The sequence below is a fragment of the Streptomyces asoensis genome, assembly GCF_016860545.1.
GTDB classification, from domain to species: domain Bacteria; phylum Actinomycetota; class Actinomycetes; order Streptomycetales; family Streptomycetaceae; genus Streptomyces; species Streptomyces asoensis.
In genome coordinates this window covers 3,108,041-3,150,929 of record NZ_BNEB01000005.1, presented here as the reverse complement: position 1 = coordinate 3,150,929, position 42,889 = coordinate 3,108,041, and the positions used below count along the sequence as shown (strand labels likewise).

38 protein-coding genes and 2 pseudogenes (1 of these 40 only partly in view) are annotated in these 42,889 nt (G+C 72.6%); 14 read left to right on the top strand and 26 right to left on the bottom strand.

Annotated elements, in window-relative coordinates:
* The first annotated feature begins 131 nt into the window (after positions 1–131).
* Positions 132–932, top strand: coding sequence for a group II truncated hemoglobin (locus tag Saso_RS36445; protein WP_189920300.1), 801 nt, complete (start codon positions 132–134; stop codon positions 930–932).
* Between the two features lie 39 nt (positions 933–971).
* On the opposite strand, the gene Saso_RS36440 is transcribed toward Saso_RS36445, so the two are convergent.
* On the bottom strand, positions 972–1,877 hold the full coding sequence (locus tag Saso_RS36440) for a helix-turn-helix domain-containing protein (RefSeq protein WP_189920298.1): 906 nt from the start codon (positions 1,875–1,877) through the stop codon (positions 972–974).
* Positions 1,878–2,050: 173 nt separating this feature from the next.
* Here Saso_RS36440 and Saso_RS36435 point away from each other — a divergent pair, with 173 nt between their 5' ends.
* Positions 2,051–3,091 carry an NAD(P)-dependent alcohol dehydrogenase gene (locus tag Saso_RS36435; RefSeq protein WP_189920296.1) on the top strand — a complete coding sequence of 347 codons (1,041 nt, stop codon included), beginning with the start codon at positions 2,051–2,053 and terminating at the stop codon, positions 3,089–3,091.
* A gap of 149 nt (positions 3,092–3,240) precedes the next feature.
* Here Saso_RS36435 and Saso_RS36430 read toward each other — a convergent pair whose 3' ends face one another.
* The 4 genes from Saso_RS36430 to Saso_RS36415 form a co-directional block, all read right to left on the bottom strand.
* Complete coding sequence (locus Saso_RS36430) at positions 3,241–4,125, bottom strand: type 1 glutamine amidotransferase family protein (RefSeq protein ID WP_229901181.1); 885 nt, start codon at positions 4,123–4,125, stop codon at positions 3,241–3,243.
* On the bottom strand, positions 4,118–5,242 hold the full coding sequence (locus tag Saso_RS36425; RefSeq protein WP_189920294.1) for a serine hydrolase domain-containing protein: 1,125 nt from the start codon (positions 5,240–5,242) through the stop codon (positions 4,118–4,120). Before Saso_RS36425 ends, Saso_RS36430 begins: the two co-directional genes overlap by 8 nt.
* 73 nt (positions 5,243–5,315) lie before the next feature.
* Positions 5,316–6,005, bottom strand: a complete 690-nt coding sequence (locus tag Saso_RS36420; RefSeq protein WP_189920292.1) for a DUF4389 domain-containing protein — start codon at positions 6,003–6,005, stop codon at positions 5,316–5,318.
* Between the two features lie 167 nt (positions 6,006–6,172).
* A complete protein-coding gene (locus Saso_RS36415) occupies positions 6,173–6,331 on the bottom strand; it encodes a hypothetical protein (protein WP_189920290.1) in 159 nt (52 codons plus the stop codon).
* A gap of 484 nt (positions 6,332–6,815) precedes the next feature.
* Between Saso_RS36415 and Saso_RS36410 the strand changes: the two genes are divergently transcribed.
* The 3 genes from Saso_RS36410 to Saso_RS36400 all read left to right on the top strand — a co-directional run bounded on the left by Saso_RS36410 (position 6,816) and on the right by Saso_RS36400 (position 10,311).
* Positions 6,816–8,288, top strand: coding sequence for a gluconokinase, GntK/IdnK-type (locus tag Saso_RS36410; RefSeq protein WP_189920289.1), 1,473 nt, complete (start codon positions 6,816–6,818; stop codon positions 8,286–8,288).
* Positions 8,289–8,449: 161 nt separating this feature from the next.
* On the top strand, positions 8,450–9,694 hold the full coding sequence (manD, locus tag Saso_RS36405) for a D-mannonate dehydratase ManD (protein ID WP_189920288.1): 1,245 nt from the start codon (positions 8,450–8,452) through the stop codon (positions 9,692–9,694).
* 164 nt (positions 9,695–9,858) lie between these two features.
* Entirely contained in the window at positions 9,859–10,311 is a 453-nt protein-coding gene (locus tag Saso_RS36400; RefSeq protein ID WP_189920287.1) for a DUF5707 domain-containing protein, read from the top strand.
* A 67-nt stretch (positions 10,312–10,378) separates the two neighbouring features.
* On the opposite strand, the gene Saso_RS36395 is transcribed toward Saso_RS36400, so the two are convergent.
* On the bottom strand, positions 10,379–11,497 hold the full coding sequence (locus Saso_RS36395; RefSeq protein WP_189920286.1) for a hypothetical protein: 1,119 nt from the start codon (positions 11,495–11,497) through the stop codon (positions 10,379–10,381).
* A 144-nt stretch (positions 11,498–11,641) separates the two neighbouring features.
* Here Saso_RS36395 and Saso_RS36390 point away from each other — a divergent pair, with 144 nt between their 5' ends.
* Positions 11,642–12,796: a cystathionine gamma-synthase gene (locus Saso_RS36390; protein WP_189920285.1), complete on the top strand. Its 1,155-nt coding sequence runs from the start codon at positions 11,642–11,644 to the stop codon at positions 12,794–12,796.
* 25 nt (positions 12,797–12,821) lie between these two features.
* Here the strand turns inward: Saso_RS36390 and Saso_RS36385 are convergent, their stop codons facing one another.
* From Saso_RS36385 to Saso_RS36375, 3 genes are all read right to left on the bottom strand, one after another.
* Positions 12,822–13,070 carry a hypothetical protein gene (locus Saso_RS36385; protein WP_189920284.1) on the bottom strand — a complete coding sequence of 83 codons (249 nt, stop codon included), beginning with the start codon at positions 13,068–13,070 and terminating at the stop codon, positions 12,822–12,824.
* Positions 13,067–13,579 carry a sigma factor-like helix-turn-helix DNA-binding protein gene (locus Saso_RS36380; RefSeq protein WP_189920283.1) on the bottom strand — a complete coding sequence of 171 codons (513 nt, stop codon included), beginning with the start codon at positions 13,577–13,579 and terminating at the stop codon, positions 13,067–13,069. Before Saso_RS36380 ends, Saso_RS36385 begins: the two co-directional genes overlap by 4 nt.
* Positions 13,580–13,709: 130 nt before the next feature.
* Positions 13,710–14,219 carry a MarR family winged helix-turn-helix transcriptional regulator gene (locus Saso_RS36375; protein WP_189920552.1) on the bottom strand — a complete coding sequence of 170 codons (510 nt, stop codon included), beginning with the start codon at positions 14,217–14,219 and terminating at the stop codon, positions 13,710–13,712.
* A 164-nt stretch (positions 14,220–14,383) separates the two neighbouring features.
* Here Saso_RS36375 and ilvA point away from each other — a divergent pair, with 164 nt between their 5' ends.
* From ilvA to Saso_RS36360, 3 genes are all read left to right on the top strand, one after another.
* Positions 14,384–15,613 (top strand): threonine ammonia-lyase, encoded by a 1,230-nt coding sequence (ilvA, locus tag Saso_RS36370; RefSeq protein ID WP_189920282.1) that lies wholly within the window; start codon positions 14,384–14,386, stop codon positions 15,611–15,613.
* A gap of 182 nt (positions 15,614–15,795) precedes the next feature.
* Positions 15,796–16,845, top strand: coding sequence for an ATP-binding cassette domain-containing protein (locus Saso_RS36365; RefSeq protein ID WP_189920281.1), 1,050 nt, complete (start codon positions 15,796–15,798; stop codon positions 16,843–16,845).
* Positions 16,842–17,705, top strand: coding sequence for an ABC transporter permease (locus Saso_RS36360; protein ID WP_189920279.1), 864 nt, complete (start codon positions 16,842–16,844; stop codon positions 17,703–17,705). Before Saso_RS36365 ends, Saso_RS36360 begins: the two co-directional genes overlap by 4 nt.
* A gap of 128 nt (positions 17,706–17,833) precedes the next feature.
* On the opposite strand, the gene greA is transcribed toward Saso_RS36360, so the two are convergent.
* The gene (gene greA / locus Saso_RS36355; protein ID WP_189920277.1) at positions 17,834–18,334 is read right to left on the bottom strand and encodes a transcription elongation factor GreA; all 501 of its coding nucleotides are present in this window, start codon (positions 18,332–18,334) and stop codon (positions 17,834–17,836) included.
* A gap of 210 nt (positions 18,335–18,544) precedes the next feature.
* On the bottom strand, positions 18,545–18,946 hold the full coding sequence (locus Saso_RS36350) for a DUF4307 domain-containing protein (RefSeq protein ID WP_189920276.1): 402 nt from the start codon (positions 18,944–18,946) through the stop codon (positions 18,545–18,547).
* Positions 18,947–19,070: 124 nt separating this feature from the next.
* Between Saso_RS36350 and mca the strand changes: the two genes are divergently transcribed.
* Positions 19,071–19,931, top strand: coding sequence for a mycothiol conjugate amidase Mca (gene mca / locus Saso_RS36345; RefSeq protein ID WP_189920550.1), 861 nt, complete (start codon positions 19,071–19,073; stop codon positions 19,929–19,931).
* A complete protein-coding gene (locus tag Saso_RS36340; protein ID WP_189920274.1) occupies positions 19,924–20,172 on the top strand; it encodes a hypothetical protein in 249 nt (82 codons plus the stop codon). Before mca ends, Saso_RS36340 begins: the two co-directional genes overlap by 8 nt.
* 115 nt (positions 20,173–20,287) lie before the next feature.
* On the opposite strand, the gene Saso_RS36335 is transcribed toward Saso_RS36340, so the two are convergent.
* Positions 20,288–23,488: a tetratricopeptide repeat protein gene (locus tag Saso_RS36335; protein WP_189920547.1), complete on the bottom strand. Its 3,201-nt coding sequence runs from the start codon at positions 23,486–23,488 to the stop codon at positions 20,288–20,290.
* A 242-nt stretch (positions 23,489–23,730) separates the two neighbouring features.
* Between Saso_RS36335 and Saso_RS36330 the strand changes: the two genes are divergently transcribed.
* Positions 23,731–25,779, top strand: a complete 2,049-nt coding sequence (locus tag Saso_RS36330; protein WP_189920272.1) for a thioredoxin domain-containing protein — start codon at positions 23,731–23,733, stop codon at positions 25,777–25,779.
* Here the strand turns inward: Saso_RS36330 and Saso_RS36325 are convergent.
* From Saso_RS36325 to trhA, 4 genes and pseudogenes are all read right to left on the bottom strand, one after another.
* On the bottom strand, positions 25,776–26,513 hold the full coding sequence (locus Saso_RS36325; protein ID WP_189920270.1) for a Mut7-C RNAse domain-containing protein: 738 nt from the start codon (positions 26,511–26,513) through the stop codon (positions 25,776–25,778). The genes Saso_RS36330 and Saso_RS36325 overlap by 4 nt on opposite strands.
* Before the next feature lie 34 nt (positions 26,514–26,547).
* Positions 26,548–27,177 carry a TetR/AcrR family transcriptional regulator gene (locus Saso_RS36320; RefSeq protein ID WP_189920268.1) on the bottom strand — a complete coding sequence of 210 codons (630 nt, stop codon included), beginning with the start codon at positions 27,175–27,177 and terminating at the stop codon, positions 26,548–26,550.
* Between the two features lie 4 nt (positions 27,178–27,181).
* Positions 27,182–28,398 (bottom strand): annotated as a pseudogene (locus tag Saso_RS36315) (MFS transporter).
* A gap of 117 nt (positions 28,399–28,515) precedes the next feature.
* On the bottom strand, positions 28,516–29,229 hold the full coding sequence (gene trhA / locus Saso_RS36310; protein WP_189920266.1) for a PAQR family membrane homeostasis protein TrhA: 714 nt from the start codon (positions 29,227–29,229) through the stop codon (positions 28,516–28,518).
* A gap of 321 nt (positions 29,230–29,550) precedes the next feature.
* Here trhA and Saso_RS36305 point away from each other — a divergent pair, with 321 nt between their 5' ends.
* A complete protein-coding gene (locus Saso_RS36305) occupies positions 29,551–31,374 on the top strand; it encodes a phosphoenolpyruvate carboxykinase (GTP) (RefSeq protein WP_189920264.1) in 1,824 nt (607 codons plus the stop codon).
* Between the two features lie 189 nt (positions 31,375–31,563).
* On the opposite strand, the gene Saso_RS36300 is transcribed toward Saso_RS36305, so the two are convergent.
* The 8 genes and pseudogenes from Saso_RS36300 to Saso_RS38590 form a co-directional block, all read right to left on the bottom strand.
* Complete coding sequence (locus tag Saso_RS36300) at positions 31,564–32,214, bottom strand: hypothetical protein (protein ID WP_189920262.1); 651 nt, start codon at positions 32,212–32,214, stop codon at positions 31,564–31,566.
* Entirely contained in the window at positions 32,201–33,754 is a 1,554-nt protein-coding gene (locus Saso_RS36295; protein WP_189920260.1) for a vWA domain-containing protein, read from the bottom strand. The genes Saso_RS36300 and Saso_RS36295 overlap by 14 nt, the downstream gene beginning before the upstream one ends.
* Positions 33,751–34,968: a toxic anion resistance protein gene (locus Saso_RS36290; RefSeq protein WP_229901180.1), complete on the bottom strand. Its 1,218-nt coding sequence runs from the start codon at positions 34,966–34,968 to the stop codon at positions 33,751–33,753. The genes Saso_RS36295 and Saso_RS36290 overlap by 4 nt, the downstream gene beginning before the upstream one ends.
* Positions 34,969–34,983: 15 nt before the next feature.
* Positions 34,984–36,048, bottom strand: coding sequence for a substrate-binding domain-containing protein (locus Saso_RS36285; RefSeq protein WP_189920258.1), 1,065 nt, complete (start codon positions 36,046–36,048; stop codon positions 34,984–34,986).
* 262 nt (positions 36,049–36,310) lie between these two features.
* Positions 36,311–36,751 carry an SCO4983 family protein gene (locus tag Saso_RS36280; protein WP_189920256.1) on the bottom strand — a complete coding sequence of 147 codons (441 nt, stop codon included), beginning with the start codon at positions 36,749–36,751 and terminating at the stop codon, positions 36,311–36,313.
* Positions 36,752–36,857: 106 nt separating this feature from the next.
* Positions 36,858–38,069 carry a pyridoxal phosphate-dependent aminotransferase gene (locus tag Saso_RS36275; RefSeq protein ID WP_189920254.1) on the bottom strand — a complete coding sequence of 404 codons (1,212 nt, stop codon included), beginning with the start codon at positions 38,067–38,069 and terminating at the stop codon, positions 36,858–36,860.
* Positions 38,070–38,907: 838 nt separating this feature from the next.
* Complete coding sequence (locus Saso_RS38595; protein WP_229901179.1) at positions 38,908–39,219, bottom strand: hypothetical protein; 312 nt, start codon at positions 39,217–39,219, stop codon at positions 38,908–38,910.
* Between the two features lie 61 nt (positions 39,220–39,280).
* Positions 39,281–39,343, bottom strand: a pseudogene (locus Saso_RS38590) (hypothetical protein); the annotation flags it as partial.
* A gap of 340 nt (positions 39,344–39,683) precedes the next feature.
* Between Saso_RS38590 and Saso_RS36265 the strand changes: the two are divergent.
* Complete coding sequence (locus tag Saso_RS36265) at positions 39,684–40,574, top strand: S1 family peptidase (RefSeq protein WP_189920252.1); 891 nt, start codon at positions 39,684–39,686, stop codon at positions 40,572–40,574.
* A gap of 22 nt (positions 40,575–40,596) precedes the next feature.
* Here Saso_RS36265 and Saso_RS36260 read toward each other — a convergent pair whose 3' ends face one another.
* Positions 40,597–42,222, bottom strand: a complete 1,626-nt coding sequence (locus Saso_RS36260) for an N-acyl-D-amino-acid deacylase family protein (protein ID WP_189920250.1) — start codon at positions 42,220–42,222, stop codon at positions 40,597–40,599.
* A gap of 31 nt (positions 42,223–42,253) precedes the next feature.
* Positions 42,254–42,889, bottom strand: the 3' end of a protein-coding gene (locus Saso_RS36255) for an amino acid deaminase (protein ID WP_189920249.1). It continues 639 nt past the right edge of the window; only the last 636 of its 1,275 coding nucleotides appear in the window; the start codon falls outside the window, past its right edge; the stop codon is at positions 42,254–42,256.

Below are 42,889 nucleotides of genomic sequence, written 5' to 3'. Positions count from 1 at the left end.
GTGACCCCGCGCCGTCCCGCCCGGCCCGCCGGCCGGGCGGGACACCGCGGGTGCCCGCGGCGGAGTGTGCGCTGAGCGAACGGACGGCGGAAGACGCGCCTCCGCGGGGCCCGCCGTGTTTGCGTGGTCCCATGACCGCACCCGAGACAGCCACGTCCGCCGCACCCCGCACCACGGTCGAGTACATCCGGTACCGGATCCCGCAGGAGCGCTCCGCGCAGTTCCTGGCCGCGTACACCCGGGCCGCGCGGGAACTCGCGGCCTCCCCGCACTGCGTCGACTACGAACTCGCCCGCTGCGAGGAGGACTTCGGTCACTTCATCCTGCGGATCACCTGGACGTCGACCGAGGACCACCTGGAGGGCTTCCGCACCTCGGACCTGTTCCCCGCCTTCCTCGCCGAGATCCGGCCCTACGTCGGGGACATCGACGAGATGCGGCACTACAAGGCCACCTCGGTACGCGGTCAGGGCTCCGCCGTGCCCACGCTGTACGCGTGGGCGGGCGGGGCCGAGGCCTTCACCAGGCTCACCGAGGTGTTCTACGCCAAGGTGCTCCGGGACGACCTGCTCGCACCGGTCTTCGCGGGCCTCGCCGCCGAGCACGCCGAGCACGTCGCGCTCTGGCTCGCGGAGGTCTTCGGCGGCCCGGCGGCCTACTCGGCGACCCAGGGCGGCCACAGCCACATGGTGGCCAAGCACTTCGGACGGGGCATCACCGAGCCCCAGCGCCGCCGCTGGGTCGAACTGGTGCAGGACGCTGCCGACGAGGCGGGACTGCCGACCGACGCCGAGTTCCGCTCGGCGTTCCTCGCCTACGTGGAATGGGGCACCCGGCTCGCCGTCCACTTCTCCGGACCGGACGCGAAGCCGCCCGCCGAGCAGCCCGTGCCCCGCTGGGGATGGGGCGTCACCCCGCCGTACCGCGGCTGACGTCCGCCGGGCGGGGGAGGGACTCCCGGCAAGGGGCTCTCAGACGGAGGGCGTCTGGGAGCCGGTCCCCGCCCGGGTCGCGTCCGTACCCCAGCTGGCCAGCAGCCGCAGCGCCTCCGCCGAGGCCGACCCGGGCTCCGCGTGATACGTCACCATGGTCTGTTCGCCGTCCCCGGTCAGCCTGAACCCCTCGAAGTTGAGGGACAGTTCGCCGACCAGCGGATGCCTCAGCCGCTTCACGCCGTGGCTCTTCTCCTTGACGTCGTGGGTCGCCCACAGCCGCCGGAAGTCCTCGCTCTTCACCGACAGCTCGCCCACCAGCGCGGACAGCCGCGGATCGTCCGGGTAGCAGCCGGCGTCCATGCGCAGGGCGCAGACGATGTCGATCGCCTTCTGCTCCCAGTCCACGAAGAGCTCCCGGTAGTCGGGGCGCAGGAAGACCAGCCGGGCCCAGTTGCGCTCCGCCACCGGCAGCTCCGCCCAGTCGCCGAACAGCGCCGCCGCCATCCGGTTCCAGCCCAGGATCTCCGTGCGCCGCCCGACCAGGTACGCGGGCACCGAGTCCATGGTGTCCAGCAGCTGCCGCAGCGCGGGGCGCACCTGCTGGGGCGGCCCGCTCTGCTTCTTCTTGTGCTTGGGCTTGGCCAGGTGGGTCAGATGCGCGTGCTCGGCGTCGGACAGCCGCAGCGCCCTGGCGATCGAGTCCAGCACCTCCGCCGACACGTTGCGCCCGTTGCCCTGCTCCAGGCGCGTGTAGTACGCCACGGACACCCCGGCCAGCTGGGCCAGCTCCTCGCGCCGCAGCCCCGGCACCCTGCGGTGCCGCCCGAAGGAGGCCAGCCCCACGTCCTCCGGCTTCAGCCTCGCCCGCCGGGTACGCAGGAACTCGCTGAGCTCGGCACGCCGGTCCAGGGGGGCGCCGGTCGGTTCGGGGCGTTCGTCCATGGCGTCCAGTATTCCCGGTCGTACGCCCACCAGCCTGACCCCGCCAGTGGTAGGCACAGCAGACGTACGCAGAGGCGTGACCTGGGTGAATCCCCGGCGATGGGGCAGGCTGAACGTCGTACCCGGCCGGAAGGCAGGCCGGAACACGAACCCCCCGCTAGGAGATCCCCGGCATGACCACCGTAGCCGCGTACGCAGCACCCGCCGCCAAGGCTCCGCTGGAGCGCACGACGATCGAACGCCGAGAGGTGCGCGAGTTCGACGTCCTGATCGACATCGAGTTCGCCGGAATCTGCCACTCGGACATCCACCAGGCCAGGGAGGGCTGGGGCGAGGCGATATTCCCGATGGTGCCCGGCCACGAGATCGCGGGCGTCGTGTCCGAGGTCGGCCCCGGCGTCACCAAGTTCGCCGTCGGCGACCGCGTGGGCGTCGGCTGCCTCGTCGACTCCTGCCGCGAGTGCGACAACTGCAAGGCCGGCCTCGAGCAGTACTGCACGGGCGGCGGCGTCGGCACGTACAACGCCGTCGGCAAGGACGGCGAGCCCACCTACGGCGGCTACTCGCAGAAGATCGTCGTCGACGAGAACTACGTCGTGCGCATCCCCGAGGGCCTCAAGCTCGACGAGGCCGCGCCCCTGCTCTGCGCCGGCATCACCACGTACTCCCCGCTCAAGCACTGGAACGCCGGCCCCGGCAAGAAGGTCGCGATCCTCGGCATGGGCGGCCTCGGGCACATGGGCGTCAAGATCGCGCACGCCCTCGGCGCCGAGGTGACCGTGCTGTCGCAGTCGCTGCGCAAGAAGGACGACGGCCTGAAGCTGGGCGCCGACCACTACTACGCCACCAGCGACGAGAAGACCTTCGAGGAGCTCAAGGGCACCTTCGACCTCATCCTGTCGACGGTCTCCGCCCCGCTGAACCTGGACGCCTACCTCGCCCTGCTGCGCACGGACGGCGCCTTCGTGAACGTGGGCGCGCCCGAGGAGCCGGTCGCGCTCAACCTGTTCTCGGTGATCGGCGGCCGCAAGACGCTCGCCGGTTCCGGCATCGGCGGCATCCAGGAGACCCAGGAGATGCTGGACTTCTGTGCGGAACACGGCTTCGGCGCCGAGATCGAGCTGATCGGCGCCGACCAGATCAACGAGGCGTACGAGCGGGTGCTCGCCAGCGACGTCCGCTACCGCTTCGTGATCGACACGTCGACGATCTGACGGACCCGCCGACGGCCCCGGCCGTCCGCCGACCGTGAGTGGGGCCCCCGGCACACGCCGCCGGGGGCCCTCGCCGTCCCCGCGGGGCGCCGGTGTCCTCGCGGGAGCGGGTCCGGCGGCCTTCGTCCGGTCGGACGGCCTTCGCCGCGTCAGACGGCCGGGAACACCTCGCCGTCGCCGTAGGACCGTACGAGGACTCCGCCGCCCGGGGCGGGACGTACGCGGTGGGCCCGTCCGAGCCCGGCCACGCGCGCGTGGCCGTCACCCGCCCCGCCACCGACCTCCACCACGGTGTTCTCGTCGACGGCCACCCCGTGCGCGAGCCGCCCGCCCGCGACGGCCGCGGCCAGCCGCCCCAGCGTCCCCCACTGAGCGGCGTGGACGTCCACCCCGAACGGCACGAGCCCGAGCCCCGGGCGCACGTCGACCTCCTCCAGGTCCTCGGCGGTGTCCGGCGGGCACACCGCCGCCCCGTCGACCAGCCAGCCCCCGATCACCGCGTCGCGGGCCGCGATCACCGCCCCCGCGGAGAACCCGGCGTACGGGATGCCCCGCCGGGCGAGTGCCGGGGGCAGGAACGGTGCCGACGAGGGGCCCCCGCCGAACGCCTCGTGGTACGCGGGCGTCAGCCCACCGCAGACGAGGACCCCGTCCACGTCCGTGGGGACCGTACCGGCGTCCAGCCGCTCGCCGATCGGCACCAGCAGCGGCAGGGGAGCGCAGTCCCCCACCGTGCGCAGCGCGGCCTCCCAGCGAGCGAACTGTCCGGCCCCGTCGCCCTCGTCGACGATCACACAGAGGATCCGGGGCGCCGTCCCGGCCCCGGCCGGTGCGCCGGGCGGGCGCGCCGCCGCGGACGCCTCCGCCGCGGCGCGCAGGAACGGTCCGTGGACGATCCCGGCGGCCGCCTCGTCCCACCCGCCCCCGACCAGGAACACCGGGCCGCCGACGGCACCGCCGCCGCGTCCGCCGTCACCGCCGGCGGGCTCCGCCTCGCTGCTCGGCACCGCGCTTCCCCCCGTCGTCTCAGCCATCGGCCCGCAGCCCCCCGAGGCCGTCGTGGGCGGCCATCAGCAGGTCCAGCCCCCGGGTGTCCTGCGCGGGTTCGCGCATCTGGTTGGTCACGTACGCCACCACCACACGGCCCTCGGGTTCGATCATGACCGTCGAGCCGCCCCAGCCGCCCCACCCGTAGGTGCCGCCGAAGCGTCCGTAGCCCAGACCCCAGCTGATCGGCATGCCCAGGACACGGTCCTCTCCGCCGAACTGTTCCTCCCAGGCGCGTTCGCAGCCCGCCCGCGACAGCAGCCGTACGCCGCCCACCGCGCCCCCGCAGGCCATCGCCGACTGGACGAGCGCGACCGAGCGGGCGTTGCCGAAGCCGCTCGCCGCCGGGATCTGCGCCCGCCGCCAGGCCAGGCTGTTGCCGTCGCGGAGCCGGATCGCGGTCGGGGTGCCGGCGGACCCGGCGGCGGTCGAGGCGCCGTTCGCCGCACCCGCGACGTAGTCCTCGTCCCGGGACGGCGGCGGGACCGTCGGGGCGGCCCGGTGGTCGAGCTCGGCCGGCAGCCCCATGTGGAAGTCGGCGCCCAGCGGACCGGCGATCTCCTCGGCGAAGAAGGCGCCCGGCGCGCGTCCGGTGATCCGGCGCACGACCTCGCCCACGAGAAAGCCCTGGGTGAGCGAGTGGTACCCGGCCGCGGTCCCCGGCACCCACCGCGGAGCCTGCCCGGCCAGCCGGGCCGTCGCGGCCGGCCAGTCGAAGAGCTCCGCCACCGGACCGTCCCAGTCGGGCAGCCCCGCCGTGTGCGAGAGGGTGTGCCGCACGAGCAGCGTTTCCTTGCCCGCGGCCGCGAACTCGGGCCAGTACCGGGCGACCGGCGCGTCCAGGTCGAGAGCGCCCCGGTCGGCCAGGACCAGCGCGCACAGCGCCGTCATCGTCTTCGTGACGGACCAGACGTTGACGATCGTGTCCCGCTGCCAGGGGACCTCGCGCGCTGCGTCGGCGAACCCGCCCCAGACGTCCACCACCGGCTCACCGTCCACGAACACGGCCACCGAGCCGCCCACGTCCCCGGCGTCCAGCAGCGCGGACAACGCGGTGGGCACGGCGGTGAACAGATCGTCGTACGAACCCCGGATCTCAGCCATGCCCGCCATTGAGCCCCCGCCGCACCACCCGGGGCAACCGGAATTTCCGCGCGCGGGCACCGGCCCGCCGCCGCTACCGGCCAGGCTCGGCCGTCTCGGTGCCGGTCATCGGGGGTGGGGTGCCCCGGGGGCCCATGTCCAGGCGGAACGGCGGATACACGTCGGTCATGAGCGCCGCGTACACGGCCACCCGCGCCACCCAGCGGGCCAGCCCGAGCAGGAAGTCGAAGAGGTGGACGGGGTAGCGGCCGGTGAAGGCCAGGACGACCACCGCGACCAGCGAGAGGAAGGGGACCAGGCCGCCGCCGTGCCAGTGGTCCGGGTCGCCCCAGCCCCAGTCGCCGACGAACATCCCGACGACGATGTACTGCGGGATCGCGAGCAGCCACCACTTCACCAGGACCAGGCCGCGCGAGAGGCGCTCGGGACGGGCCACGTCGAAGTGCGCCGGGTAGTCGGCCACCTCGGCCAGCGTGAACGGCGGGTAGCGGTCGGTGCCGAGCGCCGTGTGGGCGTAGTAGGCGACCCGCCAGTTCCAGCGCATGACACCGACGTTGAAGTCGAAGAGCGAGGCCGGATACCGGCCGGTGAACAGGATGGCGAAGAACGCCACGACGGTCACGAAGAAGAACGCGATCCACAGGAAGAACAGCACGATGTAGTGCGGAACGGCGAGGAGCCACTTCACCAGCCACAGCCATCTGGACAACCGCGGATCGAGGAACCCCTCGATGCGCACGGGCGAGCCGGGGACCGGATTCATGCGGATCAGCTCCTCTCGGGCGGTTCCGTCCCGGCGGCCACCGACCCCGTCCACACCCCGGCGGGCGGGCGGCCGGACGGTTTCCTGATCATGGATTCAGGCTCGCACAGGTGGTGGCCCGCTGCGACCGGGCCCGGCCGGCCGCCGAGCGCGGCTCCCGCCTTGCCTCAGACCAGCAGCGGAAGACCCATGAGCGTGGCGCCGCTCGCGCCGAACGCGGCCATGAGCGAGCCGGGCCAGTCGCCCGACCGGGCATAGGTCAGCAGCCCCGCGACCAGGCCGGCCACCACCGCGGCCAGCAGGATGAGGGCCCAGCGCAGGGACAACCGTTCGGGCGAGGAGGGTAAGGGGGCGGGCGACGGGGGCGCCTGGGGCGCCTGGGGTGGCGTCGGTGACGGTGACTGCGGTGGCACCGACGAGGGCGTCGGCGGGGGTGTGGGGGCGGGGGTAGGCGTGGGTGAGGTCGGTTCGGACAAGGGGCGCTCCCGCGGCTGCGTCAGGAAGGGACGGGGCAGCCGTTCGGCCGACGGCCGCCGCGCGCCGGGGCCGGCCGGGTGACGTCCGTCGGGACGCACGCCGGCCGGTTCCGGCGCCACCGGAACCTCTCGAATGAGGACCACCGTATGCGTTTGAGCGCTATCAGAGAAGCTGTCTGATGTGTCATCAATCCTCAGGGAGGGGCACGCGGGACGGCTTCGGCCCGCCGCGCGCTCCGTAGTGCGCCCCCTGGGCCGTCCGTGCTTCCTCGCGCGTCGACCGGATCGGTCCGCACCGGTGACCAGACAGGCACTGTGACATACCGTCGACGGCATGACTGGTGCTGAATCAGACGCTCCCGTGGAGTCCGAGGACGCGCTCCGCGGATCCACCGCCGCAGTGGTGCAGCTGCTGGGCTGTCAGATCGTCGAGGGCGGCAAACCACGCGACCGGCACCTCACCGTGGACGCCGTCATGCAGGAGTTCGGCATCACCCGGCCCATGGCGCGCGAGGTCCTCCAGACGCTGCATCAGAAGGGCCTGGTCAACCTCCAGCCGCGGGTCGGCGCCACCGTCCAGGCGCTGCGGCGCTGGGACCTGCTGGACCCGGACGTCATCGCGTGGCGTCTGGAGGTGGCCCCGGACAGCCAGATGCGCTCGCTCACGGAGCTGCGGGAGGTCATCGAGCCGCGGGCGGCCCGGCTGGCGGCGCTCAGCAGGTCCGCCGAGATCTGCCACGACCTGACCGGCCGGGCCCGCACCCTGCTCGCCCTGAGCGAGGAACCGGACTTCGCCGAGCCGCGGGAAGGAGCCGCGATCCGCCAGCGCTTCCGGGACGTCGACGCCGCCTTCCACCGCACCCTGCTGGCCGGCTCGCGCAACGAACTCTTCCTGCGACTCTCCCACCCGGTCGTCATGGCGCTGAACCACCGCATCGACCGCGACTGGGCCGGCGGCCGCCGGGACGCCCGCACGGTCGCGTCCACCCGTGGCCTCGTCGGCGCCGACACCGTGCAGCGCTATCCCCTGCGGCCCGAACCCATCGCCATGTGGCTGCACATGGGTCTCGCGTACGCCGTCGACCAGGGGATCGCGACGGCGTCCGAGGCCTTCGCGGAAGCCATCCTCGCCGAGATCCGGGGCGGCCGGCTCCAGGACCCCGCGGTCCTCGACCGGCTGCGCGCGGGCCTCGACCTGTTCGACGTGGGCGGCCTGCCCGCCGCCCACCGGGACGGCTTCCGGGACACCATGACCGCACTGGTCCGGGCCCGCCGCGCCCCCGTCGTGGTGATGGGGGTGACCGGGTCCGGCAAATCCACCGTGGGCCGTTGCCTGGCGGAGTCGCTCAGGACGCCGTTCGAGGAGGGCGACGACTTCCATCCCGCGCGCAACGTGGAGTCGATGGAGCGCGGGGAGCCGCTCGACGACCGCAGCCGCAGCCCGTGGCTGGCCGCCGTAGCGGGCCGCATGCGGGCCGCGGGTGCGGAGGAGGGGCTGGTCGTCACCTGCTCGGCCCTCAGACGCATCTACCGGGAGATGCTGAGGGTCGCCCGCCCCGACGCGTTCTTCGTGCACCTGGTGCTCGGCCAGGACGAGGCCACGGCCCGGGTCGCCGCCCGGAAGGCGCACTACATGCCCGCCTCCCTGGTCGCCTCGCAGTTCGCGGACCTCGAACCGCTGGAGGAGGACGAGGCAGGCATGGCGATCGACGCGACCCTGCCGGTCGAACGCATCGTCGCGGAGATCCAGACCGGACTGGCCCGCGGCGCACGGCCGCACACACCGCACGCCTCGCCGACCGGCTGAACCCGCCGGGTGGGCGACCGGTCCCGCCGGGTGGGCGACCGGTCCCGCCGGGTGGCTCGTCCGTCCAGACCGATCAGACCGATCAGACCGATCAGACCGCCGATCGGAACGATCAGACCGCCGACCTGACCGTTCGACCCGACCGATGAGAGGGGACCGCCATGCGGATCGCGTCCGCCGAGGTGATCGTCACCAGCCCGGGACGGAACTTCGTCACCCTGCGCATCACCACCGAGGACGGCGTCACCGGCCTCGGCGACGCCACGCTGAACGGCCGTGAACTGGCCGTTCAGGCCTACCTGGACGCCCACGTGATCCCGCTGATCCTCGGCGGCGACGCCTCCCGCATCGAGGACACCTGGCAGTACCTCTACCGGGGCGCCTACTGGCGGCGCGGCCCCGTGACGATGGCGGCCGTCGCGGCCGTGGACACGGCGCTGTGGGACATCAAGGCCAAGTGCGCCGACATGCCCCTGTACCAGCTGCTCGGTGGCGCCTCCCGCCGGGGAGCCCTGGCCTACGGGCACGCCTCGGGCCGTGACATTCCCGAACTCCTCGACTCCGTGCGCGAGCATCTGGAGCTGGGCTACCGCGCGATACGTGTGCAAAGCGGCATCCCCGGCCTGGACTCGGTGTACGGGGTGGCGGACTCGGGCGCGCGGGGCGAGGAACGCTACGACTACGAGCCCGCGCGCCGGGCCGCCGTCGGCGGACGCCCCCTGCCCGCCGTGGAGACCTGGGACACCCGCGCCTACCTGCGGCACATGCCGGCCGTCTTCGAGGCGGTCCGCGCGGAGTTCGGTCCGGAACTGCCGCTGCTGCACGACGGGCACCACCGGATGACGCCGATCCAGGCCGCCCAGCTGGGCAAGGCGCTGGAACCGTACGACCTGTTCTGGCTGGAGGACGCGACACCCGCCGAGGACCAGGCGGCGCTGCGCCTGATCCGGCAGCACACGACGACACCCCTGGCGATCGGGGAGGTCTTCAACTCGGTCCACGACTACACCACGCTGCTGAGCGAGCGGCTGATCGACTACGTGCGGTCCGCCGTCACCCACACCGGTGGCGTCACCGCCATGAAGAAGCTGCTGGACCTCGCGGACGTCTACGGCATCAGGTCCGGGATGCACGGCCCCACCGACATCTCCCCGGTGGGCATGGCGGCGGCGCTCCATCTGGACCTGGCCGTGCACAACTTCGGCATCCAGGAGTACATGCGGCACTCCGAGCGGACGCTGGAGGTCTTCCGCACGTCCTTCCGGTTCGAGGACGGCCTCCTGCACCCGTCCGACACCCCGGGCCTGGGGGTCGAACTCGACACCGAGGCGGCCCGGCGCTTCCCGTACGAACCGGCGTACCTGCCGGTCAACAGGCTGACGGACGGCACCCTGCACGACTGGTGAACCGGGGGGGGGACGGCACCGGCACCCGTACCAAAGCCCGGCTACCCAGACCGAGTTGAGTACCCGTGCTCATGTCCGGCGGACGGCCGCGCGGCGAGGATCCTCCCAGTGGAGCAGCCGGGAAGCGGCGGCCCGAACCAGCTGAGACAGTTGCGGAGAATCCCATGTCCCGACGCGTTGCCCTGTCCGTGACCGCCGGTGTCGTCGTCCTCGGGGGCGCCGGTGCCTTCGCCGTCGCCCACGCCGGGGAACAGCCCCCGGCGCTGGCGCACAGCACCGCCCGCTACACCGCCCCCGGCGCGCAGCGCGACGGCTCGCTGACCTTCGTCACCGAGGTGAAGGCCTCCTCCGGCGTCAAGAACGTCAAGGTCCTCGCGTGGCCGGCGGACTCGGAGTTCGCCGAGAAAGGGCTGACGGAGAAGGACATGGCCGCGGTGGAGTCGGCCGTCTGCAAGCCCGCCGGGAAGGACACCGCGCGCTGCACCTACACCACCACGGTGACCCTGGCCGACGCCCAGTCGTCGCCGCACGGCGTCTGGCACGTCGCGGTCCTGGCCACCGCGCAGGACGGCAGCACGACCCTGGACAGGGAGGCGGCCGACTTCAGGATCGGGTGATCCCGGCGGCCGGTCCCCTCGCCCCGGCCGTCCTCGCCCCGGAGCGGGAGGCGCTCCGCGCGGACGGTCAGTGGGGCAGCGTCGCCGGGCTGCCGCCGTTGGCCTCGTAGCCCGCCACCGCCAGCGCGCGGTAGACCGCGAACTCGCCGGCCGGGTCGGGGGACAGGGTCCACGGGAGGGCGCCCACATGACCGTCCACGTGGACGAGCTGGCTCATCGCCTCCGACCAGCGCTCGGCGCGTACCAGGAAGAAGATCAGCAGGTGCCGGACGTGCGCCAGCATCGGGTCGTCGTGCCGGGCCGCGTGCACCGCGTACAGCGCGCCGTGCATCGCCTTCGTCACGACCTCGCTCTCGTAGAACCCGCGCACCAGGTTCACCTCGGGGAGGTGCTCGAAGACGGCGAACAGGGGCATCGCCGCGAGCAGCGACCCCTTGGGCGCCCTCGCCGCCGCGGCCTCGGCGAACGAGTAGGCCAGCTCGCGCGAGCCGTGCCACTTCTCGCACCAGTAGTGCAGGGCCGCCAGATGCGCCCCCATGTGGGCCGGGGACCGGTCCAGGATCTGGAGCCAGAGCTGCTCGAACTGCGACTGCGAGTACTGAAGACCCCGGGCCACCGACAGCTCGACGACGTACGGGACCGGGTCGTCGGGGGAGAGCAGCGCGGCCTGCCCGCAGGCGTCCTTCGCCTCCTCCATGATGATCCGGAAGTCGTCCGTGCCCCGCGTCGACGTCCGCCACGCCTGCTGCGCCAGGAACTCCGCCTGCACCGCCGCGCCGCCCGGATCCTTCGGCGCCTCCGTGCGCCACACCCGCAGCCACTGCCCGCCCGGCGTCTCCCCGACGCCGCCCGGCCGCTGCTGGAGCTCCAGCGCCGCCGCGCCCGCGAAGGCCTGCACGCGCTGCCAGCGCAGCTCGCCCTCGACGGGCGTGCCGGCCAGCAGCTGCTGCGCGGCCCGGTAGTCCTGGGTGTGCTGCACCACGTCCAGGACGTCCAGCAGGTCCTGGTCGGGGCCCGGCATGCGGATGTCCAGCTCCTCCGTGCGCGCGAAGCCGTAGGCGGCCGGGTCCGCGGCGTCCGGGTGGTCCACCGGGACCTGTTCGATCATGCCGCGCCTGCGCCGCAGGAACGGCAGCAGCACGAAGCCGACCATGAGCACCGCGACCAGCACGAACAGAATCTCCATGGGACAAGCGAACCAGACCGCGCCGACAATTGGCCAACCCGTCCCCGAACCTGTGGAAAACCCGGGCGGCCGAGCCCGCCTCCCCCGCCTGCGCGCCCCCCGCCGTCCCGCACCACGCCCGTGAGCGGACTACGCTCGGTGCCCATGAGCGACAGGCACATCAGTCAGCACTTCGAGACCCTCGCGATCCACGCGGGCAACACCGCCGATCCCCTCACCGGCGCGGTCGTCCCGCCGATCTACCAGGTCTCGACCTACAAGCAGGACGGCGTCGGCGGTCTGCGCGGCGGCTACGAGTACAGCCGCAGCGCCAACCCGACCAGGACCGCCCTCGAGGAGAACCTCGCCGCCCTCGAAGGCGGCCGCCGGGGCCTCGCGTTCGCGTCCGGACTGGCGGCCGAGGACTGCCTGTTGCGTACGCTGCTCAGCCCCGGTGATCACGTGGTGATCCCGAACGACGCCTACGGCGGCACCTTCCGGCTGTTCGCGAAGGTCGTCGCGCGCTGGGGCGTGGAGTGGTCGGTGGCCGACACCAGCGACCCCTCGGCCGTGCGGGCCGCGATCACCCCCAAGACCAAGGCGGTGTGGGTGGAGACCCCCTCCAACCCGCTGCTCGGCATCACCGACATCGCCGCCGTCGCGCAGGTCGCCCGGGAGGCCGGGGCCCGCCTCGTCGTCGACAACACCTTCGCCACGCCGTACCTTCAGCAGCCGCTGTCACTCGGCGCGGACGTCGTGGTGCACTCCCTGACCAAGTACATGGGCGGCCACTCTGACGTCGTCGGCGGCGCGCTGGTCACCGCCGACGCGGAGCTCGGCGAGGAGCTGGCCTACCACCAGAACGCGATGGGCGCAGTCGCCGGGCCCTTCGACTCCTGGCTGGTGCTGCGCGGCACCAAGACGCTGTCGGTGCGCATGGACCGGCACAGCGAGAACGCCACCAAGGTCGCCGAGATGCTGACCCGCCACGCGCGCGTGACGAGCGTGCTCTACCCGGGTCTGCCCGAGCACCCCGGACACGAGGTCGCCGCCAAGCAGATGCGGGCCTTCGGCGGCATGATCTCCTTCCGGGTCACCGGGGGCGAGGAGGCGGCCGTCGAGGTCTGCAACCGCGCCAAGGTCTTCACCCTCGGCGAGTCGCTGGGCGGCGTCGAGTCCCTCATCGAGCACCCCGGGCGCATGACGCACGCGTCCGTGGCCGGCTCGGCGCTCGAGGTGCCCGGCGACCTCGTCCGGCTCTCCGTCGGCATCGAGAACGTCGACGACCTCCTCGAGGACCTCCAGCAGGCCCTGGGCTAGCCGCCCGGTCCCGGCCCCCGGCGGATCACCAGCCGGTGAGCGGTGGAGTCGTCTGCGACGGCGGCTCCACCCAGGGCCGGGCCACCGCCGCCCAGACCACGAACGCCACCGTGGCCGCGCAGAGCAGCAGCCACAGCAGCCGCCGGACGGTCCTGCGGCGGCGCACGATACGGCTGCCCCGGCGTACGACGTCGGTATGAAGGCCGGTCGGCACGTGCGGGGGCGTCCGCTCCATGATGCGGCGTACGGCGGCCTCCCGCTCGGGCCGGTTCACGAGGCCGCCGCCTTCGCCCGGCGCACCGCGGGCGCGGGTCCGCGCGGCGGATGCAGGAGCGTCGCCATGGCCCGGTCGCAGACCGTGCGGACACGTTCCGTGGGCAGCCCGAGCAGGGCCGCCACCTGCTCGTCGGCGACCCCCTCGTAGAGCCGCAGCACCAGCACGAGACGTTCCTGCGCGGTGAGCCGTGCCAGCGGGCCGGCCGCGGGGTGCGCGCGTCCTCGGCCGAGGGGCAGGGCGCCGTACCGGTGCCAGGCGCCGTGCGCGAAGCGGGTGGCCAGGTACTCACGGGCCCGGTTGTACGGGTCCTCGCCGTGCAGCCGGTCCCAGCACGCGTACGTGTGCGCGAGGGCGAGCGTCAGCAGGCGCCGGGCGCGCGGGTTGGCGTCCGCGTCCTCGGCCGTGAGCAGGGTGGCCGCGTGCAGCAGCCGCCCGCCCGCTCCGGCGACGAACGCCTCGAACTCCCGCGTCCGGCGGGTCTCCTGGTCCGCACGCCTGCCTCGCACACCGAGCCTCCCGCCTGACGCCGTCCCCCTGGAGCGCCATGTGCCCCGGTCTCATATGAGGCCAGGGGCACGCTTTCGGTCAAGAGCCGCGTCCCCCTGCCGGAAAGTCACCGCGCGCGCGGGGCGGGCCTCAGGAGGCGGCCGACGACGGCTCCGCGCCCGGCATGCCCTGGGCGGCCATCCGGGAGGACAGCGCGGTGTTGAAGCGGGTGAGGAGCGAACAGAACGCCTCGCGCTCCTCCGGCGCCCAGTCCTCCGTCAGCTCCGCCATCAACTGGCGCCGGGAGGAACGCACTTCCTCCAGCCGGGACTGCCCGCGCGGGGACAGCTGGAGTACCACGGCCCGGCCGTCCTCGGGGTGCGAGGTGCGCTTGACCAGGCCGGTGTCGACGAGCGGGGCCACCTGCCGGGTGACCGTGGAGGAGTCGATGCCCATGCTCGCGGCGAGCGCCTTGACGCCCATCGGACCTTCGTTGTCCAGTCGGTTGAGCAGCAGGTACGCGGCGCGGTCCATGGAGTTGCGCACCTGCCCGACGCCGCCGAGCCGGGTCTGTTCGGCACGCCGGGCGAACACCGCGACCTCGTGCTGAAGCGTGTCGAGAAGACCGCTGTCACCGACGGTCGTCATGTCCATCGACATTTCAGGTGTTGTGGGCATGGCCGGAGGCTCACTTCATGAAGGGGCTGGCTGGAATGGGGGACAGAGTACGCGGCCGGAAGGCGGGTCGTACCGGCGCTGCGCAAACCTGTCCCGGACGTTGGTCACAGCGGTCGTTCCCGCCTGTGAACTGCGATGCTGGTGTCATGAGCTACCGCACGGCTGACTCCTTGCGCCCCGTCACCCTCGACGACGTGCGGGGAGCGCAGAAGATGCTCTCGGGCGTGGCGCGGGCGACCGCCATGGAAGGCAGCAGGCATCTGTCCCAGCTGGTGGGCGCGCCGGTGCACCTCAAGTGCGAGAACCTCCAGCGGACGGGGTCGTTCAAGCTGCGCGGCGCGTACGTGCGCATCGCCGGGCTGCTCCCCGAGGAGCGGGCCGCCGGTGTGGTGGCGGCGAGCGCGGGCAACCACGCGCAGGGGGTGGCGCTGGCCTCGGCGGTGCTCGGGGTGCGTTCCACCGTGTTCATGCCGCAGGGCGCCCCGCTGCCGAAGATCAGCGCCACCCGGGAGTACGGCGCCGAGGTCCGGCTGCACGGGCAGGTCGTCGACGAGACGCTGGCCGCGGCCCAGGAGTACGCGGCCGCCACGGGGGCGGTCTTCATCCACCCCTTCGACCACCCGGACATCATCGCGGGGCAGGGCACGGTCGGTCTGGAGATCCTCGAACAGTGCCCCGAGGTGCGCACCATCGTCGTCGGGATCGGCGGCGGGGGACTGGCGGCGGGAATCGCGGTCGCGGTGAAGGCGCTGCGGCCCGACGTGCGGATCGTCGGGGTGCAGGCGGCGGGGGCCGCGGCGTATCCCCCCTCGCTGGCGGCCGGCCGCCCGGTCTCGCTGCGCAGTCCGGCGACGATGGCGGACGGCATCAAGGTGGGCCGGCCCGGCGACGTGCCGTTCTCCCTCGTCGGCGAGCTGGTGGACGAGGTGCGCACGGTGACGGAGGACGAGCTGGCCGCGGCGCTGCTGCTCTGCCTGGAGCGGGCCAAGCTGGTCGTCGAGCCGGCCGGCGCGAGCCCGGTGGCCGCGCTGCTCAGCGCGCCGGAGGCCTTCGAGGGCCCGGTCGTCGCGGTGCTGTCCGGCGGCAACGTCGATCCGGTGCTGATGGAGCGCGTCCTGCGGCACGGCATGGCGGTGCAGGGCCGCTACCTGGCCGTCCGGGTGCGGCTCACGGACCGTCCCGGCGCCCTCGCCGCGCTTCTGGGGGCGTTGTCAGTGGTGGACGCTAACGTCCTCGACGTGAGCCATCTGCGGACCGACCCCCGGCTCGGACTGACCGAGGCGGAGGTCGAACTGCACCTGGAGACGAAGGGGCCGGCGCACTGCGCCGAGGTCGGCAGGGCCCTGCGCGAGGCCGGTTACACCGTCGTCGGCTGAGGCCGGACAGCGCGCCGGGCGAGGCCGGCGGCCCTGTCGTCACTCGTTCGAGAAACAGCATTGTGAGACGCGATACATCGCGTTATGGTGTGTGTCACGCCGCTCCCCTCACGTCTGACCGGGCGGATCGAAACGCACAAACCTAGGCTTTCCGAAGAATCCTCAACGACGTGGAGACTGATATGCCAGGTGCCATCTACGCCGAAGGCCTGGTGAAGACCTTCGGCGACGTAAAGGCTCTGGACGGCGTGGACCTGGACGTTCCCGAGGGCACCGTACTGGGCCTGCTCGGACCGAACGGCGCGGGCAAGACCACCACGGTGCGCTGCCTCACCACACTCCTGCGCCCCGACAGCGGCCGGGCCGTCGTCGCCGGCCTGGACGTCCTCAAGCACCCCAACGAGGTGCGCCGCTCGATCGGCCTGTCCGGCCAGTTCGCGGCGGTCGACGAATACCTCACCGGCCGCGAGAACCTCCAGATGGTCGGCCGGCTCTACCAGATGAGGTCCGGCGCGGCGAAGGCCCGGGCGGCCGAGCTGCTGGAGCAGTTCGACCTCGCGGACGCCGCCGACCGCACCGCCAAGACCTACTCCGGCGGCATGCGCCGCCGCCTCGACCTGGCCGCGGCCCTGGTCGTCTCCCCGCCGGTCATGTTCATGGACGAGCCGACGACCGGCCTCGACCCCCGCAACCGCCAGATGCTGTGGGAGGTGATCAAGCGCCTCGTCTCCGGCGGCACGACCCTGCTGCTGACCACGCAGTACCTCGAGGAGGCCGACCACCTCGCCCATGACATCGCGGTCGTCGACCACGGCCGGGTCATCGCCCGCGGCACCTCCGACCAGCTCAAGGCCCGCACCGGCGGGGAGCGCGTGGAGGTCGTGGTGCACGACCGCGAACACATCGCCACGACGGCCGGGATCCTGGCCGGTTTCGGCAAGGGCGAGACCACCCTCGAGCAGCACACCCGCAAGCTCACCGTGCCCGTCAGCGGCGGCGCCAAGCTCCTCGCCGAGGTCATCCGGGAACTCGACACCCGCGGTATCGAGATCGACGACATCGGCCTGCGCCGCCCCACCCTCGACGACGTCTTCCTGTCGCTGACCGGCCACGTGGCCGAGCTGAACCCCGACGAGAGCGACGAGAGCACCGAGAACGCCAAGAACAGCAAGAGCACCAAGAGCGAGAAGAACCGACGAGACGGACAGAGCGAGAAGGAGACCGCCAGATGAGTGCCGTCACCGACGCCGCACGCGGCACGGCGCCCAAGCCCGCGAACGCCTTCGGACAGTCCGTCCGTGACTCGCTGGTCGTGGCACAGCGCAACCTGATCCGGATGTCCCGCATCCCGGAAATGGTCATTTTCGGGCTCATCCAGCCGATCATGTTCGTGGTGCTGTTCACCTACGTCTTCGGCGGGTCCATGAAGATCGGCGGCAGCACGAGCGCCACCGCCTACACCAACTTCCTCATGGCGGGGATCTTCGCCCAGACCGTCACCTTCGCCACCGCAGGCGCCGGCGCGGGCATCGCCGACGACATGCACAAGGGCCTCATCGACCGCTTCCGCTCGCTGCCCATGGCGCGCGGCGCGGTGCTCACCGGCCGCACCTTCGCCGACCTCGTGCAGACGGCGCTCACGCTGCTCGTCCTGGCGGTGGTCGCCCTCCTGGTCGGCTGGCGGGTCGGCTCCGACGGGAGCACCAACGCCGCCCGGGTGCTGGCCGCCTTCGGGCTGCTGCTCCTGCTCGGCTACGCGTTCACCTGGATCGGCGCGCTGATCGGCCTGAGCGTGCGCACCCCCGAGGCGGCCACCTCCGGCGGACTGATCTGGCTCTTCCCGGTGACCTTCATCTCCAACGCCTTCGTCGACACCAGCAACATGACGCCGTGGCTGCGCCACATCGCCGAGTGGAACCCGTTCAGCGCCACCGTGCAGGCCTGCCGGGTGCTCTTCGCCAACCCCGGACAGTCGCAGTCCGACGCCTGGCCCATGCAGCACCCCGTCTGGGCCTCGCTGATCTACTCGGTGCTGATCATCGTGATCTTCCGGACGCTGGCGGTCCGCAAGTACCGCTCGGCGACGGCGTGAGCGCGGCCGGACCCGCCGGAGTCCCGGGCCGCCGGGTCCCGGGCGCCTGAGACCGGACAGCGCGAAGCCCCCGGCGCCGCGGGCGCCGGGGGCTTCGTCGGGGCGGAGAGGGGGCGGACCGTCGCCGGTCAGCCGCTGTAGGGCTCGGCCTTGAGGATGCGCACGGAGGCCCTCTTGCCGTTGGGCAGCTCGTACTCCGCGTCCTCGCCGACCTTGTGGCCGATCACGCCGGTGCCCAGCGGGGACTGCGGCGAGTAGGTCTCGATGTCGGAGCTCGCGTACTCGCGCGAGGCGAGCAGGAACGTGGTGGTGTCGTCCTCGTCGCCGTCGAAGGCGATGGTCACCACCATGCCGGGCGCCACGGCGCCGTCGGTGGAGGTCGGAGCCTCGCCCACCTTGGCGTTCTCGAGGAGCTGGGTCAGCTGGCGCACACGGAGCTCCTGCTTGCCCTGCTCCTCCTTGGCGGCGTGGTACCCACCGTTCTCACGCAGGTCCCCCTCCTCGCGCGCGGCCGCGATCTTGGCGGCGATCTCCGTGCGCGCAGGACCAGTAAGGTACTCAAGCTCGACCTTGAGCTTGTTGTACGCCTCCTGGGTCAGCCAGGTGACGGACTCGCTGGTCTGGGTCACAGGTGCTCCTCGTCGGTACTGGGAAATACAAAGCATCGCCCTACCGGAAGCATGTTCCTCAGGTGATGGGCGAAACCACGAGCCTAACAATTTGGTGGCCGAAGGGGGAGGACATAAGGCACCAGAATTCCGTCGCCGCAGGTCAGCGCGTAGGGATTGTGGTGGATGACCTTCGCCGGGCGGCTCTGCCGTCCGCCGGTGCCGACCGGGTCAGTCGGCGTGACAGCCGAGCAGCTCGGCGGTCGTGCCCTTCGTCGTGGTGCGCAGCGTGACCGTCCGGTCGATCCGGGTGTCCGCACCGGAGAAGCGGAAGTCCGCGCGGCCCACCTCGGCGCCGTCGGCGGACTGCGAGCGCACCGTGCAGTAGCCGCTCACACCGGCGTCCTTGCGGACCTCCAGATGGAGCTCCACCGCTTCGGCCGAGGTCGCCTTGAAGGTGATCACCTCGGCACTGATCTTGTTCTGGCCGACGTAGTGATAGGCGAAGTAACCGATCAGCGCGAGCACGAAGACGCCGAGGACCACACCGGCGATCTTGAGTTTGTGGTCCGCCCGCTCGTCCGAGGAACGGCCGTAGCGGCCCTCGGGCAGCCGCGTGCTCGCCGTACTCATGATCGTCCTCCCGGCGCGGAATTATTCGCCTTCCGATTCGGTCACTATAGAAGCCTGCGATCGCGCCGGTTCACACGGGCGCCGACTTACCGAGGATTGAGTCTTGACTGACCAGCTGCGACTGATGGCCGTTCACGCGCACCCCGACGACGAGTCGAGCAAGGGCGCGGCCACCATGGCGAAGTACGTGTCCGAGGGGGTGGACGTGCTGGTGGTGACCTGCACGGGCGGGGAGCGCGGCTCCATCCTCAATCCCAAGCTGCAGGGCGACACGTACATCGAGGAGCACATCCACGAGGTGCGCAAGAAGGAGATGGACGAGGCCCGCGAGATCCTCGGCGTCCGGCAGGAGTGGCTCGGTTTCGTCGACTCGGGTCTGCCCGAGGGCGACCCGCTGCCGCCGCTGCCCGAGGGCTGCTTCGCGCTGGAGGACGTCGACAAGGCGGCCGGAGAACTGGTCAAGCAGATCCGCACGTTCCGTCCGCAGGTGATCACCACCTACGACGAGAACGGCGGTTACCCGCACCCCGACCACATCATGACCCACAAGATCTCGATGGTGGCCTTCGAGGGCGCGGACGACACCGAGAAGTACCCCGAGGGCGAGTTCGGGCCCGCCTACCGGCCGCTGAAGCTCTACTACAACCAGGGCTTCAACCGGCCCCGCACCGAGGCGCTGCACCACGCGATGCTCGACCGCGGCCTGGAGTCCCCCTACGGGGACTGGCTCAAGCGGTGGGAGGAGTTCGGGCAGAAGGAGCGCACGCTCACCACGCACGTCCCGTGCGCCGACTTCTACGAGATCCGCGACAAGGCGCTGATCGCGCACGCCACGCAGATCGACCCCGACGGCGGCTGGTTCCGGGTGCCGATGGAGATCCAGAAGGAGGTCTGGCCGACGGAGGAGTACGAGCTCGCGAAGTCCCGCGTCGATACCTCCCTCCCCGAGGACGACCTCTTTGCGGGCATCCGCGACAATGCCTGACATGAGCGCAAGCGTGAGCCTGGCAATGACGCACCTCGTCCCCCTGGCCAAGGAGGTCGACGAGAACAAGGTCACCCCTGGCGTCCTCGGCTTCATCGTGTTCGCGGCGATGGCGGTGGCGGTGTGGGGCCTGATGAAGTCCATGAGCAAGCACATGGGCAAGGTCGACTTCAAGGAGCCGGCGGACCCGGAGGACGCCTCCGCGGCCACCGCCGGTGAGGCCCACGACCGCGTGAGGTGACACCCACCCGGCCCCGTTCCGGACCCGAAGCCCCCCGGGTCTCCGGCCCGGCCCGCCATTGGGCCGGTCCTGGGGCGTCCGCCCGGCGGCGGGTGCCGTGGGCCGGTGCTGGGGATCAGGGGGTTTCTATCTGTACGCCCATGATTTCTCGGGCCGGTCGGCCGGGGACCAGGCCCAGGCGCCAGGCCTGCCAGCCGGACTCCAGGCGGATGCCCCGCTCCAGCAGCAGGCCGTAGGCGTCCAGGCACTCGTCGAGCCGGGCGTCGCGCAGCGCGTGGGGTTCGCGGGACAGCAGGGCCAGCTCCTCCTGGGCCACCGCCGTGCCGACCTCGACGCCGCCCGGGGCCGCGTACGGGAGCAGGGTGCAGCGCAGGAAGCGGGCCCAGTCCTCGCCGCGCCGGTCGCCGTAGGAGGCGAAGAGGGCCGCGGCCTCCTCGCACAGGGCCAGGGCGGCCTGCGTACGCCCGTTGCCCGCGTCGACGATCGCGAGTTCCAGGCAGGTCCACGCCTCGCCGTGGGCGACGCCGATGCGCTGGAAGTCGGCGCGGGCGTCGACCAGGAGCTGCCGGGCGAAACCGGAGTTGCGCAGCGAACCGGTCTGGGCGGCCCGCTGGTCGCGGGTGACCCGGGCCGAGTGGTGCCGGGCGCAGGCGAGGCCGTAGACGTCACGCATCCGGGAGAACAGGGAGCGGGAGCGTTCCAGCTCGCGCACCGCCTGGTCGAGGTCGCCGGTCTCCTCCAGGGCCAGGCCCAGGTAGTAGACCGTCCAGGCCTCGCCGCGCGCGTCCTCGTTGTCCCGGTGCCGGGCGGCCGCGCGCCGCAGGTCCTCGGCCGCCGGACCGGGGTCCCCGGCGATCAGCCGGGCCCGGGCGAGCTGGGTCAGGGCCCAGGCCTCGCCGCGGGCGTCGCGGGTACGGCCGTACAGGTCGAGGGCCTCGCGCAGATCGGCCTCGGCGCGCGGGACGTCCCCACGGCGCAGGTTCAGCTGGCCCAGCTGGAAGTGGGCCCAGGCCTCGCCGTGCACGGAGCCGCCCGCGCGGTGCAGGACCAGGGAGCGAGTGAGCAGGTCGAGCGCCTCGGCCAGATGGGCCCGGTCCCGTTCCACCGCGGCCAGCGCGTGCATCGTCCAGGCCCGGTCGGTGGCGAGCTCGGGCGCGGCCTGGAGCTCCAGGGCCTCCCGCAGTCTCGCGGCCGCCTCCGTCAGCTGGCCCTGGTGGTGCAGGGTGATGCCGAGCGAGCACAGGGCGCGGGCCGCGCCGGCGTCGTGGTGGGCCTGGAGGTAGAGGTCGACGACCGAGCTGAGCGTCGTACGGGCCTTGTCGAGCTCGCCGAGCTGGCGGGCCGCGATGCCCGTACGCCACTGCACGGAGCGCACCAGCAGGTCCTGGCCGACCGACTGGGCCAGTTCGCTGATCTCACCGAGCCGGTAGAGGTCGCCGCGCAGCAGGCAGTAGTCGCACAGCGCGCCGAGCAGGCTCATGACGGCGTTCTGGTCGACGCCCTCCGCGTGCCGCAGGGTCGCCGTGATGAAGCTCGACTCGTCGTCCAGCCAGCGCAGTGCCTCGTCGAGGGAGGTGAAGCCGTGCGGGGTGAAGCGGTCCGAGCGGGTGGACATGTTGCCGTCGACGAGGCGCAGCACGGAGTCGGCGAGTTCGGCGTAGCTGACGATCAGCCGTTCCTGGGCGGCCGCGCGCTCGCCCGGTTCCTCCTCGTCCACGAGGCGGGCCTGGGCGAAGGCGCGGACCAGGTCGTGCAGCCGGTAGCGGTCGCCGCGGACGTGGTCGACCAGACCGGCGCCGGCGAGGGCCGTGAGATGGCGGGTGGCCTCGGCGCGGTCCGTGGCCAGCAGGGCCGCCGCCGCGGCCGTGCCGAGTGAGGCGCGCCCGGCCAGCGCGAGCCGGCGCAGCAGTCGGCGGGTCGTGTCGGGCTGGTCGGTGTAGCGCAGCCACAGGGCGCGCTCGACCGGCTCCACCGGGCCGTAGGCGGCGAGGTCGGCGGCCAGCGCGCGGGGTGAGCGCGGGCCGAGCGAGGAGCCGACGATCCGCAGGGCCAGCGGCAGGCCGCCGCACGAGCGGGTGATGCGGTCGGCGGACTCGGCGTCGTAGGGGCCGGAGGCGTCCTGTGCGCTCGCGGTCAGCAGTTCCTCCGCGCCGGCCGTGTCGAGGGGCCGCACCGGCAGGTCGTGCACCCACGCGGACAGCTCGGCGGGCAGGTCCGGCGGGGTCCTGCCGGTGACGAGGACCAGGCTGTCGGAGCGTTCCGGGACGAGTGCGCGGATCTGTGCGGGATCGGAGGCGTCGTCGAGGATCACCGTGACCGGCAGGTCGGTCAGATGCTGCTGGTACAGCTCGCTGAGCCGTTTGACCTGCTGGTCGGGGGAGGAGCGCTCACGGAAGAGGAGCTGTTCGCGGGGGGCGCCGAGCCGGTTCAGCAGGTGCAGCAGGGCGTCCCGGGTGGGCAGGGGTGCCCCCTGCGTGCTGTCGCCGCGCAGGTCCACGACGCAGGCGCCGCGGAACTGGTCGCGCAGGTCGTGGGCGGCCCGGACCGCGAGGGTGGTGCGGCCGCTGCCCGGCGGGCCGTGCAGCACGACGACCGTCGGCTGGGTGCGGGTGCTGGCGCGGGCCGTCTGCACCCACTGCCGTATCTGCGCGAGTTCCGCCCGGCGGCCCGCGAACGGTTCGGCGGGTTCCGGGAGTTGGGCGAACGACTGGGCGAGCACGGTCCGTCCGCGTGCGGCGGCGCTCTTGTCGGCGCCCCGCAGCTGCGGCCCGGGGGCCTTCTTCGGCGCGGTCGTCGCGCTGAGCATCCGCTGCTGGTCGAGGAACGGGCGGATGCCCCGTACCTCCAGTGCCGTGAGCCACTGGAGCCGCAGCTGCTCGGCGCCCCCGGGCTGTCCCGCCTCTCCGGCCCGGTGATGCGCGGCCGGCAGATGGGTGCCGGCCACCTTGACGACGGTGGCCGCCGCGCCGACGACCCCGACGGTCACCCCGGCGCCGAGGGCCGTCCCGGGGCCGGTGCCCAGCGCGAGGTCGGCGACCGCTGCCGTGACGGCCGCAACGCCCGCCACCAGCAAAGGAGTCCGGCCGCCCTCGCGCGCGTAGCGCTGACCGAAACTGACCTGCCGGGCTTCCGTCTCCTCCAGGGCGCGCGCGTACGCCTCGTACTCCTCGGCGGCGGTCTGCGCCATGGCGTCCAGCGCGCCGCGGGCCCGGGTCATCAGCACCTGGCGGTCGCTGCGGCCGCCGGACCGGCGCACCTCCTCCTCCACGGCCCGCGCCAACAACCGCTCGGCTTCCGCCCTATGGCCGTCCCGCATGTCCCGTCCCCCTCCGGAGGTCACCGCGTTCCTTGGTCAAGTGTGCGATGGGCCCGCCCGTGAAGCGAGGGGGCGTCAGATCCCCGGCGCGCAGACGAGCGGGTGTCCGACGGCTGAACGCGGGAGGAGGACACCCTGTGTCGCGGCTTCCTCGTCTCTCACAAGACCCCGAGGTCGACAGAGCGGGACGGGCGCGTGAGGGTTTCGCTGATCGCGGCAGGCGCTGTGAGAGGCTGAGGCGTATGAACCGGTTGGCTGACACGACCTCGCCTTATCTGCTTCAGCACGCTGACAATCCGGTCGACTGGTGGCCCTGGACGCCGGAGGCTTTCGAGGAAGCGCGCCGGCGTGACGTACCCGTTCTGCTGTCGGTCGGCTACTCGGCGTGCCACTGGTGTCATGTGATGGCGCACGAGTCGTTCGAGGACCAGGAGACCGCCGACCGGCTCAACGAGCACTTCGTCAGTGTCAAGGTGGACCGGGAGGAGCGTCCCGACGTCGACGCCGTGTACATGGAGGCCGTCCAGGCGGCCACCGGGCAGGGCGGCTGGCCGATGACCGTCTTCCTGACGCCCGACGCCGAGCCCTTCTACTTCGGCACGTACTTCCCGCCCGCGCCCCGTCAGGGGATGCCGAGCTTCCGGCAGGTGCTGGAGGGGGTGCGGCAGGCCTGGAGCGAACGGCGGGACGAGGTGGCCGAGGTCGCCGGGAAGATCGTCCGGGATCTGGCGGGACGGGAGATCTCCTACGGTGACAGCAAGGCGCCCGGGGAGCAGGAGCTGTCGCAGGCGCTGCTCGGGCTGACCCGGGAGTACGACCCGCAGCGGGGCGGATTCGGCGGGGCGCCGAAGTTCCCGCCGTCGATGGTCGTCGAGTTCCTGCTGCGCCACCACGCGCGGACCGGCGCCGAGGGCGCTCTCCAGATGGCGCGGGACACCTGCGAGCGGATGGCCAGGGGCGGGATCTACGACCAGCTCGCCGGCGGATTCGCCCGGTACTCCGTCGACCGGGACTGGATCGTGCCGCACTTCGAGAAGATGCTGTACGACAACGCGCTGTTGTGCCGGGTGTACGCCCACCTGTGGCGGGCCACGGGCTCCGAGCTCGCCCGCCGGGTCGCCCTGGAGACCGCCGACTTCATGGTGCGTGAACTGCGCACCGCGCAGGGCGGGTTCGCCTCGGCGCTGGACGCCGACAGCGACGACGGGAGCGGCCGGCACGTCGAGGGCGCCTACTACGTCTGGACGCCCGCGCAGCTCACCGAGGTCCTCGGACCGCAGGACGCGGAGCTCGCGGCCCGGTACTTCGGCGTCACCGAGGAGGGCACCTTCGAGGAGGGCGCCTCCGTCCTCCAGCTCCCGCAGCAGGAGGAGGTCTTCGACGCCGGGCGGATCGCGGGCATCAAGGAGCGGCTGCTGCGCGAGCGCGGCGGGCGGGCGGCCCCGGGCCGCGACGACAAGGTGGTCGCGGCGTGGAACGGGCTGGCGATCGCCGCACTCGCCGAGACCGGTGCCTACTTCGACCGGCCCGACCTGGTCGAGGCCGCGACCGGCGCCGCCGATCTGCTCGTCCGGCTGCACCTCGACGACCAGGCGCGGATCGCCCGGACCAGCAAGGACGGGCAGGTCGGGGCGAACGCCGGAGTGCTGGAGGACTACGCCGACGTCGCCGAGGGGTTCCTCGCCCTGGCGTCCGTCACCGGGGAGGGCGTCTGGCTGGAGTTCGCCGGGTTCCTGCTCGACCACGTCCTCACCCGGTTCCTCGACGACGACTCGGGTGCGCTGTTCGACACCGCGGCCGACGCCGAGCAGCTGATCCGGCGTCCGCAGGACCCGACCGACAACGCCGTGCCGTCCGGCTGGAGCGCCGCCGCGGGCGCGCTGCTGAGCTATGCCGCCCACACCGGGTCCGAGCCCCACCGCAGCGCCGCCGAGCGGGCGTTGGGTGTCGTGAAGGCGCTCGGTCCCCGGGTGCCGCGGTTCATCGGATGGGGGCTCGCCGCCGCCGAGGCGCTGCTCGACGGGCCGCGCGAGGTCGCCGTGGTCGTGCCCGACCCGGCCGACCCGGCCGCCGAGCGGCTGCGCCGCACGGCGCTCCTGGGGACCGCGCCGGGAGCCGTCGTGGCGTTCGGGACCCCGGGGAGCGACGAGTTCCCGCTGCTCGCCGGCCGCCCCCTGAGCAACGGCGAACCGACCGCGTACGTGTGCCGCGACTTCACCTGCGACGCGCCGACCACCGACCCCGAGCGGCTGCGCGCGGCGCTGGCCACGGTGGTGACCGGGACCCCCTAGGGCCGCTCGCGGCCCGCGGACTCCGCGAGGGCGCGTTCCACGACGGCCACCAGCCGCTCGTGGTGCGCGCCCTTCCAGTACGCCCGCCCGCAGGACCGGCACTGCGCGAACACGTCGTAGGACTGCTGGGTGCCCTGGCGCAGCTGGTCGGCGACCTCCTCCTTGGTGACCCGGCTCAGCAGCCCGTTGCAGGCGGTGCAGCGCGTCCAGGGGAGCAGCTCGGGCGCGAACCGGTCGAGGACGTCGCGGAGCTGCTCCTCGGGGTCGGTGCTGTAGACGTAGGCGCCCGCCCACAGTTCACGGCGGCGCAGCAGACCGCGGTCGCGGCTGAGCATCACCCGCTGTTCGGCCGCCGAGCGGGCGGCGAGCGCCGGGTCGCCGATGTCCGTCGACTCGTACGCCGTGTCCACGCCTAGCAGGCGCAGCCGGCGCGCCAGGGTGCCGAGGTGGACGTCGAGGAGGAAGCGCAGGGGAGCGCCCGGGACCCGCTGCGGGCGGGCGACCGGGCGGACGGTGACCGACTCGCCGTCGGCCGGGATGTGCGAGACCGGCACCGTACGGCCGTCGACCGTCAGCAGGCCGACCTCCGTGAGGGGCACCCCGAGCGACTCGACGACGTGGCCGAGGGTCGAGACGCCGTCGACGGCGAGCGCGGTGGCGCCGGCGCGCCGGGCGTGCGGGACGAACAGGGCCAGCTCGGGGGCGACTTCGACGCGGATCTCCAGTGCGTTCACCGGGTCAGGATGGCATGCCCGGGGCGGGCCGGTCTCAGGGATTGTGCCGGGGCAGACCGTGCTCCATGACGTCCAGGCTGCGCACGAGCAGTTCCTCGAAGTCGTCCCGGTGGCCGTGCTCGGCCCAGTAGATCGACGTCTGCATCAGGCCGCCCATGAGGGACATGGCGTACACGCGGACTTCGAGGCTGTCGGGGTCGAGGCCGGTGCGCTCGCCGATCGCGATGCTGAACATCCGGCCGGTGACCGACATGCTCTCCATCATCCGTGAGCGCACCGCGGGCACCTGGACCATCAGGTGGGTGCGCAGCCGGGCGACCTCGATGTCGTCCTTGAGGCCCATGCGCAGGGCCTTCAGCATCACGTGGCGGACGGTCTCGGGCCAGGGTTCGTCGGCCGGGCGGGCCCGCAGTTCCCTGACGAGGACCGGGTCCCACTCGTCGGTGAGGACGATGTCCTCCTTGGTCGGGAAGTAGCGGAAGACGGTCGACGGCGACACCTCGGCGCGTTCGGCGATCTGGTCGATCGTCGTGGCGTCGTACCCCTGCTCCCTGACCAGCGCGTAGGTCGCCGAGCGGATCGCCTCACGGGTCTTGATCTTCTTGCGCTCGCGCAGGCCCGGTCGGGGGTGGTCGGCGGGGGGAGTGGAACGTGCGGCCGTCATGGGCTCATTGTCGGGCATCGGTGCCGGGGGTGACCAAGCCCGGGGATCCCGGGCCCGCGGCACCGGTGGCGTCCGGGCCGGCGCCGGTCCGCGTGGCGCCCGGCTCCCCGGGGTGCGGGGCGGTCGGCAGGAACGCGGCCGCCGGCAGCGCGGAGACCAGCGCGGCGACACCGCACACCAGCAGCACCAGGTCCATGCCGTGGACGTAGGCGGCGTCCGCGGAGGCGGCGAGGTCGCCCAGGTGCGCCTTCCCGGCGATCACCTGGGCCGCGACCACCGACTCACCGGCGGTGCGGGCGGCCGGCGCGGGCAGGCCGGTGACGTCGAGCCGGTCGCGGAAGGCGCTCGCAAGCAGGCTGCCCAGCAGGGCGATGCCGATCGCGCCGCCGACCTGGCGCAGGGTCATCAGCAGCCGACGATCGACAGCCACAGCGCGGTGAAGCCGTACCCGGAGCCGGTCGTCGTGCGGCTGCCCAGCAGCGCGGCGAGGGCCAGCACCACCAGTCCCGCGCTCACCACGGCACGCGCCCCGAACCGGGCCACGACGGGCTGGGCGGCCCGCGCGGCGATGATCAGCCCGCCCATCATCGGCAGCAGCCGGACGCCGGTGCCCAGGGCATCGTGGCCCAGCACGGCCTGGAGGTACTGGGGCAGCACGAACAGCAGGCCGGACAGCACGAACATCAGCAGGGTCGCCGCGAGGGTGTTGAACAGGAACCCGCGCTGGGCGAGCAGGGACATGTCGAGCATCGGCCGCGCGGCGCGGCGTTCCCGCAGCACCAGCGCGGTGATCAGGACGACGGCCGCGGCCCCCGTCACCAGGACCGGCGGGTCGCCCCAGCCCCGGGTGGGCGCCTCGACGATCGCGTGGATGAGGGCGCCGAGCCCGCCCGCGGTGAGTGCGGTGGAGACGGTGTCGACCGCGCGCGAGGCCGAGAGCGGGGGAAGGTCTCCGAGGGTCGAGCCCGCGGAGACGATGCCGACGGCCTTGGTGCTCTTCCCGGGGGTGAACAGCGAGGGCAGCACCGACAGCGCGAGCCCGGCGATCAGCATGCGCCGCCGGCCGAAGCGGTCGCCGAGCAGGCCGGCGGGGAGCATCAGCGCCGCGAAGACGACGACGTACGCGTCCGCCGTCCACTGCTGCTGTCCCGTGTCCGCGCCGAGCGCCCACCACCGGCGGTGGTCGGGACCCGCCGCGCCCGAGTTCACGGGAGTGACCATTAAATAAAAGTAACTTTCAAAAGATGGTCGGTGTCAACATCGCCGTCTCCGGGCCACGAAAAATGGCCACGGCTCGGGAGCCGTGGCCAAGGTGGCGGGAAAGTGCCGCTGTCGCCGCTATCCGTGCTGGTAAGCCACCAGCGAGATACCGACGTAGTGGACGACGAACGCGGCGAGGGTCAGGGAGTGGAAGACCTCGTGGAAGCCGAACCAGCGCGGTGAGGGGTTGGGGCGCTTGATGCCGTAGATCACGCCGCCCGCGCTGTAGAGCAGCCCGCCGATGATCACCAGGACCATGACGGCGATACCGCCCGCCCGCATGAAGTCCGGCAGGAAGAAGACGGCCGCCCAGCCCATGGCGATGTAGCAGGGGGTGTACAGCCAGCGCGGGGCGCCGACCCAGAAGACCCGGAAGACGATGCCCGCGGCGGCGGCCGCCCAGATGCTCCACAGCAGCCACCGCCCCTTCGACTCCGGCAGGAGCAGCAGGGTGAGGGGCGTGTAGGTGCCCGCGATGATCAGGAAGATGTTCGCGTGGTCGAGTCTGCGCAGGATGCCGTCCATGCGCGCGTTCCAGTCACCGCGGTGGTAGAGCGCGCTGACGCCGAACAGCAGACACGCGGTGAGGGCGTAGATGCCGCAGGCGACGCGGCCGCGGGTGGAGTCGGCGAGGGCGGTGAGGACGAGACCCGAGATGAGGGCGGCCGGGAACATACCCAGATGCAGCCAGCCGCGGAGCTTGGGCTTGACCGGGTGCGGCAGGGAGAGCGCGACAGGACCGCGGCCGGCGGGCGGCGTGTCCGTGGGCGCGTCGGGGGCGGACGCAGTCATGTGCGAATCGTACCTACGCAGCCGTAGGTAGCGGATCAGTCCGGCACGGCCGGGAACGAAGAGTGGCCATCATCTCACGCCAGTTGCGTCAAGGGACCGTCAAGGGGCCGTCTGCCGAACGTCATGTGGACGCAAAACGGCGCCCCTACACGTGGCCATCCTCACTCCGCTCACCTGTGAGGCCCTCTGGACATATGGGCGCGGGCGTCGGATGATCAAATGAGTGCGGTCGACACCGGATGAGCGCCGAGGTCATCAGAAGCATCCGGGTCGCAGCCCCCACGGGGCCTCCAACACAAAATCCCTCATCTAGGAGCAATCGTGGCGCGCGACATCGCGGCTCCCCCCGTCATCCCCACCGACCACCAGGAACTCGTCTCCTGGGTGAACGAGATCGCCGAACTGACCCAGCCGGACAACGTGGTCTGGTGTGACGGATCCGAGGCCGAGTACGAGCGCCTGTGCGGGGAGCTCGTCGAGAAGGGCACCTTCAAGAGGCTCGACCCGGTGCAGCGCCCGAACTCCTACTACGCCGCCTCCGACCCCACCGACGTCGCCCGTGTCGAGGACCGCACCTTCATCTGCTCCGAGAAGGAGGAGGACGCGGGTCCGACCAACCACTGGAAGGCGCCCGCCGAGATGCGGGAGGTCTTCACGGGGGAGAAGGGCCTGTTCCGCGGCTCCATGCGCGGCCGCACGATGTACGTCGTCCCCTTCTGCATGGGCCCGCTGGGCTCGGACCTGTCCGCGATCGGCGTCGAGATCACCGACTCCGCCTACGTCGCGGTGTCCATGCGCACCATGACCCGCATGGGACAGCCGGTCCTGGACGAACTCGGCTCCGACGGGTTCTTCGTGCGTGCCGTGCACACGCTCGGAGCACCGCTGGCCGAGGGCGAGCAGGACGTCCCGTGGCCGTGCAACGCGACCAAGTACATCTCGCACTTCCCCGAGAGCCGCGAGATCTGGTCCTACGGCTCCGGCTACGGCGGCAACGCGCTGCTGGGCAAGAAGTGCTACGCCCTGCGCATCGCCTCCGTCATGGCCCGCGACGAGGGCTGGCTCGCCGAGCACATGCTGATCCTCAAACTCACCCCGCCGCAGGGGGAGTCGAAGTACGTCGCCGCCGCCTTCCCGAGCGCCTGCGGCAAGACCAACCTCGCCATGCTGGAGCCGACGATCTCCGGCTGGACGGTCGAGACCATCGGCGACGACATCGCCTGGATGCGCTTCGGCGAGGACGGCCGGCTGTACGCCATCAACCCCGAGGCCGGCTTCTTCGGCGTCGCGCCCGGCACCGGTGAGCACACCAACGCCAACGCGATGAAGACCCTGTGGGGCAACTCCGTCTTCACCAACGTCGCCCTCACCGACGACAACGACATCTGGTGGGAGGGGATGACGGAGGAGACTCCGGCCCACCTCACCGACTGGAAGGGCAACGACTGGACGCCGGACTCCGGTGTCCCCGCCGCCCACCCCAACGCCCGCTTCACCGTCCCCGCCGCGCAGTGCCCGATCATCGCGCCCGAGTGGGAGGACCCCAGGGGCGTGCCGATCTCGGCGATCCTCTTCGGCGGCCGGCGCGCGTCCGCCGTCCCGCTGGTGACGGAGTCCTTCGACTGGAACCACGGTGTCTTCCTCGGCGCGAACGTCGCCTCCGAGAAGACCGCCGCCGCCGAGGGCAAGGTCGGCGAGCTGCGCCGCGACCCCTTCGCCATGCTGCCGTTCTGCGGCTACAACATGGGCGACTACATGGGCCACTGGGTCGATGTCGCCAAGGGCAAGGACCAGGCGAAACTGCCGAAGATCTACTACGTGAACTGGTTCCGCAAGAACGACGCGGGCAAGTTCGTGTGGCCGGGCTTCGGCGAGAACAGCCGCGTCCTGAAGTGGATCGTGGAGCGCCTGGACGGCCGCGCCGAGGGCGTCGAGACCCCGATCGGCATCCTGCCGACGAAGGACGCCCTCGACACCAAGGGCCTCGCACTCGACGAGGAGGACCTCGACTTCCTCCTCACCGTCGACAAGGAGGTCTGGCGCGAGGAGGCCGCCCTGGTCCCCGCGCACCTCGACACCTTCGGCGACCACACGCCGAAGGAGCTGTGGGACCAGTACCGCGCGCTGGTGCAGCGCCTGGGCTGAGCAGCCCCGAAGACTCCGCGGCCGGCACGGATGTGCCCTGACCAGTGATCGTCACGGCCGGCCGCGGTGCGATGCGGCGAGCCGCGTACAACGGCGTGCGCGGCCATGGGCCTGCCGTCGTCCCCCCGTCCGCCCCGACGAGGAGACGACGGCAGGCCTTCGCCTGTGCGGGGTGTCATCCGCGGGGTGTCATCCGTGGGTCGCCGTCGGCCCGTCGCGCATGTCCCCGCGCCCCTGGTCCGGCGAGCGGTCCTGCAAGTACCGCGTATGCGTCTCCTGGCGGCGCGCCTCGACCTCCCGGAGCGCGGCCGCCAGCCGCTCCGCCTCCTCCTGGAGCAGGGTCAGCTGGCGCTCCAGATGCCGCTCCGGCGGTTCCTGGCCGGGGGCCATCCCCGTCCACCAGCGGGCCCGTACGAAACTGTCGACCGCCTCGGGCAGGTCCTGGCGCACGGTCCGCGCGAGCGTGTGGACGCCCTCGGGGTCCTGGGCGAGGAGGCCCGCGACCCAGCCGGGCTCCAGCAGCGCGGCCAGCAGGCCGGTGAGTTCGGTGAGGCGGCCGGCGGCGGCCGGTGGCAGCTCCACCTCCGCGAGATACCCGCCGAGCCGTTCGAAGTCGCCGCGCACCTCCTCCAGCCGGGCCGCCGCGTCCGGGAAGTCCGGCAGCAAAGGCCGCTCCGGCGGGGCGGCCAGCGCCCCCGCGCCGTACAGCCCGGCGACGACGACCGGCCAGTACGGTCCGGCCACCCCCGTGAAGGTCAGCGCGAGTCCGGCCAGTCCGCACACCCCGCCCGCGATGTTCTTGCGGGACTCCAGGTAGCCGACGAACCTACTGGTAGCCACGGATCTCCTCGAAGGCGCCGTCCAGCGAGCCCTTGCGCGCGTCGAAGAGCCGGCCGCCGGTCAGGTCGGCGATGTGCGCCAGTTCCGCGCGGTCGGAGTCGCCGAACAGGATCGGGAAGACGGGGATCCGCCGGCCCGCGGGGTCCAGCTCGTCCCGGTAGAAGGCGTCGAAGTCGCCCGCGTCGTCGCCCTTGGTGTTCTCGCCGTCCGTCATCAGCACGATGGAGGTGAAGGTGTCCCGGCCGGAGCCCAGGTGGTCGTACGCCTTCTCCAGCGAGGTGTAGATCGCGGTCTCGCCGTCGGCGGTGAGCTTCGCGCCGTCCGCGCGGATCGCGGCGATACCGCTCTGCGGGTCGGCGGGGTCGACGACGTGCGTGGTGACGCTCTTCACGTCCGACCCGAACGGCATCAGCGTCACCTCCTCACGGTCGCGGAAGTCGCCGGTGAGGCCGGTGAGGGCCTCCTTCAGACGGTCGAGGCGGTCGCCCTCCATCGAGCCCGAGGTGTCGAGGACGTACACGGTCCGTGAGGGGCGGCGCAGCTCGTTCTCGTAGGCGTCGAGCAGCCCGTCGGCGACGGAACGGGTGCCCGGGAAGGGCAGTTCGCGCCGGCGTGCGGTGTCGAGGCCGGGCGCCGGCGCCACCGAGGCGACGACCGGGCGGCGGCGCGTCGTCGAGGTGATCATCCGCTGGACGGCGTCCGTGCGCAGGGCGTCGGTCACCCGCTTGACGTCCGCGCGGGTGGCCGCGTCGGTCGAGGCGAGCGAGGAGAGCGGGTAGTCGGCGGTGACGACCCCGTCGGTGGGCCTGATCACGGTCAGTCCGGGGATGCCCTTCAGCACGGACTCGTAGTTCAGCAGCGCGTCGACGTCGCCGCGCCGCGCGTACGCGCTCGCCAGCCAGCCCGAGGAACCCGAGGTCAGCTGCTGGCCCTTGAAGAACTCCTTCAGCCGCGGCGTCGCCTTCGCGACGTCCGCGTCGGTGAGCGCCGACTGGGCTCCCGACAGCGCGGAGGCGACCGAGATCAGCGTGGCGAAGCCGGAGTTGGAGCGGGCCGGGTCGGTCATGCCGTAGGTGAGCCGGCCGTCCTGGACCGCCTGCTCGATCCGGGTCCAGGTGACCTGGCCGGACTTCCAGCCGAGGGCGGCCGCCTCGGCGTCCTTGACCCCGAGGGCCACGGGGCTCGACATGATCGGCGTCTCGGAGACGACCTTCCTCGCCGCGTCGGGACGCAGCCTCAGATAGTCGTCCGAGGACAGCCACACGGCGTCGTACTTCCCGTCGGTGCCGCCCCTCGCCAGCAGGTTCACCGCGTCCAGCGTGCCCATCCAGGTCGGCCGGACCCGGACGCCGGTGTCCGCGCGGACCCGTTCGAGCACGGGCGCCATGTCGCTCAGCTCGCTGGAGGCGAGGATCCGCAGGGTGCCCGGCCGGGCCGCGGCGGGGTCCCCGGCGTCGTCGCCGTCCCCGCCCGAGCAGGCGGTCAGGAGCAGGGCGAGGGCGGTCAGGGCGAGGAGGGCGCGCGGGAGCCGTCGTCTCATGCGAGCCCGCCTTCCAGGGTGCCCCGCGAGCGGCTGCGGTCCAGGTAGGTGCTCGCCTGGCGGAGTTCGGCCGTCAGGTTCTCCACGGTCACCGCCATCGCCTCGGTGGCCTGCACCTTGTAGGTGTCGATGGTGTCGAGGGTGCGGTAGATCTGCTGGAAGGCCGAGCGCAGGGTCTCCGCGCCGACCGCCGGGTCGGCGGCGATGCGCTGGATCTCCCCGCTCTGCGTCGCGAGCATCTCCGCGTTGCCCCGGATGAGGTCCTCGGTGGTCCCGCGCAACGCGTCTACCTGCTCGATGACCTTCTTCTGGTGGTCCAGCGCGGAGGCCAGCATCACGGAGATGCGCAGCGCCGAGACCGTGGTGGTGGCGGCCCGGTCGACGCCCTTGATCAGCTCCTCGTTGTTGCGGCGTACGACGTCCATGGCCAGGTAGCCCTGGGCGCAGACCGCGAGCTGGGTGAGCAGGTCCTGGCGCTTCTGCCGGACCGGGAAGAGGACGTCGGCGCGCAGGCTGTCGGCCCGTTCGGGGTCGCCGGCCTCGGCGTCGGCGATCCGCCGCCCGACCGCCGTGTCCAGGGCGTCGGTCAGGACCACGTACTCCTGGAGCTTGCCCATCGTCTCCCACAGCCGCACGCGCTCGGTCTGCAACGCGGCGTTGTCGCGCCGCAGTTCGTCCTGGCCGCCGCGCAGCGAGCCCACGATCCGGTTCAGCGTGCCCTGCGCGGAGGCGTACTTGGCGACGTGGTCGCGCAGCTTGTTGCCGCCGGGCAGCCGGGACAGGAACCTGCGGCCCCTGGACGCCGGCAGATCCCGCGGGTCCAGGTCCTCGACCACCCGCCGCAGCTCGACGAGGGTGCCCGCGACCTGCGACTGGGCGTCGCCGCCCCGGTCGGGCAGACTCCTGATGGTTCGCTCCAGCATGCGGTTGGACTGCGCGGCGGCCGTGCGCATCTCACCGGCGCCCAGCGCGGTGATCTCACCGACCTTGCCGGCGAACTCGGGTGAGCGGGCGTCGAGCGCGGCGAGTCCCTCGACGTACGCGGCGGCCTTCGTGGCCATGTCCGTACGGACGGAGTCGTCGACGGGGACGAGACCGCCAGCCGTCTCGCGCGGCACCGCGGCGACGGCCTCGGGCGGCGTGAGGGTGAAGGCCGGGGCCGAACCGGCGGCCGGGGTGGAGGTGGCGGGTGAGGTGGAGATGTCGTCGGACATGTGCGGTCGTTCCCCCTATCCGCGGGCCCGTCGCGCCAGCTCGTGCAGCACCGTGGAGGTGGGCACGGGCGCCTGGCGGACCCCGGTCAGTTCCTGCTTGAGGTAGGTGGTGGCCGAGGCGAACTCGGCGGTGACGCCCTGCGGACGGAACCCGTGCCGGATCTCCAGCCTGCGCAACCGCGGATCCGTGGAGAGGAGCGTCGCGAGGGCGGTGCCGTTCTCGGTGAGCGGCACCGCGGTGTGGTCGCTGTTCACGGTGGTGTCCGGGTAGAGCACCACCAGGTCGTCCGGCTGCTGCCCGCCCGCGAGGAGCGAGGCGACCTGCGACTCGTAGACCAGGACGAGCGGGTTGCCGGCGCCGCTGACGAAGTCCCGGAAGGCCGCGTCCGTGCTGGACTGCTGGGCGCCCTGCACGCTGACCAGCTTGTGCAGCAGCGGCGCGGTCCGCTCGACCTCGGCGCCGCTCGCGACCACCTTGCCGCCGTTGGCGACGTAGGAGGTGGCGGCCAGGTAGAGGGCGCCCGAGCTGGAGGTCTCCGGGTCGGTGCTGGACAGATAGAGGGTGCCGGTCAGCTCCCCGTACTTCGCCGCGCCCTTGAGCTGCTGCCAGGTCCGGTCGGCGCGGGCCGCGTCGAGGTAGGCGGCCATCTTCAGAGTGCCGCGGTGTTCGGCGTCCAGCGTGCCCAGACCGCCCGCCGCGAGCACTCCGGCGGCGTTCTTGTGCGCCACGACGACCAGCGGCGAGTAGAAGGGGCGGGGGAGTGTCCCGCGCGCCTTGTACTTCGCGGCCAGTTCGGTGGCGGGCGCCTGGCTGGAGGGGAAGGCGAGGTCGTAGCCCTCCAGGTCCAGCCCCTCCATGGCCCAGGACCCGGAGGTCTCGGCCCTGACGGTGTAGCCCTTGGCGGCGAGGGCCTTCACCACGTCCGGGTCGGCGAAGAACTCCGCCTTCTCCGACCCGATCACCATCCGCACGGTCTTCGTTGCCGTGCCCTTGTCCCCTTCGCTGCGGCCCGCGACGACGGCGACCACCACACCCGCCGTCAGCAGCACCGCGAGGACGATTCCTGCGATTCGTCTCACGGGGGGAGCCTGCTCCCGGAACCCCACATTCCTGGGTGGGCGGGGTGAACGGGGGGTGAAGGGGGTGACCCGGAACGCAACGGGAGCCGGGCTCTCCCCTTGCCGTCCGCGGGACGGCCGCCGGCCAGGCGCTCGCGGGGCGGGCGCGCGGGAAGATGGCGCCCGGTCCGCGCGTCGCTGCGGGTGCACGCGGACCGGGGCCGTTCACGGTCCCCCGGAGGGGAGTCCCCGGCAGGGCCCGCGAGGGGCCCGGGAGGGGGAGTCAGCCGGCGGTGCTCAGTTCCCCGGCCCCGGCGAGGGCGGCGGCGTGCGCGTCCATGCGCTGGGCCGCCAGGATCGCCGCCGCGGTGTCCGCGCGGGACGCGGCGACGAGGAGGGCACGGCCCGCGAGGGCGTGCGCCCGCTCGTGCAGGACCGAGGGGCGCGGGTGCGCCGGGCCGGCGGCGAGGGTGGCGCGGACCGGTGTCCGCCCGCCCCGCAGCCGGGACACCTGCTGCGCGAGCCGCGCGGCCGCGCTGTCCAGTTCGGCGGACGGTACCGCCGCACGCAGCTCGTCGGTGACGGCGAGCAGCGCCGCGAGGTGGGCCGCGAGCTGGATGTCCAGCTCCTCCTCGCGGGAGCGGTGGGGGAAGTCCGAGGGAGTGCCGGCCATCGTGCTGTGGGCAGACCCCCGTGAGGAAGGCGTGCGGATCGGCTCGTACATACGGATGGCCTCCTGTGCTGTCAGGAAACCATCCTAGCTTGGATCTCGTCTAAATTTGAGCCGTCCATAAAGTCCGTGCCGGATCCGGGCCGGGCCCGGCTGTGCGCTAGGGCTGGCTGTAGCCGTCCAGGAAGCGGGCGATCCGGCCCACCGCGTCCCGCAGGTCCGCCGCCGTCGGCAGGGTGACCACCCGGAAGTGGTCGGGTTCCGGCCAGTTGAAGCCGGTGCCCTGGACGACCATGATCTTCTCCTGGCGCAGCAGGTCCAGGACCATCCGCCGGTCGTCCTTGATCTTGAAGACGGCCGGGTCCAGGCGGGGGAAGAGGTACAGCGCCCCCTTCGGGCGCACGCACGTCACGCCCGGGATCTGCGTCAGCAGCTCGTACGCCGTGTCCACCTGCTCCTTGAGCCGCCCGCCCGGCAGCACCAGGTCGTTGATCGTCTGGCGTCCGCTGAGCGCGGCCACGACGCCGTGCTGGCCCGGCATGTTCGCGCACAGACGCATGTTCGCCAGGATCGTCAGGCCCTCGATGTAGGAGTCGGCGTGCGCGCGCGGGCCGGAGATCGACATCCAGCCCACCCGGTAGCCGGCCACCCGGTAGGCCTTCGACATGCCGTTGAAGGTGAGGGTGAGCAGGTCCGGGGCGACCTTGGCGGTCGGGGTGTGCGTGGCGCCGTCGTAGAGGATCTTGTCGTAGATCTCGTCCGAGCAGACCAGCAGGTTGTGCCGGCGCGCGATGTCCGTCAGCCCGCGGATCATCGCCTCGTCGTACACCGCGCCCGTCGGGTTGTTCGGGTTGATGATGACGATCGCCTTGGTGCGGTCGGTGACCTTGCGCTCGACGTCGGCGAGGTCGGGCATCCAGTCGGCCTGCTCGTCGCACCGGTAGTGCACGGCCGTGCCGCCGGACAGCGACACGGCGGCGGTCCACAGCGGGTAGTCGGGGGCCGGGACCAGGACCTCGTCCCCGTCGTCCAGCAGGCCCTGCATCGCCATGACGATCAGCTCGGAGACGCCGTTGCCGATGAAGACGTGCTCGACGTCCGTCTCGATGCCCAGGGTCTGGTTGTGCATCACGACCGCCCGGCGCGCCGCCAGCAGTCCCTTGGCGTCGCCGTAGCCGTGCGCCGTGGAGACGTTGCGGAGGATGTCCTCCAGGATCTCCGGCGGGCAGTCGAAGCCGAAGGCGGCCGGGTTGCCGGTGTTCAGCTTGAGGATGCGGTGGCCGGCCGCTTCCAGGCGCATCGCCTCCTCGAGAACCGGGCCCCGGATCTCGTAACAGACGTTGGCGAGCTTGGTCGACTGGATCACCTGCATGTCTGGGAGCTTACGGCCCGGTAACGCCTCCGGGGGCGTGTTTCCCGCCACGTGAGACGAGTGGTTTGGGAGGTTATCGCCGGTAGCTGTCCCAGGAGTCGCTCCTGTCCCTACAATCCCCGGCATGTTCAGGCCAGGTGAGAGTGGTGCGCCTCCGGTGCGGCCGATCGTGTACCACCCGTCCGCCGCGACCGATCCGGCGGCGTACGAGCGGTACGCCGATCCGGCGGCCGCCCACGGGTGGGAGAACGCCTACGACGAGACGGCCGAGCTGCCCCGGGTCCCCGCGCCCCAGGGGGAGGCGGGAGGCCGCGCGGACCGCCGCCGTGCCGCGCGGCGCACCGGCGGCCGCCCTTCGCGGCGCGTGCTGGCCGTGTCCGGCGCGACCGGGGCGGTGGCGCTGCCCGGCCGGGCTGTCCCTCTTCGGCACGACGGCCGGCGAGCGGCAGGGCAAGCCGGGCGGGCGGGCGGACACGCGCTCCTCGTCCGGCGACACGGCGAGCCCGGCGGTGTCGCCGTCCCCGTCCGCCGAGGACCCCACCGGTTCCGCGGAGCCGAGCCCGTCGGCGTCGACCGCTGCTGCCGCGGCGCCGCCCCCGGACGGGACGTCGTCGTCGGCGCCCGCGGCCGTCCCTTCGGCGAGCGCCCCGGCGGCGGGCGGCCCGACGGCGAGCGACCCGGCCTCTCCCGCGGCGCGGGGGTCCGGGAAGGGCAACTCCGGGAAGGGGCGGGGGCTCGGCAAGGGAGGCGGGTAGGCGGGGGACGGCGAGGCGGGGGACGGCCGGGAACGGCCTCCGGGGCCGGACCGCCCGCGTCGCCCCGGCCCGCCCGTGATCGCTCAGGGCGGCGTCCGGATCTGGGTCGTGACGGCGTAGAAGGCCGCGACCCAGAAGCCCATCAGCGCCACGACGGTGGCGAGGCCGACGAGCCGGGTCCGCGCCGCCGGTTCGTGCGGGGGCGGCCGCAGCCACCGTCCGACGAGCCGGTTCACGCAGTGCGGCATGGTGAGGATGTCGGGGCAGCGGTGGATCGTCACGGCGGCGCCACCCGCGTACAGCGTCCCGCCGCCGCGGTTCCCGTGGGCGCCCGTGTTCGCCACGTTGTGGACGTGGAAGGCCGTGGGGGTGCCGTCCGCCTTCGCGCCGGGCAAGGACCGTCAGCGGCATCGGGTGCCGTGGCGAAGCGGTGGTGAACTCCCCCTCGCGGGTGCACTCGGAGCAGACGGGCCGTCCGGTGCCGAGGGCGGCGAGCGCCGCCAGGTCCTCCGGGATCACCTCCCGCTCGCCGCCGAAGCCACCGCCGACGCGCCTTCAGAACACCCGGGGCCGGTCGGGGCGCAGCGTGAAGAGGCAGGCGGACGGAGTCGTCCAGGAGGCGGGTGTCGTCCGGATCGACTGTCGACGGGGCGCGACGGGCGCGGAGAGTCCTTCCCGGCGTATCCCCGGACGGGCCGGTCCCGCGATGTCGGAGCCGCCTCGGGTAGGTCCGCCCGGGTGCTCCCTGGCCGAAAGCGGACCCTTGCTCTCCCCTCCCGCGGCACTAACAATGCGCATGACAAAAACAGCGGGCGGCCGGAAGATCTCCGGTCGCCCTGTCGTCAGAGGGGACCCCCACATGAGAAAGCCTCTCGTTGCCGCGTTCTTCGCCCTGGCCATCGCCGGGGCCGGCGCGGCACCCGCGGTCGCCGCGCCGGTGAGCGCGAAGCCGGCCGCCCCGGCGCAGGCCTCCGCGGCCGCGGCCAAGGCGGACACCGCCTCCGCGCCGACGCTGCGGGCCGTCAACCTCGCCGGGACCGTCGCGCTCAGCAACTGCTCCGGATCGGTCGTCCGCTTCCCCAACTCCCTGGACACCGACCCCGCGCTGGTGCTCTCCAACGGCCACTGCCTGTCGACCGGCTTCCCGGAGCCGGGCGAGGTGCTCGTCAACCAGGCGTCGAGCCGTACCTTCGGCCTGCTCAACTCCGCCGGCACCAGGGTCGCGACCCTGCGCGCCAGCAAGCTGGCCTACGGGACGATGACCGACACGGACATCTCCATCTACCAGCTCACCAGCACGTACGCCACGATCAAGAACGCGTACGGGATCTCGGCGCTGACCGTGCAGAACACCCACCCGACCGCCGGTAGCGCCATCACCGTGGCGTCCGGCTACTGGAAGACGCTCTACAACTGCAACATCGACGGGTTCGTGTACCGCCTGAAGGAGGGCGACTGGACCTGGAAGGACTCGGTCCGCTACACCTCCGCCTGCCAGACCATCGGCGGCACCTCCGGCTCGCCGGTGATCGACCAGGCCACCGGCAAGGTCGTCGCCGTCAACAACACCGGCAACGAGGACGGCGCCCGCTGCACCGAGAACAACCCCTGTGAGGTCGACGCGAGCGGCAACGTCACCGTCCGCCAGGGCATCAACTACGCCCAGGAGACCTACCTGATCCCGGCCTGCTTCACCACCGGCAACCAGCTCGCACTGAGCGCGAGCGGGTGCACCCTGCCCAAGCCCTAGGTCAGGGCGGCGGGGCGTTCCGTCACGCGGGACCGCGACGGACCGCCCGCCCCGCCAGTACGTCCGTGCGGCGGCCGTCCTCGATGACGAACCGGCCGTCGACCAGGACGTGCGGGATACCGGTGGGCAGGGTGCGCGGGGCTTCGTAGGTGGAGCCGGCCGCCACCGTCGCCGGGTCGAACAGCACCAGGTCGGCGCGGTGGCCCTCGCGGACCAGGCCCCGGTCCGGCAGGCGCAGCCGGGCCGCCGGGCGGCCGGTCAGGTGCGCCACGCACTCCTCGAGCGAGAGGATCCCCAGCTCCCTCACGTAGTGGCCCAGATAGCGCGGGAAGGTGCCGTAGGCGCGCGGGTGCGGCTTGGCGCCCGCCAGGATGCCGTCCGAGCCTCCCGTGTGGACCCGGTGGCGCATGATCGTCCGGACGTTGCCCTCATGGCCGACGTGCTGGAGGACGGTCGGGGCGAGCCGGTCCTCCAGGAGCAGGCGGCGGGCCGTCGTCCAGGGTTCCTCGCCGCGCAGGTGCGCGGACGCGGCGACCGTGCGGCCCACGTGGTCCGCAAGCCGTTCGTCGCCCACCCCCGAGATCTCGACGGTCGCCCAGTCCACCGGCACGCCGTGGCAGCCGTCCGCGCCGGTCACCTCCAGGTCGTGGCGGATCCGGGCGGCCGTCGGGTCGTCGGCGAGGCGGCGCAGTGTCCGCTCCGGGCCGCCCTCGCTCGCCCAGCTGGGCAGCAGCGCCGCGAGGGTGGTGCAGCCGGGGGTGTAGGGATAGGTGTCCAGGGTGATGTCGGCGCCGGAGTCCAGCGCGTCGTCCAGGAGGGCCAGGAGCGCGGGGGCCCGGCCCTCGTTCACGCCGAAGTTCATGGTGGCGTGGGCCAGATGGAGCGGGCAGCCCGCCTCACGGGTCAGCTCGATCATCTCCGCGTACGCCTCCAGGGCTCCCGCCCCGTAACTGCGGTGGTGAGGGCAGTAGTAGCCGCCGTGGGCCGCCACCACCCTGCACAGTTCGCCCAGTTCGGAGTCCTTCGCGTACATGCCCGGCGTGTACGTCAGGCCGGAGGACATGCCGACGGCGCCCTGTTCGAGGCCCTCGGCGACCAGGCGGCGCATCCGGTCCAGTTCCCGGTCGGTGGCGGGGCGGTCCTCCCAGCCGACGGCGACGGCGCGGACCGTGCCCTGCGGGACGAGGTAGGCCGCGTTGACGGCGATGCCCCGGCCCCCGAAACCGTGGTCCAGCCGGTCCAGGTACTCGCCCACCGAGCGCCAGTCGAAGTCGAGGTCGTCGCCGTGGCCGTTCCAGCCGGTGATGGCCCGGCGGACCCCTTCGAGTGTCTCGTCGTCGACCGGCGCGTACGACAGCCCGTCCTGGCCGAGGACCTCCAGGGTGACGCCCTGCGCGGCCTTGGCGCTGTGGTCGGGGTCGCGCAGCAGCGCGAGGTCGCTGTGGGAGTGCATGTCGATGAAACCGGGGGCGAGGACCAGCCCCTCCGCGTCCAGCTCCCGCACCGCCCGCGGCCGTTGGCAGCCGGCGGCCGCCGCCTCCTTCACGATCGAGACGATCCGGCCGTCGTCGATCACCACGTCCGCGCGGTAGGAGTCCGCGCCGGTGCCGTCGACGACGTCCGCGTCCCGGACGACCAGGTCTTCCATGCCCTGCCTCCTGCCGGTCTCTCGCCGGTGCCTAGAAGAACGTGCGGATGTAGTCGACGACCGTGCCGTCCGCCTCGGCCAGCGGGATCAGCGGCCACTTGTCGAAGGACGTGCAGGGGTGGGACAGGCCCAGGCCCACCCAGTCGCCGACCTCCAGGTCCGCCTCGGCGGTGGTGCGCAGCCAGGCGTGCTGGTCGGACAGCGCGGTCACCGAGACGCCGGTGGCCGGGCGTTCCGTGCCGTCGCGGCGGACCACCTGGGCGAAGGGCAGGTCCAGGTCGTAGGCCGCGTCGCGCTTGCCCGCGTTGACGAACGCCTGGTCCGGCGAGGGCCGGGAGACGACCTGCGTCCACAGCCGGAACGCGGGCTCCAGGGCGCCCTCCGCCGGCACCCGGTTGAACGGCGTCAGCTTGCGGTAGTGGCCGTCGTCGTGCGAGACGTAGGCGCCCGAGCGCAGCAGCTTCAGCACCGGCACGGAGAGCCCGGGGAGCTCGGCGAAGACGTCGGCGACCGCGTCGAACCAGGCGCTGCCGCCCGCGCTGACCACGATCTCCTCCGTGTCCGCGAACCGTCCCGCCTTGTCCAGGTCCACGGCGAGGCCGGTCAGGCGGCGCAGCCAGGCCCTCACCCGCTCCGGGTCGGCCCGCGGGACCTCGCCCTCGTAGCC

Bases quoted from the DNA above. Each gene is read 5' to 3' on its own strand.
- Saso_RS36445 (WP_189920300.1), top strand. From the start codon at position 132: ATGACCGCACCCGAGACAGCCACGTCCGCCGCACCCCGCACCACGGTC.
- Saso_RS36440 (WP_189920298.1), bottom strand. From the start codon at position 1,877: ATGGACGAACGCCCCGAACCGACCGGCGCCCCCCTGGACCGGCGTGCC.
- Saso_RS36435 (WP_189920296.1), top strand. From the start codon at position 2,051: ATGACCACCGTAGCCGCGTACGCAGCACCCGCCGCCAAGGCTCCGCTG.
- Saso_RS36430 (WP_229901181.1), bottom strand. From the start codon at position 4,125: ATGGCTGAGACGACGGGGGGAAGCGCGGTGCCGAGCAGCGAGGCGGAG.
- Saso_RS36425 (WP_189920294.1), bottom strand. From the start codon at position 5,242: ATGGCTGAGATCCGGGGTTCGTACGACGATCTGTTCACCGCCGTGCCC.
- Saso_RS36420 (WP_189920292.1), bottom strand. From the start codon at position 6,005: ATGAATCCGGTCCCCGGCTCGCCCGTGCGCATCGAGGGGTTCCTCGAT.
- Saso_RS36410 (WP_189920289.1), top strand. From the start codon at position 6,816: ATGACTGGTGCTGAATCAGACGCTCCCGTGGAGTCCGAGGACGCGCTC.
- manD (WP_189920288.1), top strand. From the start codon at position 8,450: ATGCGGATCGCGTCCGCCGAGGTGATCGTCACCAGCCCGGGACGGAAC.
- Saso_RS36400 (WP_189920287.1), top strand. From the start codon at position 9,859: ATGTCCCGACGCGTTGCCCTGTCCGTGACCGCCGGTGTCGTCGTCCTC.
- Saso_RS36395 (WP_189920286.1), bottom strand. From the start codon at position 11,497: ATGGAGATTCTGTTCGTGCTGGTCGCGGTGCTCATGGTCGGCTTCGTG.
- Saso_RS36390 (WP_189920285.1), top strand. From the start codon at position 11,642: ATGAGCGACAGGCACATCAGTCAGCACTTCGAGACCCTCGCGATCCAC.
- Saso_RS36375 (WP_189920552.1), bottom strand. From the start codon at position 14,219: ATGTCGATGGACATGACGACCGTCGGTGACAGCGGTCTTCTCGACACG.
- ilvA (WP_189920282.1), top strand. From the start codon at position 14,384: ATGAGCTACCGCACGGCTGACTCCTTGCGCCCCGTCACCCTCGACGAC.
- Saso_RS36365 (WP_189920281.1), top strand. From the start codon at position 15,796: ATGCCAGGTGCCATCTACGCCGAAGGCCTGGTGAAGACCTTCGGCGAC.
- Saso_RS36360 (WP_189920279.1), top strand. From the start codon at position 16,842: ATGAGTGCCGTCACCGACGCCGCACGCGGCACGGCGCCCAAGCCCGCG.
- Saso_RS36350 (WP_189920276.1), bottom strand. From the start codon at position 18,946: ATGAGTACGGCGAGCACGCGGCTGCCCGAGGGCCGCTACGGCCGTTCC.
- mca (WP_189920550.1), top strand. From the start codon at position 19,071: ATGGCCGTTCACGCGCACCCCGACGACGAGTCGAGCAAGGGCGCGGCC.
- Saso_RS36340 (WP_189920274.1), top strand. From the start codon at position 19,924: ATGCCTGACATGAGCGCAAGCGTGAGCCTGGCAATGACGCACCTCGTC.
- Saso_RS36335 (WP_189920547.1), bottom strand. From the start codon at position 23,488: ATGCGGGACGGCCATAGGGCGGAAGCCGAGCGGTTGTTGGCGCGGGCC.
- Saso_RS36330 (WP_189920272.1), top strand. From the start codon at position 23,731: ATGAACCGGTTGGCTGACACGACCTCGCCTTATCTGCTTCAGCACGCT.
- Saso_RS36320 (WP_189920268.1), bottom strand. From the start codon at position 27,177: ATGACGGCCGCACGTTCCACTCCCCCCGCCGACCACCCCCGACCGGGC.
- trhA (WP_189920266.1), bottom strand. From the start codon at position 29,229: ATGACTGCGTCCGCCCCCGACGCGCCCACGGACACGCCGCCCGCCGGC.
- Saso_RS36295 (WP_189920260.1), bottom strand. From the start codon at position 33,754: ATGAGACGACGGCTCCCGCGCGCCCTCCTCGCCCTGACCGCCCTCGCC.
- Saso_RS36290 (WP_229901180.1), bottom strand. From the start codon at position 34,968: ATGTCCGACGACATCTCCACCTCACCCGCCACCTCCACCCCGGCCGCC.
- Saso_RS36280 (WP_189920256.1), bottom strand. From the start codon at position 36,751: ATGTACGAGCCGATCCGCACGCCTTCCTCACGGGGGTCTGCCCACAGC.
- Saso_RS36275 (WP_189920254.1), bottom strand. From the start codon at position 38,069: ATGCAGGTGATCCAGTCGACCAAGCTCGCCAACGTCTGTTACGAGATC.
- Saso_RS36265 (WP_189920252.1), top strand. From the start codon at position 39,684: ATGAGAAAGCCTCTCGTTGCCGCGTTCTTCGCCCTGGCCATCGCCGGG.
- Saso_RS36260 (WP_189920250.1), bottom strand. From the start codon at position 42,222: ATGGAAGACCTGGTCGTCCGGGACGCGGACGTCGTCGACGGCACCGGC.